Source organism: Acinetobacter sp. YH12156 (assembly GCF_013418235.1).
Taxonomy (GTDB): domain Bacteria; phylum Pseudomonadota; class Gammaproteobacteria; order Pseudomonadales; family Moraxellaceae; genus Acinetobacter; species Acinetobacter pseudolwoffii.
Window position 1 is genome coordinate 1 of record NZ_VPCL01000018.1, and the last position, 48,780, is coordinate 48,780.

General features: G+C 43.6%; 41 protein-coding genes and 1 pseudogene. 23 read left to right on the forward strand and 19 right to left on the reverse strand.

Annotated elements, in window-relative coordinates:
• Window positions 1-386: 386 nt before the first annotated feature.
• A complete protein-coding gene (locus tag FTU87_RS14095) occupies window positions 387-959 on the reverse strand; it encodes a peptidylprolyl isomerase (protein WP_180097691.1) in 573 nt (190 codons plus the stop codon).
• Window positions 960-1,062: 103 nt separating this feature from the next.
• Between FTU87_RS14095 and FTU87_RS14100 the strand changes: the two genes are divergently transcribed.
• Complete coding sequence (locus FTU87_RS14100) at window positions 1,063-1,737, forward strand: acetoacetate decarboxylase family protein (protein WP_100355786.1); 675 nt, start codon at window positions 1,063-1,065, stop codon at window positions 1,735-1,737.
• A gap of 71 nt (window positions 1,738-1,808) precedes the next feature.
• Here the strand turns inward: FTU87_RS14100 and FTU87_RS14105 are convergent, their stop codons facing one another.
• Window positions 1,809-2,879, reverse strand: coding sequence for an alpha/beta hydrolase (locus FTU87_RS14105; protein ID WP_180076464.1), 1,071 nt, complete (start codon window positions 2,877-2,879; stop codon window positions 1,809-1,811).
• Between the two features lie 216 nt (window positions 2,880-3,095).
• On the opposite strand from FTU87_RS14105, the gene FTU87_RS14110 reads away from it, so the two are divergent.
• From FTU87_RS14110 to FTU87_RS14135, 6 genes and pseudogenes are all read left to right on the forward strand, one after another.
• Window positions 3,096-3,605 (forward strand): hypothetical protein, encoded by a 510-nt coding sequence (locus FTU87_RS14110; RefSeq protein ID WP_100329870.1) that lies wholly within the window; start codon window positions 3,096-3,098, stop codon window positions 3,603-3,605.
• Window positions 3,606-4,458: 853 nt separating this feature from the next.
• Entirely contained in the window at window positions 4,459-5,007 is a 549-nt protein-coding gene (grpE, locus tag FTU87_RS14115; RefSeq protein WP_005173545.1) for a nucleotide exchange factor GrpE, read from the forward strand.
• Between the two features lie 155 nt (window positions 5,008-5,162).
• Window positions 5,163-7,106: a molecular chaperone DnaK gene (gene dnaK, locus FTU87_RS14120; protein WP_005173542.1), complete on the forward strand. Its 1,944-nt coding sequence runs from the start codon at window positions 5,163-5,165 to the stop codon at window positions 7,104-7,106.
• 170 nt (window positions 7,107-7,276) lie between these two features.
• A pseudogene (locus FTU87_RS14125) lies at window positions 7,277-7,537 on the forward strand (OXA-134 family carbapenem-hydrolyzing class D beta-lactamase); the annotation flags it as partial.
• 60 nt (window positions 7,538-7,597) lie between these two features.
• Entirely contained in the window at window positions 7,598-8,506 is a 909-nt protein-coding gene (locus FTU87_RS14130) for a matrixin family metalloprotease (RefSeq protein ID WP_100329869.1), read from the forward strand.
• 105 nt (window positions 8,507-8,611) lie between these two features.
• Entirely contained in the window at window positions 8,612-8,989 is a 378-nt protein-coding gene (locus FTU87_RS14135; RefSeq protein WP_167381287.1) for a hypothetical protein, read from the forward strand.
• 55 nt (window positions 8,990-9,044) lie between these two features.
• Here the strand turns inward: FTU87_RS14135 and erpA are convergent, their stop codons facing one another.
• From erpA to FTU87_RS14155, 4 genes are all read right to left on the reverse strand, one after another.
• Window positions 9,045-9,380 carry an iron-sulfur cluster insertion protein ErpA gene (erpA, locus tag FTU87_RS14140; protein WP_004281944.1) on the reverse strand — a complete coding sequence of 112 codons (336 nt, stop codon included), beginning with the start codon at window positions 9,378-9,380 and terminating at the stop codon, window positions 9,045-9,047.
• A gap of 121 nt (window positions 9,381-9,501) precedes the next feature.
• Window positions 9,502-10,509, reverse strand: coding sequence for a putative solute-binding protein (locus FTU87_RS14145; RefSeq protein WP_074384156.1), 1,008 nt, complete (start codon window positions 10,507-10,509; stop codon window positions 9,502-9,504).
• Window positions 10,510-10,701: 192 nt separating this feature from the next.
• Window positions 10,702-11,712, reverse strand: coding sequence for a putative solute-binding protein (locus tag FTU87_RS14150; RefSeq protein WP_159138959.1), 1,011 nt, complete (start codon window positions 11,710-11,712; stop codon window positions 10,702-10,704).
• A 253-nt stretch (window positions 11,713-11,965) separates the two neighbouring features.
• Window positions 11,966-12,970, reverse strand: coding sequence for a putative solute-binding protein (locus FTU87_RS14155; protein WP_100329866.1), 1,005 nt, complete (start codon window positions 12,968-12,970; stop codon window positions 11,966-11,968).
• Between the two features lie 218 nt (window positions 12,971-13,188).
• Here FTU87_RS14155 and FTU87_RS14160 point away from each other — a divergent pair, with 218 nt between their 5' ends.
• Window positions 13,189-15,120, forward strand: coding sequence for an ATP-binding cassette domain-containing protein (locus tag FTU87_RS14160; RefSeq protein ID WP_180086087.1), 1,932 nt, complete (start codon window positions 13,189-13,191; stop codon window positions 15,118-15,120).
• Window positions 15,121-15,461: 341 nt separating this feature from the next.
• Complete coding sequence (locus tag FTU87_RS14165) at window positions 15,462-16,625, forward strand: zinc-dependent alcohol dehydrogenase (protein WP_005173519.1); 1,164 nt, start codon at window positions 15,462-15,464, stop codon at window positions 16,623-16,625.
• Between the two features lie 1,172 nt (window positions 16,626-17,797).
• On the opposite strand, the gene gyrB is transcribed toward FTU87_RS14165, so the two are convergent.
• The 4 genes from gyrB to dnaA form a co-directional block, all read right to left on the reverse strand.
• Complete coding sequence (gene gyrB, locus FTU87_RS14170; RefSeq protein ID WP_180086089.1) at window positions 17,798-20,269, reverse strand: DNA topoisomerase (ATP-hydrolyzing) subunit B; 2,472 nt, start codon at window positions 20,267-20,269, stop codon at window positions 17,798-17,800.
• Window positions 20,270-20,325: 56 nt separating this feature from the next.
• Entirely contained in the window at window positions 20,326-21,408 is a 1,083-nt protein-coding gene (gene recF / locus FTU87_RS14175; protein ID WP_100355780.1) for a DNA replication/repair protein RecF, read from the reverse strand.
• A gap of 28 nt (window positions 21,409-21,436) precedes the next feature.
• Window positions 21,437-22,585 (reverse strand): DNA polymerase III subunit beta, encoded by a 1,149-nt coding sequence (dnaN, locus tag FTU87_RS14180; RefSeq protein ID WP_074383791.1) that lies wholly within the window; start codon window positions 22,583-22,585, stop codon window positions 21,437-21,439.
• 108 nt (window positions 22,586-22,693) lie between these two features.
• Window positions 22,694-24,070 carry a chromosomal replication initiator protein DnaA gene (dnaA, locus tag FTU87_RS14185; protein WP_074383792.1) on the reverse strand — a complete coding sequence of 459 codons (1,377 nt, stop codon included), beginning with the start codon at window positions 24,068-24,070 and terminating at the stop codon, window positions 22,694-22,696.
• A gap of 661 nt (window positions 24,071-24,731) precedes the next feature.
• On the opposite strand from dnaA, the gene rpmH reads away from it, so the two are divergent.
• The 5 genes from rpmH (at window position 24,732) to mnmE (ending at window position 28,837) form a co-directional block, all read left to right on the forward strand.
• Window positions 24,732-24,866 (forward strand): 50S ribosomal protein L34, encoded by a 135-nt coding sequence (gene rpmH / locus FTU87_RS14190; protein ID WP_000831329.1) that lies wholly within the window; start codon window positions 24,732-24,734, stop codon window positions 24,864-24,866.
• Window positions 24,867-24,895: 29 nt separating this feature from the next.
• Window positions 24,896-25,288 (forward strand): ribonuclease P protein component, encoded by a 393-nt coding sequence (gene rnpA, locus FTU87_RS14195; RefSeq protein ID WP_100355778.1) that lies wholly within the window; start codon window positions 24,896-24,898, stop codon window positions 25,286-25,288.
• A gap of 9 nt (window positions 25,289-25,297) precedes the next feature.
• Window positions 25,298-25,618 carry a membrane protein insertion efficiency factor YidD gene (yidD, locus tag FTU87_RS14200; RefSeq protein ID WP_005173498.1) on the forward strand — a complete coding sequence of 107 codons (321 nt, stop codon included), beginning with the start codon at window positions 25,298-25,300 and terminating at the stop codon, window positions 25,616-25,618.
• A gap of 5 nt (window positions 25,619-25,623) precedes the next feature.
• Window positions 25,624-27,387, forward strand: a complete 1,764-nt coding sequence (yidC, locus tag FTU87_RS14205; RefSeq protein ID WP_005173495.1) for a membrane protein insertase YidC — start codon at window positions 25,624-25,626, stop codon at window positions 27,385-27,387.
• A gap of 91 nt (window positions 27,388-27,478) precedes the next feature.
• A complete protein-coding gene (gene mnmE, locus FTU87_RS14210) occupies window positions 27,479-28,837 on the forward strand; it encodes a tRNA uridine-5-carboxymethylaminomethyl(34) synthesis GTPase MnmE (protein WP_005173492.1) in 1,359 nt (452 codons plus the stop codon).
• Between the two features lie 388 nt (window positions 28,838-29,225).
• On the opposite strand, the gene FTU87_RS14215 is transcribed toward mnmE, so the two are convergent.
• A complete protein-coding gene (locus tag FTU87_RS14215) occupies window positions 29,226-30,371 on the reverse strand; it encodes an MFS transporter (protein ID WP_180086101.1) in 1,146 nt (381 codons plus the stop codon).
• 416 nt (window positions 30,372-30,787) lie between these two features.
• Between FTU87_RS14215 and FTU87_RS14220 the strand changes: the two genes are divergently transcribed.
• Window positions 30,788-31,489 carry a DsbC family protein gene (locus FTU87_RS14220; RefSeq protein ID WP_180086091.1) on the forward strand — a complete coding sequence of 234 codons (702 nt, stop codon included), beginning with the start codon at window positions 30,788-30,790 and terminating at the stop codon, window positions 31,487-31,489.
• A 77-nt stretch (window positions 31,490-31,566) separates the two neighbouring features.
• On the opposite strand, the gene FTU87_RS14225 is transcribed toward FTU87_RS14220, so the two are convergent.
• The 5 genes from FTU87_RS14225 to FTU87_RS14245 all read right to left on the reverse strand — a co-directional run bounded on the left by FTU87_RS14225 (window position 31,567) and on the right by FTU87_RS14245 (window position 36,759).
• Window positions 31,567-31,824 carry a GlsB/YeaQ/YmgE family stress response membrane protein gene (locus tag FTU87_RS14225; protein WP_005173486.1) on the reverse strand — a complete coding sequence of 86 codons (258 nt, stop codon included), beginning with the start codon at window positions 31,822-31,824 and terminating at the stop codon, window positions 31,567-31,569.
• 172 nt (window positions 31,825-31,996) lie between these two features.
• Window positions 31,997-32,524, reverse strand: a complete 528-nt coding sequence (hpt, locus tag FTU87_RS14230) for a hypoxanthine phosphoribosyltransferase (RefSeq protein ID WP_100358101.1) — start codon at window positions 32,522-32,524, stop codon at window positions 31,997-31,999.
• Between the two features lie 218 nt (window positions 32,525-32,742).
• Entirely contained in the window at window positions 32,743-34,080 is a 1,338-nt protein-coding gene (gene guaD / locus FTU87_RS14235; protein ID WP_180097694.1) for a guanine deaminase, read from the reverse strand.
• 187 nt (window positions 34,081-34,267) lie between these two features.
• The gene (locus tag FTU87_RS14240) at window positions 34,268-35,233 is read right to left on the reverse strand and encodes a TerC family protein (RefSeq protein ID WP_100535510.1); all 966 of its coding nucleotides are present in this window, start codon (window positions 35,231-35,233) and stop codon (window positions 34,268-34,270) included.
• Window positions 35,234-35,565: 332 nt separating this feature from the next.
• Window positions 35,566-36,759 carry a sugar transporter gene (locus FTU87_RS14245; protein ID WP_180097696.1) on the reverse strand — a complete coding sequence of 398 codons (1,194 nt, stop codon included), beginning with the start codon at window positions 36,757-36,759 and terminating at the stop codon, window positions 35,566-35,568.
• A gap of 153 nt (window positions 36,760-36,912) precedes the next feature.
• Here FTU87_RS14245 and FTU87_RS14250 point away from each other — a divergent pair, with 153 nt between their 5' ends.
• Window positions 36,913-37,197, forward strand: a complete 285-nt coding sequence (locus tag FTU87_RS14250; RefSeq protein WP_005173474.1) for a GNAT family N-acetyltransferase — start codon at window positions 36,913-36,915, stop codon at window positions 37,195-37,197.
• Between the two features lie 24 nt (window positions 37,198-37,221).
• Window positions 37,222-37,512 (forward strand): GNAT family N-acetyltransferase, encoded by a 291-nt coding sequence (locus FTU87_RS14255; RefSeq protein ID WP_005173472.1) that lies wholly within the window; start codon window positions 37,222-37,224, stop codon window positions 37,510-37,512.
• Window positions 37,513-37,654: 142 nt separating this feature from the next.
• Here FTU87_RS14255 and FTU87_RS14260 read toward each other — a convergent pair whose 3' ends face one another.
• Complete coding sequence (locus FTU87_RS14260; RefSeq protein ID WP_180097698.1) at window positions 37,655-38,737, reverse strand: zinc-dependent alcohol dehydrogenase family protein; 1,083 nt, start codon at window positions 38,735-38,737, stop codon at window positions 37,655-37,657.
• Between the two features lie 306 nt (window positions 38,738-39,043).
• Window positions 39,044-40,408, reverse strand: coding sequence for a UDP-N-acetylmuramate:L-alanyl-gamma-D-glutamyl-meso-diaminopimelate ligase (mpl, locus tag FTU87_RS14265; RefSeq protein WP_180097700.1), 1,365 nt, complete (start codon window positions 40,406-40,408; stop codon window positions 39,044-39,046).
• A gap of 242 nt (window positions 40,409-40,650) precedes the next feature.
• On the opposite strand from mpl, the gene FTU87_RS14270 reads away from it, so the two are divergent.
• From FTU87_RS14270 to FTU87_RS14285, 4 genes are all read left to right on the forward strand, one after another.
• Window positions 40,651-40,992: a DMT family protein gene (locus FTU87_RS14270; RefSeq protein ID WP_074384157.1), complete on the forward strand. Its 342-nt coding sequence runs from the start codon at window positions 40,651-40,653 to the stop codon at window positions 40,990-40,992.
• 199 nt (window positions 40,993-41,191) lie between these two features.
• Entirely contained in the window at window positions 41,192-41,704 is a 513-nt protein-coding gene (purE, locus tag FTU87_RS14275) for a 5-(carboxyamino)imidazole ribonucleotide mutase (protein WP_005173464.1), read from the forward strand.
• Between the two features lie 27 nt (window positions 41,705-41,731).
• The gene (locus tag FTU87_RS14280) at window positions 41,732-42,853 is read left to right on the forward strand and encodes a 5-(carboxyamino)imidazole ribonucleotide synthase (protein ID WP_005173460.1); all 1,122 of its coding nucleotides are present in this window, start codon (window positions 41,732-41,734) and stop codon (window positions 42,851-42,853) included.
• A gap of 624 nt (window positions 42,854-43,477) precedes the next feature.
• Window positions 43,478-44,773 carry a lytic murein transglycosylase gene (locus FTU87_RS14285; RefSeq protein ID WP_100535508.1) on the forward strand — a complete coding sequence of 432 codons (1,296 nt, stop codon included), beginning with the start codon at window positions 43,478-43,480 and terminating at the stop codon, window positions 44,771-44,773.
• Between the two features lie 73 nt (window positions 44,774-44,846).
• On the opposite strand, the gene FTU87_RS14290 is transcribed toward FTU87_RS14285, so the two are convergent.
• Window positions 44,847-45,974, reverse strand: coding sequence for an anhydro-N-acetylmuramic acid kinase (locus tag FTU87_RS14290; protein ID WP_100358107.1), 1,128 nt, complete (start codon window positions 45,972-45,974; stop codon window positions 44,847-44,849).
• A gap of 80 nt (window positions 45,975-46,054) precedes the next feature.
• On the opposite strand from FTU87_RS14290, the gene tyrS reads away from it, so the two are divergent.
• Window positions 46,055-47,269 carry a tyrosine--tRNA ligase gene (tyrS, locus tag FTU87_RS14295; protein WP_100535507.1) on the forward strand — a complete coding sequence of 405 codons (1,215 nt, stop codon included), beginning with the start codon at window positions 46,055-46,057 and terminating at the stop codon, window positions 47,267-47,269.
• Between the two features lie 521 nt (window positions 47,270-47,790).
• On the forward strand, window positions 47,791-48,078 hold the full coding sequence (locus tag FTU87_RS14300; protein WP_005173437.1) for a hypothetical protein: 288 nt from the start codon (window positions 47,791-47,793) through the stop codon (window positions 48,076-48,078).
• The last annotated feature ends 702 nt before the right edge of the window (window positions 48,079-48,780 follow it).

Consider the following 48,780-nt stretch of genomic DNA (forward strand, 5'->3'; position numbering starts at 1 on the left):
AATTTTCTGACAAATATTTCTCAAATAAACTTCGAGTCATTCTTACCATCAATCAATGAAAATAATTTCGATCGATCAACCAGTAAAAATCCACACAAGTTGTTCTTCATAATCTCTTAATGATCTTTCTAACACCTCGTCAGTGCCAGAAGCTGGACTTCGATATACTCAACAACTCAGCAATCTGCTTCGTTCGTTTCCGTCTATCTCGTCGGTATGTGCTCATTATAGGGCAATTTCTTACACGTGCAAGCGCTTTTAACGCACAGGAATCACGAGTGTTTTATTTTTATGCACCAAATTGGTTCAATTCCATACAATTCATTACATAAGTACATATTTTTAAAACAGAAATATAAATTAAATATTTCTGTTTTATTCTGTACCTAGTTTTTCACGACTGGTGCTTTAATCGTCACACTGGTGATTTTTACAGGGTTCACCGGCACATTTTGATGCATTCCATAGTTTCGGGTCGGTACTTTAGTAATCTGATCGACGATATCCATACCTTTAGTGACCTTACCAAAGACCGCATAGCCGGCATTTCTGGCAGAACGATCCAGGAAATCATTATCAACCAGGTTCACAAAGAATTGTGCTCGGGCAGAATCCGGCTGATTGGTACGCGCCATGGCTAAAGTACCGCGTTTATTTTGCAGACCATTCGATGATTCGTTTTTAATGGGTGCTTTGGTATTGGCTTTTTCCTGCATGTTCACATCAAAGCCACCGCCCTGCACCATAAAGCCTGGAATGACGCGGTGAAAGATCGTGTCCTTATAGAAGTTACTCTTTACATAGCTTTCAAAGTTCTTTGCCGAGATTGGTGCTTTGTCATTGAAGAGTTCAATTTCAATATTTCCTGATGAAGTCTTCATCTCAATAATCGTATTTGCAGCAAAGCTTGGTAGACTGAGCGCAGCAAGTGCGATCACACATAATGATTTCTTTAACATTTATTAACTCATCTACTTAGAAGTAATGGTTGTGAATGACTATATATTAATCTTTTATAACTCATAATGCAGTGATCTGCCGACTAAAGACAAGAGAATAAGAATGAAGCATGCATTATTACAGGAGCAAAATATCCACCAGTTTCCACCTTGGCGTTTGCAGGGTGAAGGTTTTATTCTGAATTATTGGCTGACCCCCAGCTTTATTGAGCAAGCGAAACAGTTCCGGATCGCACCATCTCCGCTGGGGCGGATGGTCCAAGTCTTATTGGTGCGTTATCATTCTTCGCCGATTGGCCCTTATGATGAGTTACTGATTCTGGATCATCCTTTAATTAGTAAACGGCACCTCAGCTCGATTCCTAAAATTTATGTGTCTACCCATGAGTCTGTGGTACACGGTCAGCATTTATGGGGCATTCCCAAAGAACATGCGCAATTTGAATGGCAGGAAAAGGATCAGGAAGTGCTGTGTCAGATTCAGCATCAAAACCAGCATATGACAATTCGGCTGAAGAAAACCAAATCTGCACGCCAGTTCTACATTAATAGTCATCATATTCCAGCATCTATGCTGAAGATTCAGCAAGCCTGGAAAGGTCAGCGTTTTCAGTTTAGTCCACAGTTCCGTGGTCATCTCTCCAAACTCTCGCAAGTAGAATGGCAAGATATCGACAATATATTTCCAGACTTTTCCAAAGCCAAATTGCTGCAAAGCTTTTATGTTCCCAAATTCAATCTGATCTTTCCTGAAGCGCAGATCAGCAGCAAAGTATAAGAATTGATAAAAACCTATCTATAAAAAAAGGTGTTTCATGAGAAACACCTTTTTGCATTCACGCCTTGGATTTAACTATTTTTGTCCCAGAATTTGCGGAAATTTTTGCTGATCTCAATCACATATTTTTTGGCACGGCGGGAGATCGGCGTCAGGTTGATAAAACCATGTGCCTGGTCGGTATATTCATGATAATGAACACTCACACCATTCTGACGTAGTTTATGCGCATAGATTGAACCTTCATCATGCAGGACATCATGACGTGCGGTAATCACATAGCTCGGCGGCAAGTTTTGCAATTCACCATAGGTCGGTGAAATCAGTGGATCATCTAATTCAATCTGATGGGTCTGGGCATACATGAAGGTCACCAGATCAATATCCTGCTCTGAAAGTACCAGTCCATCTTTATAGGCATAAAAAGATGGATGGCGACTTTTAAAGTCGACCGCTGGATAAAGCAAAAGCTGCGCTCGTGCGGCATAAGATTTACCTACACTGCGCTGAGCTACAACAGTAGCCAGATTTCCGCCGGCACTGTCCCCTGCCAAGGCAATCCGGTTTTTATAGACTTTTAGCTGCTTGCTATGCTGATGTGCCCACGCCAGGGCATCTTCACAAACCTGTACCATCTGCAAGGGGCTAAATTCTGGCGTCAGCGGATAAGCTACGCTTAACACCTGTACTTTGGCATGTACTGCCAGCAAGCGACAGAATTCATCATGGCTGTCCAGACCGCCCACCATAAATGCACCGCCATGATAAAAAATCACCATCGGCAACTTCTTTTGTGGAGCTGGATGATAATGCCGGGCAAAGATGCTGCCACTTTGCAAAGGCAGACGCAGCTCTTCTACCATTTTCACAGCAGTCGGTCTGGCCTGAATTGTTTTCATGCGCGCATCAAACGCCACCCGTGCCTGTGCGACATCTTCACTCAGAAAGCTGCCATGCCCCTGTTTAAGCTGAATCGCCATCAGGCATTTGACCATGGGGTCTAAATCAGGATAGTGATGAGGATAGTCCAAAGCCTTAACCAATGCGTCTTGTGCAATACCAGGTAAGCGATCCAGCATACGCGCTGCTGTGCCTTGCCCTTTTTCGATTACACTTTTCAGTACTGGATGATTCACAGTCATTATTTTTAGTCCTTATTCTCTTAATTCTTCATAGTTTCTACACGATTAGCGTTTCAGTGACCATATTCTTATATAAGTCTTAATATCTACGTACATATAGTTTTATCCAATACGTTAACCTGATTTATAAAAGATGTCATTGACCGTTTAAATGGTATTTTTGACGTAGTTTTGCGAGCTTCAGTATATTTTTTATTTCAAGTTGGGAGAATGCCTATGGCTGGCAAAATTATAGCTCTGTCTCTAGCGACTGCATTTTTGGCTGTAGGCTGTGTTGCTTTCCCTGAAGATGGTGGCTACTACGATGGCCGTTATGATCAGCGTTCTGATCGCCGCTATGAACAGGATCGTCGTTATGAGCAACAGCGTCGTTATGATCGGCAACGCTGGGAATATGAACAGCAACGTAAACGTATTGAACTGGATCGACGTAAACAGGAAGTGCAGCGTCGTAACTGGGAACAGGACCGTAAAAGACAGTTAGAACAGGACCGACGTAAAAGCCAGCTGGAACGACAACGCCAGGAACAGCAGCGTAAAAACATGATGAGCCAACGGCAAAAACAGGCTGAAACAGAACGTAATAAACGCCGCCTGGAGCAGGATCGTAAACGGATCACCGATCAACGTGCCAGAAAAGCCCAGCAAAACCGTTCATCTAACCCACGCTGGAGCGATAATCGACGTCAACAGCAACAACAGCGTCCACGCGATCGCCGTGATTAATACTTTGATTTCACTCTTTGTTAAAAAAGCCTGTAGCAGGCTTTTTTAATGGAAAATTTTATCTCAAGCTGATTGGATAAAAGCAGTATTTTTGCATGAAGGCCGGACTAAGCCGCCAAGCCATCATTTTTATCTTGATCAAAGCAAGAATGCTCAATTTTAGCAAAAAAAAAGGCCTATCTTAGAGAAAAAGATAAGCCACGAAAACACATTTCAAAATAAGAAGAAACTACAGCGATAGAATCTGGAATAAATATTAATCAAAAGTTCATCTATTGAGAAATACTTTATTGCTTAGATATTAATCGCTTTTATGTCTAATAAATAATCAGGCAAAAAAAAGCCGAGTCTTGGGGGAACTCAGCTTGAAAAAAGTAACTTGAAATAAGGCAACAGCAACCGAGTTCGGCTCTCTCCTCTGAACAAGGTCGCTGTCTATGTCAGTATCATGCAATTTTTTTACCAATATTTAAAACAGATTAAAATTATTAAATTTATTCAAAAATACGATTATCAATTTTTTATATTTATTTTCAAATAATTCATGTTTTATTTTAAAGCTCAGACTGTCTATTCAGCGACGTATACAACAATGATCAGATGACTCCTTGATCATTTACTTCAATTTATCTCCGCCTATATCGCGGTAAAAGCCTGCCATCTGCTCGCTGTTTTATTCAGAATTTTGTATAAATCTTAAATTTAATCTTGACTGACGCTTGAATTTTTACACCCTGCCCCGATTTCTTTAGGTAATCAAGAACTTCAACCATGGCAGTTCAGCATTAACGCAGTGAATACTGAGGCCTGAGGACTGTACATGTTTAAGAACCCATTTAAACGGAGTAAATCAATGGCGACTGAGCAAAACGAGCAAGCTCAAAAATTTGAGCAAGAGCAAGCGGAACAAGATACAGCGCAAACTCAAGCTGAAACCGAGCAGGCTGAAGTTTCCGTTGAGTCTTTACAAGAGCAGATTGCGCAGCTTGAAGGTGACTTAAAGTTAGAAAAAGCACGTACGGCCAATGCAGTCTACGAAGCACAAAAAAGTGTGGAACGTATTCAGCGTGAATCTGAAAAGCATAAAGATACCGTTTTAGAAAAGTTCTCTAAAGAACTTTTAGAAACCGTCGACAATCTCGAGCGCGCCATTGTTGCCGCAGGTGAAGAGAAAACTCCACTGCTGGAAGGCGTTGAACTGACACTTAAATCTTTATTGAATACCTTAGAGAAATTTGGAGTCGTGGTGGTAGACACCAGTAACGGCTTTAATGCTGATCTGCATCAGGCAGTTGGGATTGATCCAAATGCCAAAGCCAATGAAATTGGCACTGTTTTGCAAAAAGGCTACACGCTGAATAATCGCCTGTTGCGTCCGGCGATGGTCATGGTTGGCGCTTAAGCCAAATAAATTCGGGAGTTTGTGAAATTTTTTCAACAATTTTACTTGAAAAAAATCGAACGGCTCTCATATCGGATAACAAGTAAATCCCTTTTAATTTCCCTTTGATAAAGGGAAAAGTTTGGGAATAAAAAAATTTTTGAGGAAACATCCAAATGGCTAAAATCATTGGTATTGACTTAGGTACTACAAACTCATGTGTTGCAGTACTTGAAGGCGACAAAGTTAAAGTAATCGAAAACGCTGAAGGCGCGCGTACAACGCCATCAATTATTGCCTATAAAGATGGCGAAATTCTGGTAGGTCAATCGGCAAAGCGTCAAGCGGTAACGAATCCGAAAAATACCTTGTTCGCGATCAAACGTTTGATCGGTCGTCGTTATGAAGACCAAGCGGTACAAAAAGATATCGGTCTGGTACCGTACAAAATCATCAAAGCTGACAACGGTGATGCTTGGGTTGATGTCAACGACAAGAAACTTGCGCCACAGCAAATCTCTGCTGAAATCTTGAAAAAGATGAAAAAAACAGCGGAAGATTACCTGGGTGAAACAGTAACTGAAGCGGTCATTACCGTTCCTGCTTACTTCAACGATGCCCAGCGTCAAGCAACGAAAGATGCAGGTAAAATTGCAGGTTTAGAAGTGAAACGTATCATCAACGAACCAACGGCTGCTGCACTTGCGTTCGGTATGGACAAGAAAGAAGGCGACCGTAAAATCGCGGTTTATGACTTGGGTGGTGGTACATTCGACGTTTCAATCATTGAAATTGCGGATCTTGATGGCGACCAGCAAATCGAAGTGTTGTCTACTAACGGTGATACATTCCTGGGTGGTGAAGACTTCGATAACGCATTGATCGAATTCCTGGTTGAAGAGTTCAAGAAAGAACAAAACTTCAACTTGAAACAAGATCCGCTTGCGCTGCAACGTTTAAAAGAAGCTGCTGAAAAAGCGAAGATCGAGCTTTCTTCTTCGAATGCAACTGAAATCAACCTGCCATACATTACTGCTGATGCGACTGGTCCTAAACACTTGGTGATCAACGTAACACGTGCGAAACTTGAAGGTTTGGTTGCTGACTTGGTTGCGCGTACCATTGAGCCTTGCCGTATTGCACTTAAAGATGCTGGTCTTTCGACTTCAGACATCTCTGACGTGATTCTGGTGGGTGGTCAATCACGTATGCCAATGGTTCAACAGAAGGTTCAAGAATTCTTCGGTAAAGAGCCACGTAAAGACGTGAACCCTGATGAAGCAGTCGCAATGGGTGCTGCGATTCAAGGTGCGGTACTTTCAGGTGACAAAACTGACGTACTTCTACTTGACGTTACTCCGCTGACACTTGGTATCGAAACCATGGGTGGCGTGTTAACAGCAATCATCGAGAAAAACACCACGATTCCTGCGAAGAAATCTCAAGTGTTCTCGACTGCTGCTGACAACCAGCCTGCTGTAGACATTTCTGTGTTCCAGGGTGAACGTAAAATGGCACAGCAAAACAAATTGTTGGGTAACTTCCAATTGGGCGATATCCCACCTGCGCCACGTGGTGTGCCACAAATTGAAGTGTCTTTCGATATCAACGCTGATGGTATCTTGAAAGTATCTGCAAAAGACAAGAGCACGGGTAAAGAGCAATCGATCCAGATTAAAGCAAACTCAGGTTTGTCTGATGCTGAAATCGAAGCAATGATCCGTGATGCTGAAGCGAATGCTGAAGAAGATCGCAAATTCGAAGAATTAGCGAAAGCACGTAACGAAGCGGATGCGTTAGTTTCTTCTGCTCAAAAAGCAGTGAAAGATTTGGGCGAGCAAGTGACTGCAGACGAAAAAACTGCAATTGAAACTGCGGTTTCTGAGCTTGAAGCATCAACTAAAGAAAATGATGTTGAAGAAATCAAAGCGAAAACTGAAGCGCTTCAAAACATCATCATGCCGATCACTCAGCGTGCCTATGAAGCAGCTCAAGGCCAAGGCGGTGCGCAAGGGTTTGATCCGAACGCATTCGGTGGTGACGCTGGTCAACAACAGCAAAAAGCGGACGACGGCGTTGTAGATGCTGAGTTCACTGAAGTAAAAGATGACAAAAAATAATTTGTCGCTTTAACTGAAAAACCGCGCAATAGCGCGGTTTTTTTATGTCCAAATTTTAAAGCATGAAGGTAAAATGACTAAAAATGGATCGTATGTTCAAGTAAAGCTGTTTAAGCTAAATCCAGCATGAAACGACCATCAACCCTGAAAATTCTGATTTTGCGGCCTTTCAGCAATGGGTTAAAGCCATGTTATTGCTACAGGAACGCCACGCTTGTCGACTGTATGCCAAATCCGGCCGGGGTATGGAGCTGGAAGCGCAAGTTGGCTGACGCACGGGCTGGATCGAAACACCACAGGCTGACATCGTGGCCTTTTCCCTGAATATGCAGATGCACAGTCATATGGATCCGGCGATTCGCCTGGACATTTTACAGCAAACCTTGGCCGAATTAGGACTTTATCCAAAAGCTGAGCAGGAAGGCAAATAAGCATGGGAAATGCCTTAAAATTAAGCTATATTTTTTAAAAACAAGCATCTCAATAGCAATATGCGCCTTCTATTTTGTCTGGTCATCGTTGGGTTAATCCTGTCTGCCTCTATGCATATGCAGACCAAAGCTCATCCACAACTGCGCTACAACTCGCTTGCAGACCGGCTCAGTCATCCTTTTGACACACGTTTACGCTTTAAGGTCGATCAGGTAGATGCAGGCTTTGGGCTGAGTAAAGAGCAAGTGATTCAACTGAGCAAAGAAGCCGTCGAGATCTGGCATCAGGGCACCCATCGCGATGATCTGCTGCTCTATGATGAAAATGCCCAGCTGAGTATTCATCTGATCTATGATCAACGGCAACAGGAATATAATGCCTTAAAGAAAGTCGAAAAACAGTTGCTGGCAGATGATGCCCAGTATCAACGTCAGGTCAAAAATCTGGAAGCATCTTATCAACATCTGGAAAGTCAACAACAACGCTTGATCCAGCAAAGAGATCAGATTAATTATGAATTTCAGAAGCTACAGCAACGACGGCATCAGCCAAATTTATCTGCCTATGAGCACGAACAATTAGAATATGAGTTTCAGGCTTTACAGCGCAAATCGGAAAATTTTAAACGGGAAGCCGAGTATCTTCAGCGACAGCAAAGTTCTTTTAACCTGAATGTTTCGCTGCATCAACATAGTCTTGAAAATCATCAACAGAATATCATTCAGGCCCAGCAACGTTTTCCTGCCCGTGAATTTCATAAAGGGGTATTTATGGGTCATCAGATTCATGTATATCAGTTTGATGCAGAAGATGATCTGCGTCTGACACTGGCTCATGAACTGGGGCATGCTTTGGGCCTGTATCATCATGATGATCCAGAGGCGCTGATGTATCCGGTACTGGGAAAACAGAATTTACAACACTTTCAGTTGCGACCTGCCGACAAGACTTTGCTGTATCACCGTTAAGTGATCAGCCTGAATTCCTTAATTAATTTAAGTGTATAAGTGTTATAAAAAACACTCTATTCGGATTTCATGTTATTGTGAACGGCTACATTGTTCAGGCCATCTTTGGAGATTCATGTGAGTTACTACCATATTTTAATTGAAGTAAATGACCACATTAGTACGATTGATGAAACGCGTGATATCGAGATCTTTGATATTGAGGATATTCAGCCACATCTTCATGCGATTTTATTGCCTTATTTCAATGAACAGCTGATTGAACTGGACGATGAGAATCTGGAATATAAAGATATTTTACATCTGGAAATCAAACAGACCCTCTTGCCGATCAATGACCTGATCGAAGAAGAGCAGCGCCTGTTGCCAAGTGATACCGATATTACCATTAGCGCTTATGAGATTTTTAATAATCGTGAGCTGAGTCAGGATGTCACATCAGTAATTTTTGACCTCTTGGAAGCGGTAAAACTGGAAAATTAAGTTTTCTTCAGATATAAAAAAGTCCTCATCAAGAGGACTTTTTTATTGTACGTGTTTAGATCGAGAATGAAGATCCACAACCACAAGTGGTGGTCGCATTCGGGTTTTGCACCACAAAGCGTGAACCTTCCAGACCTTCCAAATAATCTACAACGGAACCGACCAGATATTGATAGCTGAGTGAATCGACCAGTACTTTCACATCGCCGTTGGCAAATTCTGCATCATCTTCATTCTGACTTTCGGCAAAGTTAAAGCCATAAGAGAAACCTGAACAGCCGCCACCGGTAACATACACACGGAGCATTAAGTCTTGGTTACCTTCACTGTCACGCAACTGGCGTACTTTATTTGCGGCATTGTCGGTGAGCACAAGCGCTTGGGCATTCATGGCGGATTCCTCTGTTGAATGGAATGTCTTTAAAAAGAAAAGACCATATCGAAGTATAACACACTCAATATATGGTCAGTCTCTACAGATTAAAAGTCAAATCAGAGTAATTTTATCAGGATTATTTGTAGTTCTCATCCTGTAAGGCACATTCGAAGTTTTGCGGGTTCTGTTTACAACGGAATTGCCACAGCAGTTTCATCATGCGCTTATCATATACGCCGCGTTTGGTCAGGTCGATTCTGGAATCGCGCATCATTTTCTGATAGCCCGGTTTATCTGCAGCCGGAATATCCATCCAGTATTTTGCAGGAATATCGGCTTTCATTTTGCCCAGAATACCAAAAGCGCGCGGCAACTGGCTTCTCACCCATTCACGTGATTTTTGACCATAACCCGCCGGGAATTTATCGGGACGGATAATGATATTACCGGTCACTTGCAACACCGGATAATTCACAATCGCACCTTTTGTACCTAAGCCTTTGTGTAATTCTAGGGGTTTAAATACCGCAGCGGGTGCGCCAATGATATCAACCTGACCATTGTTAAACTTGGCGCCAAAGTTGGTGACATCGGCACTGACGGCTTGAGCACCAACCTGCTGCACCATGATTTTTTGTGCTTCATCATAGTCGAGTACCGCAATTTTTTTACCTGCGGCTTTGGCCACGGTATTAATACTACGGTCATTGACCAACAGAAAAGCATCACCGACAGGAATCACCCCCACCACTTCATATTTGCCATTGAGCATATGTTTGGCAAAAGTCGGACTCGCCAGACCCTGCATCACTTTAACGGCCAGATTCAGATCTGGAATCGCCCCGATAGCATCCAGTGAGCCGGTAAAGCTGTTGAACTGACGTCCGCGCATTCCAGTGACACTAATCCCGTCACATTTTCCAGCCTTAAAATCTTCTGCAACCACGGCTTCATTGGTATTCACTCTAAGCTCGATATCAGCGCCCCAGTTTTTCGCTGCCAGCTGATAATCTTTCATCACGCTATACACATCGCCATTTTTGCCCACCAGATCAAATACGCACATCACCTGTTTGGCCTGTACCAGACCTGAAACAGTAAATGTCGCTGCGGCCAATGCCAGTATTTTCCATCTTCTTTGCATCATCCTAATGTCCTTATACCTTGTTTTTGTTATTGCGATTTCAGCCGCATCTAATTATTTTTATATCAATCATAAGAAATCAATCTTTAGATCAAGCTTAAGCTATTTAATCAGCTGTACAATGGCTGATCTGCCTCAGTTCAACCACAAAAAAAGCTTAGACTCAGCTAAGCTTTTTCTTTAAAAATCAAATTACTCACCCGAAAGTGAACACTCAAAATTGGCTTTGTCGACAGAACAGCGCGCGCGTTTTAACACTGACATCATGCCAGCATCATAGATTCCGCGTTTGGTCATGTCCATACGGCCATCACGTAACATTTTCTGGTACTTGGTTCTATCTTCAGCGCTCAGATTCATTTTATATTTCGACGGAATTCCGGCTTCCAGACGGCCGATCATGGCCATACTTTTTGGCAGGTTTTTGATAAACCAGTCACGCGATTTTTGCCCAAAACCTGCCGGGAATTTTTCCGGGCGAATGACAAAATCGGACGTCACATGCAGCACCGGGAAATTAAACATCGCGCCGTTATTGCTAAGGCCTTTATAAATCTCTAGCGGTTTATAAGCATAGGCTGGTGCCCCCACCATATCCACCTGACCATTGTTAAATTTGGCCACAAAATTGGATACATCGGAAATCACGGCCTGTGCACCAACACGCTGCACCATAATTTTCTGGGCATCGTCATAGCCCAATACCGCGAATTTTTTACCTGCGGCTTTTTCGATCGAGTTAATATTTTTGTCACGGACAAAGATGAACGCCGAACCAAGTGGTGCAATCCCGGCAATTTCGTATTTTTTACCACCCAGATTAGTCACCATTTTGCTGGCATTGCGTTTGTCCAGCGCAAAACTAATGGCACGCTGTGCAATTGCATTGCTCGGTGCACCGCCCAGTGCATCGATAGAACCGGCAAATTTATTGTATTGACGGGCGCGCATGGCCGTCATAAATACACCATCACATTTTCCGGCTTTAAAATCATTGTCGGCAACAGCTTCATCCTGGCGGGCAATCAGATTGATTTCTGCGCCCCAGCCTTTTGCAGCTAGTGCCCATTCTTGCGCCATCTGGAAAGACTCACCTGATTTACCCAGTAAGTCAAACACGCAGATATCGACTTTTTCTGCATGCACCGCATTGGCAAAACCAAATGTAGAAAGTGCAGCCAATGATAAGAGTGCTTTTTTCATTGTATTATCCTTTGGAATCTTGTTATTCGCTGAGTGTCCTTACACGGAACAAATATTAAGCAAGTTTAATTAAAAAAAATAGAGCATTTACTCCATTTAAAACCCGTGTTTTGGCCTATAAAGATAAATCAGCGTATTTTCTAAATATTATTTTATAAAATATTTTTAAATATCAATTTCTTAATATTTAATAGAAGTTTCGTATCATTACATTTAATCCGTGAGAGTTACAAAGATATACATCATTTGAATTTTATTCGCCACTAATTGAACACTCAAAATTGGTTCTTTCGACGGTACAGCGGGCACGCTTCAATACCGTCATCATGCCGGGATCATAAATCCCCTGCCGGGTTAAATCGATGCGGCCTTCGCGCAGAATCTTCTGATAGGCGATGCGATCTTCACGGCTTAAATTCAGCTTATATTTATTGGGAATTTCCGCTTCCATACGTTTCACCATGGCAAAACTGCGCGGCAACTGTTTCACAAACCAGTCTCTGGATTGTACTGCGAAAGAGTCAGGAAATTTATCCTGCCGGATGATCAGGTCGGCGGTGACATTGATCACTGGAAAATTAATCATGGCGCCTTTATTGCCCAGACCTTTTTCTAATTCAAGCGGTTTAAAGGCATAAGCCGGTGCAGCCACAATATCGACTTCGCCCTGATTAAACTTACGAATAAAATTGGAAATTTCCGACATTACCGGCACGGCTTCAATCCGGTTGACCATAATTTTCTGGGCATAGTCATAATGCAGCACGGCAAATTTCTTGCCTTTTACCTGTTCCAGTTTATTCAGCTCGCGATCACGGACAAAAATATAAGCCGGGCCAATCTGTCCGATCCCGGCCACTTCAAATTTTTCTTTGCCAATCTGGGTGATCAGGCGCTTGCTGTTGCGTTTGTCCAGTACATAACTGATGGCTTTCATGGCAATGTCATTATTTGGCACACCACCAATCGCATCAATCGAGCCGGCGAATTTGTTATAGGCGCGGGCCCGCATGGAGGTCATATAGAAGCCATCGCATTTGCCTGCCTTGGCATCCTGATCCACTTTGGCTTCGTCCTGATAGGCAGTCAATTGAACATCAGCATTCCAGGCTTTTGCAGCTAAGGCCCATTCTTCCAGTAATTTAAAAGATTCGCCAGACTTGCCCAGCAAATCAAAAACACAGACATTTACTTTGGCATGACTTGAAGTCGATGCCAGTAGACCCAGTGCAGATAAAACTAGAAATCCCTTTTTCATTTTTATTTTACTCTATCGTATTTTTTTGCTCGATCAGCTTCTACTATAAACAACTGTTAATACTGAAAATAGAGCTTATACTCAACTTATGCGTCCATAATATATAAATTCACAGTATTTAAAAGCTGGCTCATTTCAGTAAAAGTCGTAAGATTTTTCATTTTCACAAGGCTTTCCTTTAGAATAGGCGCATCTTATTTCTTAGCTTTGATTTCTCAATGATTCAGTTAGACCAGTTATCTATACGTCGCGGTGGACGTGTTTTATTTCAAAAAGCGTCGATGCAGTTACACCCAGGATGGAAAATTGGCCTAACCGGTGTCAATGGTGCCGGGAAATCGACCCTGTTTTCAGCTTTGCTCGGCGGCATGGAGTCAGACACCGGTTCGTTGACCCGTCCTGCGGTATGGACCGTGGCGCATATGGCACAGGAAATCAAAGCGCTGAATATGAAAGCCATTGATTTCGTCTTGTCCGGCGATGAAGAATACTGGGATATTCAGCAGAAACTTGAGCAGCCAGATCAACTGGATGATGCAGAACTAGGGCATTTATATGGCCGTTTTGATGAAATTTCAGGTTATTCAGCACCGGCCAAAGCCTCGCAGCTGATGGCGGGTCTGGGCTTTTTTGAACATCAATCACAACTGGATGTTTCAAGTTTTTCCGGTGGCTGGCGTATGCGTCTGAATCTGGCACGTACCCTAATGAGCCGCTCAGACTTACTGCTCCTCGATGAACCGACCAACCATCTGGACTTGGATGCGATTCTCTGGCTCGAAGACTGGCTGAAAGCTTATGAAGGTACGCTGGTGTTGATTTCGCATGACCGGGATTTCCTCGATGCAATTACCGATCATATTTTACATATCGAAAATCAGGAACTGACTTTATATACCGGTAACTACTCGACTTTCGAGCGTACCCGCAGTGAACGTCTGGCGCAGCAGCAACAGGCGTATGAAAAGCAGCTGGAAACCCGCGCGCATCTGCAAAAATATATTGACCGTTTTAAAGCGCAAGCGACCAAAGCCAAACAAGCTCAAAGCCGGATTAAACAGCTGGAACGCATGCAAGAACTGTCTGCTGCGCATGTCGATACACCATTTACTTTCAGTTTCCGTGAACCGACCAAAATGAGTTCACCGTTATTGCAACTGGAACATGCCGATATCGGTTATGGCGACAAGCTGATTGTCACCAATGTAAATTTACAGATCACGCCAAACAGCCGGATCGGTTTGCTCGGAATGAATGGTGCTGGTAAATCCACACTGATTAAATCGCTGGTCGGTGACCTGAAACTGATTCAAGGCCTGCGTAAAGATTCAGAGCTACTGAATATTGGTTATTTTGCCCAGCATCAGATGGATGCACTGGATGGCAATGCCAGCCCGATGTTACAGCTGGCACGTATCGCCGATAAAAAAATCAGTGAAGCCAGTCTACGCTCCTTCTTGGGTAGTTTCGGTTTTAGTGGCGAACGTATGGATACGCCAAGCGAAAGCTTCTCAGGCGGTGAACGTGCACGTTTGGCCCTAGCACTGATTGTTTGGCAGCGTCCGAATGTACTGATTCTGGATGAGCCGACCAACCATTTAGACCTGGATATGCGTCATGCACTGACTATGGCTTTACAAGATTTTCAGGGTGCAGTGGTTCTCGTTTCGCATGAACGTCAGCTGATTGCCAGCGTCTGTGATGAACTGCTACTGGTACATAATGGTCAATGCCGTGAGTTTGATGGTGATCTTACTGCCTATGCTGACTGGTTACGCCAAGCCCGTATTGAGATGATCAAAAATGGGCAAAAGCCAGCAGAACCGGTGAAATCCCAAGTCGAAGTCAAACCGACTATTTCCAAACTGGACAAGGAAGCACAACGTAAGGAAGCTGCTCGCCAGCGGGAACTAAGTCGTCCGATTCGCAAGAATATTGAAAAATGCGAAGCACAGATGGCCAAACTACAGCCGCGACTGATTGAAATTGAAACCCTGCTAGGTGACAGTGCTTTATACGAAGCATCACGTAAAAATGATTTGCTGAAACTGATGAATGAGCAAACCGAGCTAAAAGCCAAACTGGAAACAGCCGAAGAGCAAATGCTAGAACTGATGATGGAACTGGAAAGTCTGGAACAGACGTTCTAAAGCTCTTTTAGTAAGATTTAAGATAAGAGATGAATGACCAACGTTGTTCATCTCTTTTTTATTCACTATTTTTAATGTTTTCTCTTCCATTTTCCCCCCTGTATTTTTTCATCTACGTCTAGATGTTTCTTTAATTCTGTTCTTTTCTATTCATTCGACACATAAGGTCATGAATTACGCAAACCCTATATAAGTTTATTTTTTAAACAGTTGGATGCCTTATTTCATACATTAATTTACAGCGCGCTGTTTCATCCTAAGGCTCTAATACAAGTGTTTTTTAATTTTTGGCAGCCTTGCTACGAGTCTGTTTAATGTTGAACTAGAGAGAGGAAATCCGCATGCGTGCTCTTACTTATCACGGTACTCGCGATGTACGAGTTGAATCTGTTCCTGATCCAGTCATTCAGGAAGCAGATGATGTCATTCTCAGAGTAACGGCTACTGCTATCTGTGGCTCAGACCTGCATCTTTATCGTGGGAAAATTCCCGCAACCGAACAGGGTGATATTTTCGGTCATGAATTTATGGGGGTGGTCGAAGAAGTCGGTCCTGAAGTCACTTCAGTAAAAAAAGGCGATCGGGTGATTATTCCCTTTGTGATTGCATGTGGCCACTGTTTTTTCTGTGAACACGAGCTGATGGCTGCCTGTGAAAATACCAATAGCGGACGTGGTGCAATTATCAATAAAAAACAGATTCCACCAGGTGCCGCCCTGTTTGGTTATAGCCATCTGTATGGCGGTGTGCCAGGCGGTCAGGCCGAATATGTGCGGATTCCCAAAGGCAATGTCGGACCGTTTAAGGTTCCCGGTTCCCTGCCTGATGAAAAAGTATTGTTTCTGACCGATATTTTACCCACAGCCTGGCAAGCTGTGACCAATGCCCAGATTGGCCGAGGTTCCAGTGTCGCCATTTATGGAGCTGGGCCGGTCGGTCTGCTGGCTGCGGCCTGCGCACGCATGCTTGGTGCCGAACAGATCTTTATGGTCGATCACCATCCTTATCGCTTGCGTTTTGCTCATCAAACTTATGGGGCGATTCCGGTCAATTTTGATGACGTGGATGCAGCCGAATTCATCATTCAAAATACGGCAGGTTATCGTGGTGTCGATGCGGTGATTGATGCGGTGGGTTTTGAGGCCAAAGGGAGTATGCTGGAAACGGTAATGACCAATCTAAAACTGGAAGGTTCGAGTGGTTCTGCGCTAAGACAATGTATTGCGGCGGTGCGCCGTGGCGGTGTGGTCAGTGTGCCGGGGGTTTATGCCGGTCCAATTCACGGTTTCCTGTTTGGTGATGCCTTCGATAAAGGTCTGACCTTTAAAATGGGACAAACCCATGTGCACAAGTTCCTGCCACAATTACTGGAACATATTGAAAATGGTGATCTTTCGCCAGACCTGATTATTACCCATCGCATGAAACTGGAAGATGCTGCTGAAGGTTATCGCATTTTCGATAAACGTGAAGAAGACTGCCGCAAGATTATCCTGACACCCTAAATAGCTTGGATAGCAAAAAGCGCCGTCAGGCGCTTTTTTTTACCGCATTTGATGAATTGTATTTTTTCTATTTTCAATCCACAAAACTTTGATGTCCTTTTCTGTTTTTTCTAAACATCCTGCATAGCATGATTGTCACAATGAAATTTAGACCTTAACCAGCAGATACAAATCTAAAGAGTTAAGAAAGGAAAGTAATAACACGATGATTTTAAATTAAAAAATGAAAATTCACTTGATTGTTAAATTAATTATGTAGTTTAACTACACCCTCTATTTTTCAATCAAAATATGTTTCACGCTCATTATTAAATAAAACTACAATAGATATATAAGTAATTAATTTTAAAAGTATTTGTAGTTTTCGATAAAAATAGCTGCTCAATCATGCTGACGAGTAGCTATTGATTTTGCAGGGTTATATAACAGAGGAAATATAACTCTAAATAGCACTTTAAATTCAAAACGCCATTTTAAATTCAAAAGCACTTACCCACAAGCCAAATATTTTTAAATTTAAAACCAGAAATTAACTAGAGAGGGAGTTGGTTTGTGGATAAATACAATCTTATTCACATAATTAATTAGGGATAACTTTGTAGTTATCCACATATTTGATCATATTTAGAGCAGACCTTAAAATAATCCTATTCACATATTATTTGAGATACGGCAGGATATTTTAATAAGCCATTCAAATAATAGAATTTAAAAAAACCAGCTTTATCATTTTGTATTTATTATTTTCCAGCTCTATCGCTCTCCACTCTTCAATTCGGCCTTCGCTACGGGTATTTTTCATACACCAACTTTGGCTTCAATGGCTTCTACACGCTATTTTGCAGCATATGTACAATTGATCCTAGTATCGATAGTTATCCTTTAAACCCTGCTAAAATCTTCATATTTATAGTGGCACAATTACTTCCCCACCATGATAAATTGCATTCATCCAGATCTCATACTTGTCTTTATATTGCTTACTTATGGATAATTTTTTTAGGTCGATTAGCCACCGCTTAATTCGACTTTTTTTTGCAGCTAAAATCAGCTGATCATTTGGCAGAAAAGCACGCTCTAGATTGGAATGCTTCTAAAATAATTCAGATGATATTCGCATAAATTTTGCATCAAAAAAGCGCCTCGAAAGGCGCTTTTTAAAATCATCTTAATCAGGTATCAATGTCTGCATTCAAGGCATTTTCTTCAATGAAGGCACGACGTGGTTCCACATCATCGCCCATCAGACAAGAGAACATGCGGTCTGCTTCAATCGCATCGGTGACTGTCACTTGCAGCATGTTACGGTTATCCGGATCCATGGTGGTTTCCCACAACTGTTCCGCATTCATCTCACCCAGACCTTTATAACGCTGGATCATCATACCGCGACGCGAGTCAGACAGAATATGCTGCCAAACCTGATGAAAATTGTTCACGTTAATCTTACGATCACCCTTTTGTAAATAAGCACCTTCTTCAAGCAGGCTGAACCAGCTCTTCGAATTCTTTAATAAACGTGCATATTCACTTGAACCTAAAAGCACAGAGTCTAATAGATAACTATGTGGCAGGTTATGCACATAGATGGTGATTCTTGGTAACCAGCTTTGAGTTTTCTGGCCATCTGCCAGTTCTTTCTCGAAAGATTCCAGCGTTAATTCTGGACGTAGCGTCGGCTGAATGGCTTCAATCGCTGCACGCAGGTTTTCACCCCAAGTTTCGACATAACTTTTATCTTCAAGCTGATCGAGTTTAAAGGCGTCCAGCGACAGCAAAGCATCGAGCAAGCTCGCCGGATAACGCTGGGTTAAACGCGCCAAGCTCTTCTGTGAGGTTTGATAATCGGCAATCACCCTTGCCAGTGCTTCACCACGAATCGCAGGTGCTTCAGCACTGATATGCAGTTCTAGCTCGTCAATGGCATTGGAAATCAGGTAAGTTTCCAGTGCATCGTTATCTTTGATGTACTGTTCCTGCTTGCCTTTTTTCAGCTTGTAGAGTGGTGGCTGGGCGATATAGATATGACCACGCTCGACCAGTTCCGGCATCTGACGGAAGAAGAAGGTCAACAGCAGCGTACGAATGTGCGAACCATCGACGTCAGCATCGGTCATGATAATGATTTTATGATAGCGCAGTTTGTCCGGGTTATATTCTTCACGACCAATACCACAGCCAAGTGCAGTAATCAGTGTGCCGACTTCCGCAGAGGAAATCATCCGGTCGAAACGCGCACGCTCTACGTTCAGAATCTTACCTTTCAGCGGCAAAATCGCCTGCATTTTACGGTTACGGCCTTGCTTCGCAGATCCACCCGCAGAGTCACCCTCGACCAGATACAGTTCAGACAAGGCTGGATCTTTTTCCTGACAATCGGCCAGCTTACCTGGAAGACCGGCAATATCCAGTGCGCTCTTGCGACGGGTCATTTCACGGGCTTTACGCGCTGCATCACGGGCACGCGCGGCATCAATAATTTTGCCGGCAATCGATTTCGCTGCTTGTGGATTTTCTAAAAGATATTCAGAAAATGCCTTGTTCATGGCCTGCTCAACCGCAGTTTTTACTTCACTCGACACCAGTTTTTCTTTGGTCTGCGAAGAGAATTTTGGATCAGGCACTTTCACCGAGACGATCGCGGTTAAACCTTCACGGGCATCATCCCCCGAGACTGCAACTTTTTCCTTTTTCAGGATATTTTCGCTGTCCATATAGTTATTTAAACCACGGGTCAGTGCAGCACGGAAACCGGCCAAATGTGTACCACCATCCTTTTGCGGGATGTTATTGGTAAAGCAGCGTACGTTTTCCTGATAAGAATCATTCCACTGTAATGCCACTTCTACCGTAATGCCGGTATCGGGCTGTGCAGTAGTGAAATGGAAAATATCGTTCAGATGCGTTTTGCCTTCGTTAATGTATTTAACGAACTCAGATAAACCACCTTCATAATCATAGATATTTTCAAGGTTGACGCGCTCATCGCGAAGTACAATGCGTACACCTGCGTTCAGAAACGATAGTTCACGCAAACGACGCGCCAGAATATCGACATTGAATATGGTTTGGCTAAAAGTTTCAGCACTTGGGTAAAAACGTACAGTGGTACCTGACGTTTCGGTTATCCCTGTTTCACGTAATTTATAAACAGGATCACCATGACGGTATTCCTGTTCATAAGTTTTACCTGCACGACTGATGTTCAACAGTAGTTTTTCAGAGAGTGCGTTGACCACAGACACACCTACGCCATGCAGACCGCCTGAGACCTTGTAACTGTTGTCATCAAACTTACCGCCGGCATGCAGAATGGTCAAAATCACCTCTGCCGCAGACACGCCTTCTTCAGGGTGAATATCAGTTGGAATACCACGACCGTTGTCAGAAACTGAAACCGATTCATCTTCATGAATAGTCACTATAATTTCATCACAGTGGCCTGCCAAGGCTTCATCAATCGAGTTATCGACTACTTCGAACACCATGTGGTGCAAGCCTGTACCATCGTCTGTGTCACCAATGTACATGCCCGGACGCTTACGTACTGCGTCTAAACCACGTAATACCTTGATGCTAGAGGAATCATAAGCCTTTTCAATGGTTTGTTCTGTTTGAGAAGCAGCTTGATCTTCTGAACTCATGGTTTCTCCCTAGTGAAAAATAGGTCTATCCCAAGATGGGTAAAACTAAAAAAATACTATTGCACAACAACCTGAACTGTACCGTTTTCAACATTGAATAACTGATATGAGATAGACAAATCATGTAAGTGCTTTTGTACTGATTCATGGTCTAAGGTGGTAATAAAAACTTGACTACCAAGTTGGCTCAATCGCTCAATTAAACGTTGTTGTGCGGTTAAATCTAATTCTGCTGTCACATCATCTAATAATACCACAGTTTCCTTATTACAAGAATGCAGCATTGCGATTTGCGACAGTTTTAACGCCATCATCAGCAGCTTTTTTTGCCCGCGTGACAGGATCACATCGGCATCCCCCAGAGGGGTTTTCAGACGCAAATCTGCGCGATGTGGACCGTATTCTGTATAACGTCTTTCCAGATCTTTTGCATGCTGATTGGTCAGATCATTCAGCAGGCCGGTTTCACTATGAAACCCCGGACTGTATTCCAGACTGATCTGCAGATCAGGCAATAGCTGCTTTAGATCATCTTCAAAAAAGGACTTCCACTGTTCCACGATACCCGCACGTTGCGAATGCAGAAGTTCACCATACTCACTCAGCATCTGGTTCCAAGGCTCCAGATCGGACAGACTCAAGAAACGTTTGCTTTTGAGCAAACTATTGCGCTGCTTCAAGGCACGCGAATAATATTGCCAGGCATGATAAAACTCAGGTTCCACGTGGAACATTAACCAGTCTAAAAGTTGACGTCGTGGCTTGGCACCATGATCAATAATATCGGTACTTTGTGGGTCAATCAGCTGCAAAGGCAATAGCTTGGCGAGTTGGCCCTGCGTTGCCACCAGATCACCATTGACCTTAATCAGCTGTTCCCCGCTGGCCATTTTTTGCATGCCGATTTTTTCGGTCGTGGACTGTGCAAACACAATCGCGTCCTGTGCGCCATGCTGAATATAATTTTTCGGGATATGGGTACGGAAAGAACGACCGGCAGCCAGCAAATGAATCGCCTCTAAAATCGAGGTTTTACCTGAACCATTTTGGCCATAAAAAACATTAAACGGCTGCAATCCGTGGAGAGCAACCGTCTTTAAATTCCGTACACGCTCAATATGTAAACGCGTAATATGCATGTCTTATACGAGTATCAATAGCCGCGACTTAAACACGCATCGGCATGACGACATAAGTTTGATCGGTATGTGCCGGGTCTTGTACTAACACAGACTGATTGGCTTCAGTCATGGTCATGGAGACATCATCACCATCCAGCACACCCAGCACCTCAATCAAATACTGCGCATTAAACGACATCTCCAGCGGTGAGTCGGCATATTGAATGGCTAAGTCTTCAATCGCCTCATCCTGTTCCGGGTTATTGGCGCGAAGTTGCAGGGAATCGGCATTAAAATTCAGGAACACGCCACGGAGTTTTTCATTACTTAAAATCGCCACACGCTGCAAAGACTGCTTGAACACATCATGCGCAATCATCACGATTTTGTCACCGCCACGTGGAATCACACGACGATAATCCGGGAATTTACCATCAATCAGTTTGGTGGTAAAACGCACGGTAATATCGGCCTGTTCCTTGTCACGGCTTGGCATATTGATGGTCACATTCAGCAGTTCACGACCAATCAGCAAAGATAACTGCTCATCTTCAACACTGAGCAGACGCTGTAATTCCGCAACAGCTTTACGTGGCACAATCGCTTGAATCGGCTGGGTCGCAGTAGATTGAGCCGCAGTTTCACAAAGCGCCAGACGGTGGCCATCGGTGGTCACAGCACGCAGCTGATTGGCATCAATTTCCAGCAAAGTACCGGTCAGGTAAAAACGCACATCCTGCACCGCCATCGCAAAGGCAGTTTTCTCGAATAAACGCTTCAGCTCACGCTGGGTAACAGTTACTTGCGTACCTTGGGTGTTTTCAGTATTCAGTAATGGATAATCATCAGCAGGCAAGGTACCCAGTACAAAACGGCTGTTACCTGATTTGAGAATGCAGCGCTGATCTTCAGTAATATGCAAATCCACCAATGCCGCTGAAGGAAGTGACTTACAGATATCAATCAGCTTACGCGCCGGAACTGTGGTCTCCCCGGCCTGCAAACATGCACCTTCAGCCAGTGTTGTACTGGCCACCAGTTCAACCTCAAGGTCGGAACCGGTCACCGTTAATGCCTGGGCAGTCACCTGAATTTTCAGGTTAGATAAAATATTTAAGGTATGGCGACGTTCAACCGCTCCTACGACATGTGAGAGAACATTCAGTAAGCTTTCTTTCGCGATTTTTAAACGCACGGTGCATTCCTCTAAAGCTGAAGATTAATATAGAAAAAGTGAATTTTTAACGGTTTACTATGCGGCAAAAGCAGCCGCATAGCAAGAATAGAATTTGAGCGATTTAGGTCAACTTTGCAACAGACGTTGCAGGTTTTTATAGTCTTCGTTAAAGATTGGATCTTCCTCACGCAGGCTCTGCACTTTCTCGCAGGCATGCATCACGGTACTGTGATCACGACCACCAAAAGCCATGCCAATTTCTGGAAAACTGTCGCCGGTCAGTTCACGTGCCAGACCCATCGCCAGCTGACGTGGACGGGCATAAATTCGGGTGCGTTTCGGTCCGACAATCTCTTTTAAGGGAATACGGAAATATTCACTGACCACACGCTGAATATTTTCAGTACTGATGGTGCGGGCACGAATCGCCAGCACATCTTTTAAGGATTCACGCACCACATCCAGATCAATCGGTGTGCCTTTAAAACGTGAAATTGCCACCACTTTGTTTAGCGCACCTTCTAGTTCACGCACGTTGGCCACCACCTGCTGCGCAATAAACAGGGCACAGTTACGCGGTAAATCCACCTGATTGCTTTCGGCTTTTCTTAATAAAATTTCAATCCGGGTTTCAATATCCGGTGGTTCAACCCCGACCGACAAGCCCCAGGAAAACCGTGAAACTAAACGTGGATCCAGTTCAGTCAGTTCTTTTGGATAGCGGTCCGAGGTCAGAATAATCTGCTTAGATTCATCTAAAAGTGCGTTAAAGGTGTAGAAAAATTCTACCAGGCTGGCTTCTTTACCGGCCAGTAAATGGATGTCATCGACCAGTAACAAATCCAGAGAACGGCAGTTTTTCTTAAATTCTTCCACTTTGCCTTGCTGCAAAGAACTAACAAAATCTTGTACAAAGCTTTCCGCGGTCATGTACATCACCCGTGCATTCGGCTTGGCCTGCAACAGTGCATTGCCCACGGCCTGCATCAAGTGAGTTTTACCCAGACCGGTCGGCCCATATAAAAATAAGGGATTATGCTGTGAAGCACCGAGTTGGGTCAGTACCTTGCGACAGGTTTCTGCTGCCATCTGGTTAGAACGGCCTTCGACAAACAGCGAGAAAGTAAATAACGGATTGAGCTGACGTCTACGGCTATTTTTAACCGTATCTTCTTTTTCTTTTTTCGGTTTTTGTACCGGCATTGGGGTTGAAGTCAACGCCGCGGTGGTGGTCGCTGGCTGTTCACTGGCCGATAAAATCGCACCAGGACGTGAATCGACCAAAATTTCGACCTTGCGTACCCGTCCTTCGGACAGCTGTTCGGCCAGAATCGTAATCAGTTCCAGATGATGCTCTTGAATGTAACGCGTCCAGTAAGGATTGGGTGCATACAAACGCAAGCTATCTTCCAGCTCTTCTGCAACCAATGGGCGAATCCACATTGTAAAGACATTTCCAGAGAGCTCTTGTCGCAGGCGATTTAAGCAGTCCGTCCAAAGCATGTGAATCCCCTATTCATTCCATTGTTCATTCAAAAAGATGACCGCGACCAAAAGCGGGTCGCCATTCTAACCAAGTTATCCACATCTGTCATGATCATTTCCACAGAAACTGTGCAAAAAGCCATCATCGTGCATAAATTTAAATTTAAAACCCGGTGTGGATAAGTTTATCCGCAAGCTGTGGATAAAATATAGCACAAAGTTATCCACAAAGTATAAAATTATTAGAAACAGTTTTATCCACAACATAAATGTATGTTTAGTTAAATAAAAAGTGGCTTATCCATAGAAAAAGTGCTCCCTAATAATAATAAACTTAAATTTATAAATTTGAATTTATTTATAAGCTTTGAGTTTTCTGTGGATAAATCGAGAGACTACGAATTTAAATTCAAAAACAGAATCTTGCTTTTAAAACCCTGGATGGATTGTGGATAACTTTGTTGATAGAGTTGTTTATAAGTTATATATCTATGTATAACAATAATTTAATCTGTGGTTAAGTATAATTTAGTCATTTCACCAACAGTTTTTTTGAAAACTCGTATAAAAATCTTTTTTAAGCTTATTTGAAAAGAAAAGTGCTTTTGCATTGACAGCTCAAGCAATGAGCACTAAAATCGCGGACCTTCATAGAAAGATCATTTTTTGGAGTTTCAATATGAAACGTACATTCCAACCATCTGAATTAAAGCGTAAGCGTGTTCATGGTTTCCGTGCTCGTATGGCTACTAAAGCTGGTCGTCAAGTATTAGCTCGCCGTCGTGCAAAAGGTCGTCATAGCTTAACTGTTTAATCAGTTACGCTAAGACGATTTTGGGTGTTATGACAAAACTTTATAGTTTTGGTACAGAGTTGCGATTACGCTGTGCCGCCGATTATAAAGGTGTGTTTGATGGTGCGCTTTTTAAAGTGCATCAGCCCCATTTCTTATTTCTTGCAAAACATTCCGAACTGCCAAATAGCCGTTTGGGTTTAGTTGTTGCTAAGAAGAAAGTGCGCCGAGCACACGAACGAAATAGAGTAAAACGACTTGCTCGCGAAAGTTTTCGCCTGCATCAACAGCAATTAGATGACTTAGACATTGTAATCATGCCAAAAATTGGTGTGGAAGCAGTGCCTAATGCAGAATTGCATCAGCAATTACAATTTGCTTGGCAAAAACTGAACCGTCTTGCCAAAAAGCATACAAAAATAGCCCCCTCCCCACAAAAGTAGAGTAGGCCAATGGTACGTTTACTACATTGGTTGATACGTTTCTATCAGATTGCGATCAGTCCTTTATTGGGGCCGCGCTGTCGTTATATTCCAACTTGTTCTCAATATTCCTTGGAAGCAGTCCAGATACATGGGGCTGGACGTGGAGTGTGGCTGGCTACTAAGCGTATTTGCCGTTGTCATCCGTGGGGGGGCTCGGGATATGATCCTGTTCCCTCTAAAGCGATTCGTTTTATTTCATTTCAGCAAATAGATTCTCAAACGCTTCACGTTGCTGTACCCTTTCGTGATCGTTTATTGAACCAAAATCACTCTCACCACTTGGGGTAATACATATGCAACAATGGGCCAGGATTGCAATTCTCGGAGCCATGTTTGTTGTCGCATATTTGCTCATTTTGGCGTGGCAAAAAGATTATGGAAATGCTGAAACCAAACCGCAGCCAGAAACTGCTGTTGTTTCGCATGACGTATCTGCAGATTTGCCAAATGCTCAGACGGCTACAGTTGCCTCTGATCTGCCACAAGCGAATATGCCAGCGCAGCAAGCCACGGATGCCACAGCACCTGTAAGTCAGCAGCTTATTTCAGTACAAACTGACCTTTATCATCTTTGGATCAATCCGAAAGGTGGTGATATTGTTCGTGTTGAATTACTCAATCATGACAAAAACAAGGACAGCGATGAACCGTTCGTGATGCTGGAAAGCGATGCGAAACGTACTTATGTCGCTCAGTCTGGTCTGATCGGTCTAAATGGACCGGACAGCAGCCGTAACGGCCGTCCGACGTATGAGCTGGAAAAAACCGCTTATACCTTGGCAGACGCGAAAGCAACCAAATCTAAAGAGGGTGAAAACCTTAAAGTCTTGTCTGTACCGTTGGTATTTAAAACCGCGGATGGTGTCGAGATTATCAAAACCTTCAATTTCACTGAAGGTGAATATCCGGTTGTTGTGAACCACAAAGTGGTGAACCGCAGTGCTCAGACCTGGCAAGGTCAGATGTTTGGCCAGATCAAACGTGATAATTCAGAAGATCCGGGTAAATCAGACCAGGGTATTTTCACGCTAGGGACTTTCCTGGGCGGTGCCTGGGGTACGCCAGACGAGCAGTACAACAAGCTTAAATTTGACAACTTTGTTGAAGAAAAAGTCAGTACTGAAGCGACAGGTGGCTGGGTTGCCATGGTACAGCACTACTTTGTCAGTGCTTGGGTACCTGGTAATCTGAAGTTGACTCAGGGTAATGGTGAAGCGTATAGCGCCAAGCTTGAATCACGTAAATCAACCGATAACATGAACATTATTGGTTTTACTTCTCCAACCTTTAATGTGCCTGCAGGTACTGTGGCCGAGATTGATGCGACCTTCTATTCAGGTCCAAAAATCCAGTCAGAATTGAAGGATTTGGCCACAGGTTTAAACCAAACAGTCGATTATGGCTGGTTATGGCCAATTGCGAAACTCTTGTTCGTGGGTCTGGAATTCTTCCATGGTTTAGTGGGTAACTGGGGCTGGGCAATTATTCTATTGACCATTCTGGTGAAACTGATTCTGTGGCCATTGTCGTCGAAGAGCTACCGCTCAATGGCGAAAATGCGTGTGATTGCTCCAGAAATGCAGCGTATGAAAGAAGAGTTTGGTGAAGACCGTATGCGCTTCTCTCAGGAAATGATGGCACTGTATAAACGTGAACAGGTCAATCCGCTTGCGGGCTGTTTACCGCTGTTATTACAAATGCCAATCTTCCTGGCTTTGTACTGGGTATTGATGGAATCGGTTGAACTGCGTCATGCGCCATGGATGCTCTGGATTCAGGATTTATCCTCAATGGATCCATGGTTTATCCTGCCATTGTTAATGGGTCTGACGATGTATATTCAACAGTCCTTAAATCCACAACCCACTGATCCAATGCAAGCCAAAGTCTTCAAGATTATGCCGGTGATTTTTACCGTATTCTTGCTGTTCTTCCCTGCGGGCTTGGTTCTATACTGGATTGTGAACAACTTGATCACCATCCTGCAACAAGGCTTGATTAACAAGTCTGTTGCTAAAGAACGTGCCAAACGTGATGAAGCAACGCCAGTCAACTAAGTTGTAATGACGGGCTGAATAAATCCGCTTAAGATGATACTCTTAGGCGGATTTTTTTTGGCTGAACTTTTGGATTTTTTAGGTGAATTTTATGCTCAACCGAACCACGACTATTGCTGCGATTGCAACGCCACCAGGACGTGGCGGCGTTGGGGTGATTCGCCTATCGGGTCCAAAATCCTATGAAATTGCCGAAGCACTCACAAAACAACCCCTTGCCGGTGCACGCTATGCTGCCTTTCGTAAGTTTTACGATACTGCTGGTGAAATTATGGATGAAGGCTTAGCCATTTGCTTCCCGAATCCGCATTCCTTTACCGGCGAGGATGTGGTGGAGTTACAAGGTCATGGCGGTCCGGTGATTCAAAATGCCTTGCTTGCACGTTTGCTGGAACTGGGTGCGATTGCTGCCAAAGCCGGTGAGTTTTCCATGCGTGCTTTTGAAAATGGCAAGATGGACTTGGTACAGGCTGAAGCCATTGCTGACCTGATTGATGCCACTTCACAAGCAGCTGCGCGTTCTGCGGTTCGTTCCCTGCAAGGTGCATTTTCAAACAAAGTCAATACGGTGCTTGAGCAGCTGGTGCATTTACGTTTGCACGTGGAAGCCGCAATTGATTTTCCTGAAGAGGAAATTGACTTTCTGGCCGATGGCAAGATTCTGAATCTGCTCGATGGTGTGGCGACTGCGGTCACGCAAGTTCAGCAATCAGCACGTCAAGGTCAGTTATTGCGTGAAGGTTTGCAAGTGGTGATTGCCGGTAAACCGAATGCCGGTAAATCTTCATTACTGAATGCGCTGGCCGGGATTGAACGTGCGATTGTGACGGATATTGCGGGTACTACGCGTGATGTGCTGCATGAAAAAATCACCTTAAATGGCTTGCCAATTACCCTGACGGATACCGCAGGCTTGCGTGAGACCGGGGATATTGTCGAAAAAGAAGGGATTCGCCGCGCAATCAAGGAAATCGAACAGGCCGATTTGTTACTGCTGGTCTATGACCTAAGTCAAGGTGAAGATCCGCTGCAACTGGCCCAAGAATATTTTGCTGAACATATTGAAGCAAAACGCTTGATGCTGATTGGGAATAAGTGTGATCTGACTGGTGCTGAAGCTGCAATTGCTGATTTGAATGGTTTTCGGCATATCGCAGTCTCTGCCAAGCAGGAAACTGGTGTGCAAGCGCTCATAGAGGCGATTACAGCGCATGCAGGCTTCCAGCCTGAAGAAGATACCTTTATTGCGCGTACCCGTCATTTAGACGCAATGAAACGCACTCAACTGTATTTGGCTGAAGCACGTGAACAATTGGTGGTGTACAACGCCGGTGAACTGGTGGCGGAGTCCTTACGTCTAGCCCAGAATGCACTGGGGGAAATTACTGGTGACTTTAGTGCCGATGATCTGCTTGGAAAAATTTTCGGTTCGTTTTGTATTGGAAAGTAAGCAAAAAATTATGCATAAATAGCTCTCATCAGAGGAATGCCAGTCAGTTAAGAAATTGACTAGTATTTTCTTTTTTAAATTCATGATCATATTTGACAAGTAGAAAAGTCATCCGCAACTGTTTGAGGCAGGACTAGATTTAAAAATGATTGTTTCTGCGACAAATTTACTAGTCGATGGTGGCTGACGAGTTTTGCGGTGAGGAGTGTTGCTCCGCAAGATGCCTTCCTTGCGAAGCCTCGCTTCTCATTTGGGCGAAACCAAAGTAACAAATTATTTTCAAGTATTTGATTTATAAGGTGAAGACTCCGTCATGAACGACTAAAAAGTTAAAGAGTCTATTTCTAAACTCCTTAACTGATCAGCATTACCTCATCAGAGGGCTATTTTAAGCTTTTACACTGAGCTTCTGGTGGCATAACCAGAGCACGACACATAAAGCACTCATCGCCACACAGAAGCTGATCACAGCGAAATTTAATCCAAAATGGTCGGCCAAGTAACCCACCGCAAGAATCGGCACAATGGTGCCCAAATAGCCAATAAACAAGTAGGTCGACATCACCGCGGCCCGGTTTTGCAAAGTGGTGATAGCATGAATTACGCCAAAAGCCCCCATCAGGGCAAAACCATGCCCAATACCAAATAAAAAATCGCTCACGAAGAATAAGAAACTTGCCTTAAGCAATATACACAATGCAAGGCTGAGCAGGCTAATCAGCATCATGACCAAGCCGATATTCAGACATTTTTTTGCAGCGACCGCTTTGGCCAGGTATTGCACCACTGCAGATACCAGCAGAATACAGGTAATGGCGGTACCACTTACTAAAGGACCATGCCACGGTAAAATATCTTGCACAAAAGAAGGCGAAAGTGAGGCAAATAAACTAAAGGCAGCAAAGGCACTAAATGCAGTGAACCCAATGATCATAAATACAGCATGATATTGAGCCTCAGGACGCTGTAATTTGGGGGCGATACTAAAGGGCTGACGCTCAAAAGCAGGCACTTTTAACCAGAATAAGCCGATAAAACAAAGCACTGCTCCAACAATAATCGGAATATAGGGAGTCACCAGTGGGGCTTGAGAAAACTGCGCAATGACACCTCCGATAAACGGACCCAGACCAAAGCCAATCGCAGTCAAAATAGAGACCCATTGCGGCGCAAGCTGCTTATGACTCTCCGGAATGGTCTGCATCATGCCAAGCATGGCAGAAGTCGTCATCAAACCAGAGGCAATCCCGATAATGAAACGGCCCAGAGATAAAATCAGGGCATTATTGGCAAAGACCGAAATAATCAAACCCAGACTAATAAACACGAGGCCAATTTGTAGAGTTTTTAAAAAGCCAATGCTATTGCTGGTGCGCCCCAGAAACAATAAGGTGCCCAGACAGCCAAACATATAGGCGACAAAAATATAGGTAATCTGGCTTGGGGATAAATTCCAGAGTTGTTGATAAATCGGATAGAGTGGACTCGCTAAAGCAGTACCAATCGTTCCCATGATTAAAGCCAGGCTGACCATCCAGAAGGGTCGCCAAGTGGTTATTGTTGTCATGAACATGCCGTTATAGTGTTGATCCTTGGCCAATCCATGTCAGGGCATAGCGAAGAAAAAGAAAAGTATATGCAGTGTAGAGCGGGCCAAGAAACATGGTCAAGGGCGAATCAGTAAAAGATTTTAAATCAAATAGATGTGTTTATATGTATTTCAATAAAATAATATATTATTTTATAAGATATAAAATCTTAACCAGAATGTAATGTGGTGCAAGAATTTATTTTTGTCCGTTATTTAAGCTTCTTTTATCGCTTCTGTTCCACGTGAAACATAATTCACTGATTAAACTTGGAATAAACAGTAACATAAATCCGTGGGTAATTTAAAAGCAGACCCATTAGAATCGAAGCATATTTTTATCTGATTCATGTAGAACATTCATGTTAAAAAAAACACTGATTATTGCTTTAAGTACATTTGTTTCAAGCTTCGCATTCGCTAATATTGATATGGTAAAAGCCAATCTGGCAAAGAATAGCCCCAATTTAAAAATCGAAAATATCCAGACCACGGAAATGAAGGGTATCTACAGTGGTTTTATGCAGGGTCAGGTGGTTTATCTGAATGAAGATGCCCAGCATCTGCTTGCTGGGTCGATGCTGCGGATTCAGGATCAGCATAATCTGACCCGTGATTTGATGCTAAAACAGAACAGTGTTGACTGGAAAAAATTGCCGCTTCAAGATGCTGTGAAAAGTGTAAGAGGTACGGGTAAACGTCAGATTGCGATCTTTTCTGACCCAAATTGCCCGTATTGTAAACAGCTTGAAGTAGAGTTGAAAAAACTCAAGGATGTGACGATTTATACTTTTATTCTGCCTTTAAAGCCACAATCGGTTGCGCCTTCAAAACAGGTGTATTGCGCGTCTAATCCTGCTCAGGCTTGGGAAGATCTGATCACTCAAGGTAGCCTGCCAAAATCGAAAAAAAGTTGTGCCAATCCGATTGAGCGCAATAAAAAACTGGCCCAGTCTTTGGGTGTGAATGGGACACCAGCAATTATTTTTTCGAATGGTTTTAAAGTCATGGGGGCCTATCCGGCAGAACAGATCGAACAGATTTTTAAGGAATTTTCACTATAAAGTCGAGAGAGATCCAAGAGCAAAAAGCACCCGACTGGGTGCTTTTACTGGAACTGCTCAGATTGAGCCAGAACCGCTTAGACCGTACGGCGTTTGGTCAGCATGTTATAAATAAACAGAATAATCACCGCACCGATCACGGAAGCAATCAGACCTGCCGCAGAATCTGCCGAATAAAGACCGAGCATACGACCAGCAAATGTAGCCAATAAGGAACCGGCAATACCTAACAGGGTCGTCATGATAAAGCCTGCCTTGTCATTACCTGGATGGATTGCACGTGCAATCAGACCCGCGATAAAACCAATGACAATCGCCACAATAATTGTCCACATAGGTATGCTCCTTGTTATCATGTCTTTGTTTTTACATCATGTTTAATTATCTTGAAACAGAATAGAAAGCAAAAAAAGTTGAATCCTGAAACGAGATGTTATTTTTTGTTCCTGTTTTTCTGTCTATTTGAGACATAAAAAAAGTGGCCTAAGCCACTTTTTAAAATAAATTTTAAAGACCGATTTCACCAATAAATGGCAGATGACGATACTTCTGGTCATAGTCCAGACCATAACCTACGATAAATTTATCTTCAACTTCAAAGCCCAAAAATTCGACCTTTAAATCGATTTCACGACGTGATGGTTTACTTACCAAAGTACACAGTTGAATCGAGTTCGGTTGGCGGGTTTGCAGGATTTCCAGCACCTTGCTCAAGGTATTACCCGAGTCAATAATATCTTCAACCACCAGCACGTCTTTGCCACGGATTTCGCCGTCTAAATCTTTCAGAATTTTTACATCACACGAAGATACGGTGCCACCGCCATAACTGGATACCGTCATGAAATCCAGTTCATGAGGTTTGGAAATCACCCGACACAAATCGGCCATAAAAATCACTGAACCACGTAATAAACCGATGAGCACAAGGTCTTTGTCACTATGGGCATAGTGTGCATCGATTTGAGCACCAAGCTCTTTGACTTTAGCTTGAATTTCTTCAGCGGAAATCATTACGCTCATTTGAACGGTCATGGGTAGATACCTAAAAAGTAAAAATAGCAAAATAAAAAAGGTGTTGACCTGCAACACCTGAATACACTGTAATTTTAATACATCCCTACTGCAGATGCACCTGTTTTGCATGCTGTAAATGTAATCATTTCTTTGCTGCCTGCGAATCCCTGCGCAGGATGAAAGTACAGGTCAGCAACATGGCAGAGACGATCAGCCAGCGATGGCGGTGCTGGGTTTTAGTTGTCTGAGCGGGTACATCGTGCTTTGACATAGACAGCTTCTCCGTAGACATAGGTCACTGCAATATTACGGTCATCGCCGAGCATGGTCAGTGCAAAAAATGCATCTTCAATATTTTTTGCTCTGCTTTGGCGTAACTGCTGTAAAGCGGTGGCATTTAGATCCAGCACCACAAAGTCCGCCTCCTTGCCGATATTAAAGTTCCCCAAACGATCGTCCAGACTTAAGGCTTTAGCACCGCCTAAGGTGGCATGATACAAGGCTTCAAAAGCAGAGAGTTTTTCTCCCTGCAATTGCTGCACTTTGTAGGCTTCATTTAAGGTCTGTAGCTGGTTAAACGAGGTGCCTGCCCCGATGTCGGTACCCAGACCAACTTTCACCTGCTTGTCCCACGCTTTCTTTAATGGGAATAAACCACTGCCCAGAAACAGGTTTGAGGTCGGACAAAAGGCAATCGCTGAATTGGTCTGCTGCATGCAATCCCACTCCTGCTCTTCCAGGTGTACACAATGTGCAAACACTGATTTTTCACCGGTTAAACCATAGTGATGATAGACATCCAGGTAGCCTTTACGTTCCGGAAATAACTCTTTGACCCAGGCAATTTCATTTTTATTTTCACTTAAATGGGTATGTACATAGACATCTGGATATTCGGCTTTGAGCTGACCTGCTTTTTCAAGTTGTTCATTGGTGGACGTCGGGGCAAAGCGAGGGGTAATGGCATACAGGTTACGGCCCTGCCCATGCCATTTTTCAATCAGCGCTTTAGAATCGGTATAAGCGCTTTCTGCTGTATCTGTCAGCGCTTCCGGTGCATGTCGGTCCATCAAGATTTTACCGGCGATCAGACGCATATTTCTGCGGCTCGCCGCTGTAAACAAAGCATCTACTGATTCAGGATGTACGGTACAGAAGACCAGTGCCGTGGTGGTGCCATTTTTAAGCAATTCCTGCACAAAAAATTCGGCGATTTTTTCGCTATAGGCTGTATCTGCAAACTGGATTTCTGTTGGAAAGGTATAGGTATTTAACCATTCCAGCAGTTGTTCGCCATAGGCCCCGACCATCTCGGTTTGCGGGAAATGAATATGGGTATCGATCAATCCCGGCACAATCAGCTGTTCAGGATAATGGGCGACCTGGATATTTTCAGCTAGATGTTTCTGCCCTTCATCCCAGCTGCCAAACCATTGAATCTTGCCGTCTTGCATGATAATCAGACCATCTTCTACATAGCGCACCTGGTCATCAATCTCATGTGCCTGGGCAACTGTATGCTGGATATCAAGGAAACGACCGCGGACTGCCGTTGTTGCAATCTGAGAAGACATGTTAAAACCTGTGCTTTTAATTTTTTCAATAGATTGTAACCCACTTCAGTGGATTTATAACGTGATCATGCTGACTTCATTTGCCTGAGTTAAGTCGAAGCTGTGGTAAGGCAGTCGAGCAATAAAAAAAGTCCGCTCATGATTGAACGGACTTTTGTGACGCTAAAGATGATCGTCTATACAGTTATTAGAGCGTGGTTTGGTTATGTTTTTTACTGTGGCGAATCGACAGGATCGCCGTGATCGTCAAGACAATCACAATAAAGCTCAGTGAAATCCAGATTGGCATATGGAATACATCCAGCATCAGCATTTTAAAGCCGATAAAGACCAGAATAATCCCGAGGCCATAGGGCAGATAATGCATTTTTGATGCGGCACCCGATAACAGGAAGAACATCGCGCGCAGACCCAAAATCGCCATCAGGTTAGCAGTCAGTACAATGAAGGGATCGGTGGTCACAGCGAAAATTGCCGGAATAGAATCGACCGCAAAGATCACATCCGAGGCTTCGACCAGAATCAAAACCAGGAATAACGGCGTTGCCCACAGTAAACCATCTTTACGGATAAAGAATTTGTCAGCTTCAAGTTGCGGGGTAATCCGCATACGTTTACGCAGCCATTTCAGAATCGCCATATCTTCAATATTGCTTTCTTCTTCATCCTGACCACGCAGGAATTTAAAGCCGGTATACACCAGGAAGGCACCGAAGATATATAAAATCCATGAGAATTCCTGAACGAACCAGGCGCCAATAAAAATAAAGATGGTTCTGAGGACAATCGCACCGAGTACACCGTAGAGCAGCAATTTACGTTGCAGCGCGGGTGGAATGGCGAAAGCAGCGAAGATCATCAGCCAGACAAAGACGTTATCAATTGCCAGGGATTTTTCCAGCAGATAACCAGCGAAGTATTCCATGACCTTGGCATTGGCAATTGCAGTACCTGCGGTCTGCTCCAGATAGAGCCATAAACCACCACCAAATAAAGTCGCGACACTGACCCAGGCAATACTCCAGTAGGCCGCAGTCCGGACTTTTACTTCCTGGCCTTGTTTTTGTTTGAAGCCTAAAAAATCAATAAACAGCATCACCAGAACGATGCCAAAAAAAGCCAGATACAGCCACAGCGTACCAATTGTTTCCATGTGAATCCTCCACATCTGACAATCGGCCATAAAAAAACCTTGACCTGTTGTCAGATGAAAAACATCTATACCAACATGATCAAGGTCTTGCCTACATCTTACTGTTACACTTCTCATTCAAAGTGTTGCAGTAAAATGCTCAGATACCGACTTTTTGCAAAGTGTAATGACGATATTCTGACACGTTTAACAAGTTGAACCGCAATTGTTAAACGTTTGGAGGAGGCTACTCCCCTTGTTCAAACTAAATTTTGTTTGAGCCAATGCTCAATATGCAGGAAGCATGACAGGTTTTTGTTAAGACTACAATTTCATTTACAAAAAATCATGATTCAAGTTGCTTTTAGAGTCATAAAATCCGGGCGGCGAATTAAATATAAAGTGACAAGAAAACCCAGACTGGCCAAGATTGCCCCGACCCAGCCAATAGCATATAACCCGATCTGTGCCGTTACCATTCCACCAAGCAAGGCACCACTGCCAATCCCGATATTATACAGGCCAGAATAAATCGCCATGGCCACGTCGGTGGCATCTGAGGCCAGATTCAAGGTCTTGGCTTGCAGGGCCAGACTGAAACCAATAATACTGATGCCCCAGAGTAAAGCCAAGGTATTTAACTGCAAGACATTGCTGGACAATGGCAACAATAATAGCAATGAGATGGTCAGCCCAAGTGTGAAAAATGGAATAGTAAGTTTGGGAAAATGCGGTGCAAAACGGCCAAATAGATAAGAGCCGATTAAACCTGCCCCACCATAGACCAGCAATAAAGTCGTGGTCTGTACAGAACTGAGCTGGGCAATATTCAGTGAAAATGGCTCGATATAACTATAGGCGGTGAATTGTGCACTAATTACAATGACCGTCAGGGCAAATACCAGCATCAGGCTTGGACGTTTTAACAAGGTTTTCAAGCTGCTGAGTGAACCTGAATTGACACTCGGTAATAAGGGCAAGGTTTTGGCCAGTAGCAGGCAGACCACGCTGGCGACGATGGCAATCAAGGCAAAACTATTGCGCCAGCCATAGGCCTCCCCGATCATGCGACCAAAGGGAATTCCCAGAACCATGGCCATGGCAGTACCTGTGGCCAATAAACCCAAGGCTTGAAATTCTTTGCCTGCTGGTGCGACACGTACTGCAAGCGAAGCGGTAATTGACCAAAACAGCGCGTGGGCTACTGCAATCCCGATCCGGCTAAATACCAGAACACTGAAACTCCAGGCAAAATAAGACAGCACATGACTGGAAATGAAGACCGCAAATAAAACCATCAACAAGAAACGTCGTTCAATGTTTTTGGTCAGTAGCATCATCGGTAAAGACAATAAAGCCACGACCCAGGCATAAATGGTCAGCATCAACCCGACCTGAGTCGCCGACATGTCAAAACTTGCACCAATATCACTGAGTAAGGCCACGGGAATAAATTCGGTGGTGTTGAAAATAAAGGCGGCACTGGCTAACGCAATTACGCAGATCCATTGACGTCTTACCGAGGAGCTAAAAGAAGGGCTGGACATAAATATCTGGCTTAAACAACAGACAGGCAGTTTAAACCTGTTCATTGCACGGTGATATCAGGAAAGAGCACAGATTCACAATCGTTTAAAGAAATCGAACAATATGCGACTGAAAAATATGTCAGTCTGGATTAAAAATACGGAGTTTAGAGGATGTTGATTGAGCATCAGCAACAAGGCAGTCAAGGTCAATGGTTTGTCGAGCCAAATGAAAAGCGTCTGGCTGAAATGAGCTATTTCTGGAAAGATGAGGATCGACTGGTGATTGAACATACCTGGGTCGATGACAGTTTGCGTGGACAGCATGTCGGACATTATCTGGTCGAAGCAGCGGTCAAGTTTGCCCGTGAGCAAGGGGTCAAGATTATTCCGGAATGCCCTTTTGCTCAATCGGTATTTGAGCGTGATCCTAATTTCAGCGATGTGTTAAGCAGTTAAAAATGAAAATAAAGGTGGAGATCTATGCAGATTCAATATCAAGATTCAAAACGCGGTGGTGTATTTTTTATGGAAGATAAAGGTCGACGTCTGGCCGAGATTACCTATCAATGGCGGGAAGCCTCGGTGATTATTGCAGATCATACCTGGGTCGATCATTCCTTGCGTGGTCAGGGCGTTGCCCGAAAAATGCTGGATGTGCTGGTCGATTTTGCCCGTGAAAAAAGTTTAACCATCATTCCGCAATGTTCCTATGTGGATGTGATGTTTAAGCGTGACCAAAGTTTATCTGATGTCGCGGCCTCTTCTACTTAATCATTTAGATCGATTTGCCAAGAGCAAAACGGCCTAATGAGCTTTCAATACAAGCTGATAAGTAGTGCGGTGATATGCCCTATTTTTCACTCCAGCTACAAATAAAAAAAAGTCCGCCAAGCGGACTTTTTACTTTCCCGCATTAATTGAGTTCGATCATCACTTTCAAGGCCTTTTCATCGGCTGCATGCTTGAACACATCATAAGCTTTTTCAAATTCATTAAATTTAAAGTGATGGGTCGCCAGTTTTTCCAGCGGTAATTTACCGGAACAGCAGGTTTTGAGCAGCATAGCAGTGGTATTGGCATTGACCAGTCCGGTGGTGATGGTCAGGTTTTTAATCCAGAGTTTATTCAGTTCAAAATTAACTGATTTGCCATGTACGCCGACATTGGCAATATGTCCACCCTCTTTGACTACATGCTGGCAGATATTCCAGGTCGCCTCCAGACCAACCGCTTCAATGGCACAATCGACCCCTCGCCCATCCGTCAGCTCCAGCACACGTTGTATGGCATCTTCTTTCGCGGAGTTAATGCTATGCGTCGCTCCCACTGTTTTGGCGAACTCGAGTCGGTTGTCATCGACATCGACCATGATAATGTTGGCCGGTGAATAGAATTGAGCGGTCAGCAGGCAGCTCATGCCGATCGGGCCGGCACCGACAATCACCACATTGTCTCCGGGTTTGACATCGCCATATTGCACACCAATTTCATGTGATGTCGGCAAGATATCCGATAAAAACACAGCGACATCTTCATTTAATCCTTCAGGTAAATGATAAAGGGAAGTATCCGCAAACGGCGTGCGTACATATTCGGCATGAGTACCATCAATCATATAGCCCATGATCCAGCCGCCTTCATTGCGACAATGTGCATACAGCTGTTTCTGACAGTTTTCACAGGTTCCGCAGCGGCTGACACAGGAAATAATCACCAGGTCGCCTTTTTTGAAGTTTTGAACGGCAGAACCGACTTCTTCTACAATACCAATGCCTTCATGACCTAAAATACGGCCATTAAAACTGCCCTGTTTGCGTGTCGCTTGCTGTTCAATTTCCGGGTTTTTACCTTTCCAGATCCCGAGATCTGTACCACAAATAGTGACTTTAGTGAGTTTGATAACCGCATCGCTGGGATGCAAAATAGTGGGAATGGGACGGTCTTCAAACCGGATGTCGTTTTCGCCGTAATAGACCATGGCTTTCATTGTTGTCATGACACATCTCCTGAAGGAGTGAGGAATGAGAATGACCTGATTCTGATCTGGCTGTCAGGTCTATAAATACCTGTGTTCTTCTCGATTGTGCCTTGAGTGATGTGCTGCTGCAATCTATCTCGCCTTCAGATTGCAACAAAACATCATGCGTAATGACTGATGAGTGATCGGCATTTTAGGCCAATTTGACATCATGCAATGCGAAGGTCAAAACCGCCATTCTCTCTTTTTGCTAAAACAATTGCCCTGAAAAAAGAAGCCCGCATCGCGGGCTTCTTTTTTCACATACTTATCCACGCATCTATTTTATGCGTTTAAAGCACTGATCAATTTCTGATGCAAACCACCAAAACCGCCATTTGACATGATCACCACCGCATCGCCCTCACCTGCCTCTGCTACCACGGTCTGAATGATGTCATCCAGTGTGCGTGCAATTTTGGCTTTATTTGGCGCAGCATTAATGACCGGTTGCAGATCCCAGTCCAGTCCTTCCGGTTGATACCAGATTACTGCATCGGCCAGACGTGCTGAATGAGCCAGACCCTCTTTATGACTGCCCATACGCATGGTATTGGAGCGTGGTTCAATAATTGCCCAGAGTTTGCGTTCACCCAGACGTTTGCGCGCGCCCTCCAAGGTCGTATCAATCGCTGTCGGATGATGGGCGAAATCATCATAAACCTCAATACCACGGACTGTGCCTAACAGTTCCATACGGCGTTTTACCCCACCGAAATTAGATAAAGCTTCACAGGCGGTTTCAATCGAGACACCGACATGCTCGGCAGCGGCAATCGTCGCGAGCGCATTGGCCACCGAATGCTGTCCGGTCATGCTCCACTGCACTTCACCTTTCACCACACCGTGTTGCAAGACTTTAAAGTGAGAACCATCTGTCGATAACTGTTCGGCATACAGTTCAGATTTTTGATTGGCATCCAGACTGGTGCGCACCACCGGTGTCCAGCAACCCTGCTCTAGTACTTCATCGATATTGCTTTCGGTAATCGGCGCAATGATGCGGCCTTTGCTTGGAATGGTACGAACTAAATGATGGAACTGCTTTTGAATCGCGGCCAGATCATCAAAGATATCGGCATGGTCAAATTCAAGGTTATTTAAAATCGCCGTTTTTGGATGGTAATGTACAAACTTGGAACGCTTGTCGAAGAAAGCCGAATCATATTCATCCGCTTCCACACAGAAATATTTGCCGCCACCGAGACGTGCACTCTCACTAAAACCCAGTGGCACACCACCAATCAGGAAGCCTGGCTCTAAACCGGCTTGATCCAGCACCCAGGCCAGCATGGTTGTGGTGGTGGTTTTGCCATGTGTACCCGCAACCCCCAATACATGTTTGCCTTGCAGAACATGATCTGCCAGGAACTGTGGGCCTGAAATATAAGGCAAGCCTTCATTCAGCATATATTCTACTGCATCAATACCACGCTTCATGGCATTGCCGACAATGATCAGGTCCGGATGTGGCTGCAAGTGACTACGCTCATAACCCTGCATCAAGCTGATGCCTGCATTTTCAAGTTGGGTCGACATCGGTGGATAGACGTTCAAATCTGAACCTGTCACCTTGTGGCCCAGGTCGCGTGCAAGGAGCGCCAGCGATCCCATAAAAGTGCCACAAATACCCAAAATATGCAGATGCATCTACTTCACTCCGTTCCTGTCTGACCCATCACCTTATATTGGTGCGGTTATCATGATTTATTCAATTTGCAAGCAACGATAGCAAGGCTTACACGGAAAAGATAGTCAAAGTTCAAGCATTGCTGCGGGAATTTTTAAATCCTGTTTCACGGATAAATTCAGAGAAAATTTCAAATTTAGAGAATATCTTTTTGCAAAATAAATCGTAGAATAAACCCGATCTTTTTGCAGAGTACATGCCGATGTTACCGGCTTTATTTCTTCTGGTAATTGCCAATTGCTTTATGACCTTGGCATGGTATGGGCATTTAAAATTTTTACCGCATGATGCGCCGTTGTGGCAGGCAATTTTATTCAGCTGGATGATTGCCCTGTTTGAATATAGTCTGATGATTCCGGCCACCCGATTACTGGCACAGCAGGGACTGGCCGTGGGGCAAATGAAAATCACTCAGGAAGTGGTGACCTTGCTGGTCTTTGTGCCTTTTATGATTTTCATGTTTAAGCAGCCCTTTAAACTGGATTATCTCTGGGCAGCCTTGTGTCTGTGCGGATGTGTGTATTTTGTCTTCAGAAGTTCCTGATCGAAAGCTTTGCAGACTACAGGCCTATTTTTATTCCAGTTTTTAATATTCTGCCAAAAAAATAAGAAAAATCGAACCTTGCTTTGACCGTTAAATTTTATGAAGCCGAAAAATCAGTCTATAATAAGCACCTCCTATTAAAGCTTGGCTCTCTCGTCGAGATTTATTTTTTGTTACTTTAATCTCTGGAAAATTTGCAATGAATGCGGCTGCTGCACAAGATGCTCCTCTAGTAGGAATTATCATGGGTTCTCAATCAGATTGGGCAACTCTCGAACATACTGCCAACATGCTCAAGCAGCTTGGTGTCCCATTTGAAGCTGAAGTCGTTTCTGCACACCGTACTCCTGACCGTTTATTTGAATATGCTGAACAGGCGCGTGATCGTGGCATTCAGGTGATTATTGCCGGTGCTGGTGGTGCTGCGCATTTGCCGGGCATGTGTGCGGCAAAGACTGATCTTCCAGTCTTGGGTGTGCCAGTCAAATCATCCATTTTAAACGGCGTCGATTCTTTGCTTTCAATTGTACAAATGCCAGCAGGTATTGCGGTGGGTACGCTTGCGATTGGCCCTGCCGGTGCAACCAATGCAGCCATTATGGCAGCGCAAATTTTAGGTCTGACCCGCCCTGATATCGCGAAAAATGTTGCAGATTTCCGTGCGGCACAAACAGATAAAGTGGCAAGCAATAACATTCCTGGTCAAAACTAAAACCAAGCTTCATACGGGACAGACATCATGGATAAAACCATCGGTATTTTTGGCGGCGGTCAGCTCGGGCGCATGATGGCGCAAGCGGCATTGCCATTGAATATTCAATGTACTTTCTTTGAAGCAAGTACGGATTGCCCTTCTGCGACACTCGGTCAAGTGATTTCCAGCAAGGCCGAAAATGGTCTACAGGATTTTATTGACAGTGCTGATGTATTCAGTCTGGAATTTGAAAATACCCCGCTTGCAGATGTGGATGTGCTGGTGAAAAATAAAGACCTGCATCCACCACGCCAAGCCTTGGCAATTGCACAGCATCGTCTGTCTGAAAAAGCCCTGTTTGATACGCTCGACATTCCTGTTGCGCCGTATAAGGCAGTGACTGCACTTGAAGGTTTACAGGCTGCTGTGGCTGAACTGGGCTTACCAATCGTATTAAAAACCTCTCGCGGTGGTTACGATGGTAAGGGTCAATTTGTCCTGCGGAGTGCTGATCAAATTGAGCAGGCTTGGGCGGAACTTGGCCCTGCCGGTGAACTGATTGCAGAAAGCTTTGTGACGTTCTCACGTGAAGTGTCGATCATTGCGGTACGTGGTCAAAATGGTGATGTAAAAACCTGGCCCCTGGCTGAAAATCATCATCACAATGGCATTCTGTCGCACTCGATTGTGCCTGCACCGAACAGTGCAGACTTGCAGCCGGTCGCACAGGACTACATCACTCGCCTACTCAATCATCTGAACTATGTGGGCGTCTTGACCCTTGAGCTGTTTGTGACAGACAAAGGCTTATATGCAAACGAGATGGCACCACGTGTGCATAACTCAGGGCACTGGTCGATTGAAGGTGCAGTCTGCTCACAGTTCGAAAACCATATTCGTGCGGTGGCCGGTCTGCCACTGGGTTCAACGGAAGTGATTCGTCCAAGCGTACTGGTGAATATCATCGGACAGCATCCAAAATCTGCAGATGTTCTGGCTTTAGAAGGTGCGCATTTGCATCTGTATAACAAGTCAGAGCGTGAAGGTCGTAAGATTGGTCACATTACCCTGATGCCAACCGACAGTACTCAGCTGACGACTTTATGCCGTCAACTGGCGAAGATTTTACCGAATCCACTGGCATTGAGCGAAGATATGACCATTTAAGCGCTATCTTGCTGATAAAAAAAGCGATCACTTCGGTGGTCGCTTTTTTATTTATCCAGATTCAGGCATGATTGCGCCTCTTCGAAAATGCCTGCCATTTATCGGATCATGATATTTTTCAATTGATTGTAAAATAAACAATTGCGTATACATAAAAGAGTCTAAATGAAGATTCACAGACCACAGAGAAATACTTTGAATTTAAAATATTAAATTTAAAACAGTCTTTGAATTTAAAGTTTAAATGAATTCAAAATATGAATTTAAATTCAAACCGCTACTTTGAAATCAAAGTTTAAATTTAAAAATAAACCAAGCCACCCTGTTTTTAATTCACAAAATAAAACCTTGATAAATATCTGATTAATCCTGTTTATGTTAAGTTATCCACAAAGAAGGTTTTGAATTTAAAGGTTGTTTCCTGGATTTTAAATTTAAATTCAAACAGCGCCGCTGCTTTTGAATTTAAAAACAAGTTGTGGATAAGTTATTTAAATTTAAAACTACAAAATGAATTCAAAAGTGCAGAAATTATGAATTTAAATTTACCTATTTGAGCTTTAATTTTTAGATTGAGCTGCTATGTTAGGAACATAATTCAAAATCTAAATATTCAAGGGTCTTATGCAACGTTTTGCGCTTGTGGTTGGTTCTTTATTCTTGGCTGTTTCTCAGGCAAATGCCGAGCTGATTATTAATGGTCAGCGTGTCGACACGACTACTTTGCCTTCAGCGGCCAGCAGCCCGTCAAATTTCCCTGCCCAGAATAATTTTCAAAACTGTTTGGCGAATTTACGTAGTCAGGCTGTAGCAAAAGGTGTTAGTGCAGGCAGCTATGACCGTTATACGCAAAATTTAACGCCTGATTATTCCGTAATTGAACGTTTAAACTATCAACCGGAATTTTCTACCCCGATTTGGGACTATTTGTCTGGTTTGGTCGATGAAGAGCGGGTTCAGCTCGGCCGGCAAAAATTACAGCAACATCGCGAAGTCTTAAATCGTGTTTCCGCAGCCTATGGCGTGCCTGCAGAAACGATTGTCGCGGTATGGGGTGTAGAAAGTAATTTTGGTGATATTTCCGGTCGCTATCCTTTATTGCAGGCTCTGGGAACATTGAGCTGTGAAGGGCGACGCCAGAGTTATTTCCGTGGTGAGTTTTTTACCACCATGAAATTATTGCAGCGCGGTGATGTACGAGAGGATCAGCTGAAAGGTTCATGGGCTGGAGCTTTTGGTCATACCCAGTTTATGCCATCGACCTATGATGAGCTTGCGGTCGATTTTGATGGCGATGGCCGCCGTGATCTGGTCAGTAGTATTCCGGATGCTTTGGCATCAACCGCCAACTTTTTAAGCAAGCGTGGTTGGCAGACCGGACAGCCTTGGGGTTTTGAAGTAAAAATCCCGCAAGGCATGTCAATCTCAAATGAAGGCCGTCGCAATAAAAAATCACTGAATAGCTGGATTAGCCGTGGTGTAGTGCGTGCCGATGGTTCCCCTTTAATTCAAGGGAATTTATCAGCATCTTCTCAGGCTGGCTTGCTTGCGCCTGCCGGCCCGAATGGCCCAGTCTTCCTGGTCTTTAGAAACTTTGATGCCATTTATAGCTATAATGCAGCAGAAAGTTATGCCTTGGCGATTGCGCATTTATCCGATCGTTTACAGGGTAAAGGGAGCTTCAGCACATCTTGGCCAACCGATGACGCGGGTACATCGCGTTCAGAACGTCGCGAGATTCAGCAATTTTTACTAAATCGTGGCTATGACATTGGTGCGGTGGATGGCCTGATTGGTGATAAAACCCGTCAGGCGATTCGTCAGGAACAGCAGCGTTTGGGCTTGAGTCCGACCGGCCGCGCCGGCCAGCAGATTCTGCGTGCGTTCCGTAATGAAAATGCCAAACTGATGATGCAATAAGTAAGATTGAAAATGAAAAAGGTCTGTATAAATGCAGACCTTTTTTTATAACTTTAGATTGCTCTGGTCAGGTTTAAACAGCAGTAATGGTTCCCAGAACACGATAGCCTAAAGCACCGGTCACCGCTGGCAGGTTACCATTGAGTTGCTTGATAAAACGCATCGCCAGCCAGGCAAAGGCGGTGGCTTCTACCCAGGTCGGACTGAGGCCCAAATCAGCCGTGGTTTGTATGCTCCATTCATGTTTGCGTAAGCGCCAGCGCAGTTGCTCAAGTAAATAGGAATTATAAGCGCCACCACCACATACGAAAACTTGTCCGGTATCCATACCAGAACGGTAAATGGCTTTTTTAATCGCACGGGTAGTGAGCTTTAATAAGGTCGCCTGCACATTTTCCGGGGTATCTTCCAGTTCATCGTATTGCAGGTCATTGCGCCAGTCGGCAATCTGCTCATCCAGCCATTCCAGGTTAAAGTCTTCACGGCCGGTACTTTTAGGCGGTTCTTTAGAGAAAAATTCGTGTGACTGTAAACGATCCAGCAGGCTGCGAATCGGCGTACCATAAGCGGCCCAATTGCCATTTTCATCATAAGGCTGGCCGGTATAACGCGCGCACCAGGCATCCATCAGAATGTTGGCCGGCCCTGTATCAAAGCCATAAACATCATCAGGACTTCCGGCAGGTAACAGGCTGACATTAGCAATCCCGCCCAGATTTAAAATCACCCGGTGAATGCTGTCATGCTGGAAAATATCCTGATGAAAGGCAGGAACCAATGGTGCACCTTGACCACCCGCCGCCAAATCACGACGACGGAAATCTGAAATCACCGGAATCTGGGTGATTTCGGTAATAATATTGGGGTCACCAATTTGCAGGGTAAAACCATGCTCAGGGCGATGGCGGATGGTCTGACCATGTGAGCCAATGGCTTTAATTTTAGATTTATCTAACTGGTTGTTTTCAATCAGTTGGTTGATACCATGACCAATCATTTCTGCCAAGGCCACATCGGCCTTGCCCATACGGTCAATTTCATTGTCATCGGGCAAAGTCAGTGCCATCAGCTCATGCCGCAGGTCAGGATCGAATGCCAAAGTGAGTGTGGCATGAAGCTGTAAAGGATCAAAAGAAGCAGCAACAATATCGACACCATCCATGCTTGTGCCGGTCATTACCCCAATATAGATCGCTGTCATGGTTATTCTTAAGCCTGCAATATGCTGAAAAAGTGTTAGTATATCGCACAAATTGAGTAACTGATGTATTGGATTTTGTGATGTCAAATTTCCTGCCGGCTGAAGAACAACTTGCCCTCATTCAACGAGGCACCCATGAAATTATTTCTGAAGAAGACCTTCTTAAGAAATTAAAAAAGAATCGTCCATTAAAAATTAAAGCAGGTTTTGACCCAACTGCGCCTGACCTGCACTTAGGTCATACGGTTCTCATCAACAAGTTAAAAGTATTTCAGGATTTGGGCCACGAAGTATTCTTCCTGATCGGTGACTACACGGCGATGATCGGTGATCCAACAGGTAAAAGTGCTACACGTCCACCATTATCACGTGAACAAGTTTTAGAAAATGCAAAAACCTATCAAGAACAAGTGTTTAAAATTCTTGATCCAAACAAAACCAAAGTTGTATTTAACTCGGAATGGTTTGCACAAAAAACTGCGGCTGACTTAATTCAATTGGCATCACAGCAAACTGTGGCGCGTATGTTGGAGCGTGACGACTTTACCAAGCGTTATAACAGTCAACAGCCGATCGCGATTCACGAATTCTTGTATCCATTGGTACAAGGTTATGATTCGGTGGCTTTAGAAGCGGACGTAGAGTTGGGCGGTACAGACCAGACCTTTAACCTGTTGATGGGTCGTACGCTACAAGGTCGTTATGATCAGGAAGCACAAGTGTGTATTACGGTGCCTATTCTTGAAGGTTTAGATGGCGTGAATAAAATGTCTAAATCTTTAGGCAACTATATTGGTGTATTTGATGCGCCAGGTGCGATGTATCAAAAAGTGCTTTCAATGCCGGATGCATTGATTGAGCGTTATTTTGATCTGCTCAGCTTTAAATCAATTGAAGAAATTCAGCAGTTGCTAAAAGAAATTGCTGAAGGCCGTAATCCTCAAGAGGTGAAAAAGATTCTTGCGCTGGAGCTGGTTGAGCGTTTCCACGGAAGCGACGCTGCTGCGCATGCACATAAAGGTGCAGGTAATATCATTACTGAGGGTGAATTACCGGAAGGTACGCCAGAAGTGACTATTTCACGTGGTGAGTTTGGTGGTGAAATCTTTATTACTTCAATTTTACGTGAAGCAGGTTTGACCAAGAATGCGGCCCAAGCCAAAGATGCTTTAGGTCGTGGCGCGGTGAAAGTGGATTGGCACACTGTAGATAGTTCTTATTCGGTTAAGGAAAATCTGACCTTGATCGTTCAGGCCAGCAAAAAAGCGATTGCGAAAGTTACTTTCACCGATTAAAAAATTGATAAGTTATTGAAATAAAAGCAGGCTTCGGTCTGCTTTTTTATTGATGTTCTATATTCATAAAGCAAATAAGCAACTTCAAAAAAAACCCTATAAAAACAAGAGTTAAATTTTCCCAAATTGCTTGCTTTTCGGGTTTATTATCTATAGGATTTATTCATCTAGAGAATTGGTTCAAAGCATCTAGAGGGTGATAATAAGACAACTCCACAATTTATAAGGTCTCTTCCCCAAGAGACTCTTTTTTAAGCTTTAAAGTGAATAACTATAATAATGACATAATGGATCGGGTAAAGATTCAATTCTAAGGAGGAGATTTTGGGAGAGATCTCTTCCTTTTTTATTTGTAGCGATTTCATTCTGAACCTTTAAAATCGCAGGTATTATTTTCTTGGAGAGGGCATTCCACCTAGAATTCATCCTCTAATTAAGTGTTGTTTTGCTAGCTAAAGGGTGGCTGACTATATTGGTTCGCAAAAGACAGCACAATATAAAAAGAAAGCAGAGGGGGTTCGATGTATCGCTATCCAACAGAAAATATTTTTGATGAAGACATTGATTGTATTTTAAGTTTCTTATTTGAATATCAGTCTGCCGAACAAAAACAGCAACGTTATATCCCTGTCTATAACTTATTTATGCAGCTTGATCTGGCTGCGAATTACTATCTATTTTCCCTGATTGAAGAGCGTTTACCGCGACGTGCAAAACTATTTTTTGTTGCTGAAGACTATCAGGGCAAAAAAGACATAATTATAGAAGTCATGCAATACTGGCTTGGGCAGCGCAAGCAGGAAAAGTAACTGAATAGAATTAACCTGCTGATATGTTCTATCTCTATATAGATAAGCAAGCTTGTGCGGCCTTATACCCAAACACCAAAATCATTGAATAACATCTTTATAGCCTAAGATACCGATACGCTTTTATAAGAAGTTTCACTAAAAAAGTGCGAATGAACTACCAAGCCGAAAGGAGAGAATCGTTGGTTTCGCTAATATGTCATGATTTGGTTTTGTTTCTGGGGGTTGAACGAGATAAAAAGCATTATTTAAGGATAAACAGCAAAAATTACTACTCTAGCTATTATTTTGATCGCTTTTAAGTCTAATTAAATTTTGGCTTATAAAAATAAAATGATGTGTTTAGTGCATTTATTGCATAAAAACGCTTAAAAATTAGATAAAAAAGCGATTTTTTAGGATTTTTTGTAGAAAAAAAAGACATACGTGAAAAATATAGTGAATTGGGGGTTGCAATGATTCTGAAATCCTCTAGAATGCACCCATACCGACGAGATAGACGAAAACGAACGAAGCAGATTGCTGAGTTGTTAAGTATATCGAAGTCCAGCTTCTGGCACTGACGAGGTGTTAGAAAGATCATTAAGAGCTTATGAAGAACAACTTGTGTGGATTTTTACTGGTTGATCGATCGAAATTATTTTCATTGATTGATGGTAGAAATGACTCGAAGTTTATTTGAGAAATATTTGTCAGAAAATT

Excerpts from the sequence above, each read along its gene's own strand:
- FTU87_RS14270 (WP_074384157.1), top strand. The coding sequence starts at position 40,651 with ATGTTACCGGCTTTATTTCTTCTGGTAATTGCCAATTGCTTTATGACC.
- FTU87_RS14165 (WP_005173519.1), top strand. The coding sequence starts at position 15,462 with ATGCGTGCTCTTACTTATCACGGTACTCGCGATGTACGAGTTGAATCT.
- FTU87_RS14100 (WP_100355786.1), top strand. The coding sequence starts at position 1,063 with ATGAAGCATGCATTATTACAGGAGCAAAATATCCACCAGTTTCCACCT.
- FTU87_RS14285 (WP_100535508.1), top strand. The coding sequence starts at position 43,478 with ATGCAACGTTTTGCGCTTGTGGTTGGTTCTTTATTCTTGGCTGTTTCT.
- rpmH (WP_000831329.1), top strand. The coding sequence starts at position 24,732 with ATGAAACGTACATTCCAACCATCTGAATTAAAGCGTAAGCGTGTTCAT.
- FTU87_RS14280 (WP_005173460.1), top strand. The coding sequence starts at position 41,732 with ATGGATAAAACCATCGGTATTTTTGGCGGCGGTCAGCTCGGGCGCATG.
- erpA (WP_004281944.1), bottom strand. The coding sequence starts at position 9,380 with ATGAATGCCCAAGCGCTTGTGCTCACCGACAATGCCGCAAATAAAGTA.
- dnaA (WP_074383792.1), bottom strand. The coding sequence starts at position 24,070 with ATGCTTTGGACGGACTGCTTAAATCGCCTGCGACAAGAGCTCTCTGGA.
- FTU87_RS14160 (WP_180086087.1), top strand. The coding sequence starts at position 13,189 with ATGATTCAGTTAGACCAGTTATCTATACGTCGCGGTGGACGTGTTTTA.
- recF (WP_100355780.1), bottom strand. The coding sequence starts at position 21,408 with ATGCATATTACGCGTTTACATATTGAGCGTGTACGGAATTTAAAGACG.
- mpl (WP_180097700.1), bottom strand. The coding sequence starts at position 40,408 with ATGCATCTGCATATTTTGGGTATTTGTGGCACTTTTATGGGATCGCTG.
- tyrS (WP_100535507.1), top strand. The coding sequence starts at position 46,055 with ATGTCAAATTTCCTGCCGGCTGAAGAACAACTTGCCCTCATTCAACGA.
- FTU87_RS14255 (WP_005173472.1), top strand. The coding sequence starts at position 37,222 with ATGCAGATTCAATATCAAGATTCAAAACGCGGTGGTGTATTTTTTATG.
- FTU87_RS14240 (WP_100535510.1), bottom strand. The coding sequence starts at position 35,233 with ATGGAAACAATTGGTACGCTGTGGCTGTATCTGGCTTTTTTTGGCATC.
- FTU87_RS14215 (WP_180086101.1), bottom strand. The coding sequence starts at position 30,371 with ATGGTCAGCCTGGCTTTAATCATGGGAACGATTGGTACTGCTTTAGCG.
- purE (WP_005173464.1), top strand. The coding sequence starts at position 41,192 with ATGAATGCGGCTGCTGCACAAGATGCTCCTCTAGTAGGAATTATCATG.
- mnmE (WP_005173492.1), top strand. The coding sequence starts at position 27,479 with ATGCTCAACCGAACCACGACTATTGCTGCGATTGCAACGCCACCAGGA.
- hpt (WP_100358101.1), bottom strand. The coding sequence starts at position 32,524 with ATGACCGTTCAAATGAGCGTAATGATTTCCGCTGAAGAAATTCAAGCT.
- guaD (WP_180097694.1), bottom strand. The coding sequence starts at position 34,080 with ATGTCTTCTCAGATTGCAACAACGGCAGTCCGCGGTCGTTTCCTTGAT.
- rnpA (WP_100355778.1), top strand. The coding sequence starts at position 24,896 with ATGACAAAACTTTATAGTTTTGGTACAGAGTTGCGATTACGCTGTGCC.
- FTU87_RS14220 (WP_180086091.1), top strand. The coding sequence starts at position 30,788 with ATGTTAAAAAAAACACTGATTATTGCTTTAAGTACATTTGTTTCAAGC.
- FTU87_RS14095 (WP_180097691.1), bottom strand. The coding sequence starts at position 959 with ATGTTAAAGAAATCATTATGTGTGATCGCACTTGCTGCGCTCAGTCTA.
- FTU87_RS14245 (WP_180097696.1), bottom strand. The coding sequence starts at position 36,759 with ATGTCCAGCCCTTCTTTTAGCTCCTCGGTAAGACGTCAATGGATCTGC.
- FTU87_RS14130 (WP_100329869.1), top strand. The coding sequence starts at position 7,598 with ATGCGCCTTCTATTTTGTCTGGTCATCGTTGGGTTAATCCTGTCTGCC.
- FTU87_RS14110 (WP_100329870.1), top strand. The coding sequence starts at position 3,096 with ATGGCTGGCAAAATTATAGCTCTGTCTCTAGCGACTGCATTTTTGGCT.
- FTU87_RS14250 (WP_005173474.1), top strand. The coding sequence starts at position 36,913 with ATGTTGATTGAGCATCAGCAACAAGGCAGTCAAGGTCAATGGTTTGTC.
- yidD (WP_005173498.1), top strand. The coding sequence starts at position 25,298 with ATGGTACGTTTACTACATTGGTTGATACGTTTCTATCAGATTGCGATC.
- FTU87_RS14290 (WP_100358107.1), bottom strand. The coding sequence starts at position 45,974 with ATGACAGCGATCTATATTGGGGTAATGACCGGCACAAGCATGGATGGT.
- FTU87_RS14225 (WP_005173486.1), bottom strand. The coding sequence starts at position 31,824 with ATGTGGACAATTATTGTGGCGATTGTCATTGGTTTTATCGCGGGTCTG.
- FTU87_RS14105 (WP_180076464.1), bottom strand. The coding sequence starts at position 2,879 with ATGACTGTGAATCATCCAGTACTGAAAAGTGTAATCGAAAAAGGGCAA.
- FTU87_RS14145 (WP_074384156.1), bottom strand. The coding sequence starts at position 10,509 with ATGCAAAGAAGATGGAAAATACTGGCATTGGCCGCAGCGACATTTACT.
- grpE (WP_005173545.1), top strand. The coding sequence starts at position 4,459 with ATGGCGACTGAGCAAAACGAGCAAGCTCAAAAATTTGAGCAAGAGCAA.
- gyrB (WP_180086089.1), bottom strand. The coding sequence starts at position 20,269 with ATGAGTTCAGAAGATCAAGCTGCTTCTCAAACAGAACAAACCATTGAA.
- FTU87_RS14260 (WP_180097698.1), bottom strand. The coding sequence starts at position 38,737 with ATGACAACAATGAAAGCCATGGTCTATTACGGCGAAAACGACATCCGG.
- FTU87_RS14155 (WP_100329866.1), bottom strand. The coding sequence starts at position 12,970 with ATGAAAAAGGGATTTCTAGTTTTATCTGCACTGGGTCTACTGGCATCG.
- dnaK (WP_005173542.1), top strand. The coding sequence starts at position 5,163 with ATGGCTAAAATCATTGGTATTGACTTAGGTACTACAAACTCATGTGTT.
- yidC (WP_005173495.1), top strand. The coding sequence starts at position 25,624 with ATGCAACAATGGGCCAGGATTGCAATTCTCGGAGCCATGTTTGTTGTC.
- FTU87_RS14150 (WP_159138959.1), bottom strand. The coding sequence starts at position 11,712 with ATGAAAAAAGCACTCTTATCATTGGCTGCACTTTCTACATTTGGTTTT.
- FTU87_RS14300 (WP_005173437.1), top strand. The coding sequence starts at position 47,791 with ATGTATCGCTATCCAACAGAAAATATTTTTGATGAAGACATTGATTGT.